This is a genomic window from Limosilactobacillus sp. WILCCON 0051 (genome assembly GCF_039955095.1).
Lineage (GTDB): Bacteria > Bacillota > Bacilli > Lactobacillales > Lactobacillaceae > Limosilactobacillus > Limosilactobacillus allomucosae.
The window spans coordinates 1669729-1727399 of record NZ_CP154878.1 but is presented as its reverse complement, the minus strand read 5'-3'; the positions used below and the strand labels follow the sequence as shown (position 1 = coordinate 1727399).

At 46.8% G+C, this 57671-nt stretch carries 61 protein-coding genes, 1 tRNA gene and 1 other annotated feature (2 of these 63 only partly in view); of the genes, 50 read left to right on the top strand and 12 right to left on the bottom strand.

What is annotated here, in order from left to right; translation table 11 throughout:
- The 10 genes from ABC765_RS07895 to ABC765_RS07850 form a co-directional block, all read left to right on the top strand.
- Positions 1 to 82, top strand: partial view of an RNA methyltransferase gene (locus ABC765_RS07895; protein WP_347980142.1) — the final stretch only. 692 nt of this gene lie to the left of the window's left edge; only the last 82 of its 774 coding nucleotides appear in the window; its start codon lies off the left edge, out of view; the stop codon is at positions 80 to 82.
- Positions 83 to 210: 128 nt separating this feature from the next.
- Positions 211 to 738 carry an HD domain-containing protein gene (locus ABC765_RS07890; protein ID WP_347953574.1) on the top strand — a complete coding sequence of 176 codons (528 nt, stop codon included), beginning with the start codon at positions 211 to 213 and terminating at the stop codon, positions 736 to 738.
- A gap of 21 nt (positions 739 to 759) precedes the next feature.
- Positions 760 to 1098, top strand: a complete 339-nt coding sequence (locus ABC765_RS07885; protein ID WP_302518031.1) for a helix-turn-helix domain-containing protein — start codon at positions 760 to 762, stop codon at positions 1096 to 1098.
- Between the two features lie 305 nt (positions 1099 to 1403).
- Positions 1404 to 2450 (top strand): phenylalanine--tRNA ligase subunit alpha, encoded by a 1047-nt coding sequence (pheS, locus tag ABC765_RS07880; protein WP_006499986.1) that lies wholly within the window; start codon positions 1404 to 1406, stop codon positions 2448 to 2450.
- A 5-nt stretch (positions 2451 to 2455) separates the two neighbouring features.
- Positions 2456 to 4888: a phenylalanine--tRNA ligase subunit beta gene (gene pheT, locus ABC765_RS07875; protein ID WP_347980141.1), complete on the top strand. Its 2433-nt coding sequence runs from the start codon at positions 2456 to 2458 to the stop codon at positions 4886 to 4888.
- A gap of 69 nt (positions 4889 to 4957) precedes the next feature.
- Positions 4958 to 5326, top strand: coding sequence for an endolytic transglycosylase MltG (locus ABC765_RS07870; RefSeq protein WP_347980140.1), 369 nt, complete (start codon positions 4958 to 4960; stop codon positions 5324 to 5326).
- 65 nt (positions 5327 to 5391) lie between these two features.
- On the top strand, positions 5392 to 6045 hold the full coding sequence (udk, locus tag ABC765_RS07865) for a uridine kinase (protein ID WP_347980139.1): 654 nt from the start codon (positions 5392 to 5394) through the stop codon (positions 6043 to 6045).
- Positions 6046 to 6141: 96 nt separating this feature from the next.
- Entirely contained in the window at positions 6142 to 6618 is a 477-nt protein-coding gene (greA, locus tag ABC765_RS07860) for a transcription elongation factor GreA (RefSeq protein ID WP_033935282.1), read from the top strand.
- A gap of 189 nt (positions 6619 to 6807) precedes the next feature.
- Positions 6808 to 7185, top strand: coding sequence for a cupredoxin domain-containing protein (locus ABC765_RS07855; protein ID WP_347980138.1), 378 nt, complete (start codon positions 6808 to 6810; stop codon positions 7183 to 7185).
- A complete protein-coding gene (locus ABC765_RS07850) occupies positions 7185 to 9095 on the top strand; it encodes a copper-translocating P-type ATPase (RefSeq protein WP_347980939.1) in 1911 nt (636 codons plus the stop codon). The genes ABC765_RS07855 and ABC765_RS07850 overlap by 1 nt, the downstream gene beginning before the upstream one ends.
- 66 nt (positions 9096 to 9161) lie before the next feature.
- On the opposite strand, the gene ABC765_RS07845 is transcribed toward ABC765_RS07850, so the two are convergent.
- A complete protein-coding gene (locus ABC765_RS07845) occupies positions 9162 to 11789 on the bottom strand; it encodes a YfhO family protein (protein ID WP_347980137.1) in 2628 nt (875 codons plus the stop codon).
- 234 nt (positions 11790 to 12023) lie between these two features.
- On the opposite strand from ABC765_RS07845, the gene ABC765_RS07840 reads away from it, so the two are divergent.
- The 7 genes from ABC765_RS07840 to ABC765_RS07810 all read left to right on the top strand — a co-directional run bounded on the left by ABC765_RS07840 (position 12024) and on the right by ABC765_RS07810 (position 17734).
- Positions 12024 to 14090 (top strand): penicillin-binding protein 2, encoded by a 2067-nt coding sequence (locus tag ABC765_RS07840; RefSeq protein ID WP_347980136.1) that lies wholly within the window; start codon positions 12024 to 12026, stop codon positions 14088 to 14090.
- Positions 14091 to 14234: 144 nt separating this feature from the next.
- Positions 14235 to 14384 (top strand): 50S ribosomal protein L33, encoded by a 150-nt coding sequence (gene rpmG, locus ABC765_RS07835; protein WP_033935278.1) that lies wholly within the window; start codon positions 14235 to 14237, stop codon positions 14382 to 14384.
- Between the two features lie 357 nt (positions 14385 to 14741).
- Positions 14742 to 15290, top strand: coding sequence for a 5-formyltetrahydrofolate cyclo-ligase (locus ABC765_RS07830; protein ID WP_347980135.1), 549 nt, complete (start codon positions 14742 to 14744; stop codon positions 15288 to 15290).
- 13 nt (positions 15291 to 15303) lie between these two features.
- A complete protein-coding gene (locus tag ABC765_RS07825) occupies positions 15304 to 15966 on the top strand; it encodes a rhomboid family intramembrane serine protease (RefSeq protein WP_347980134.1) in 663 nt (220 codons plus the stop codon).
- Positions 15963 to 16202, top strand: coding sequence for a YqgQ family protein (locus tag ABC765_RS07820; RefSeq protein WP_033935698.1), 240 nt, complete (start codon positions 15963 to 15965; stop codon positions 16200 to 16202). Before ABC765_RS07825 ends, ABC765_RS07820 begins: the two co-directional genes overlap by 4 nt.
- Before the next feature lie 38 nt (positions 16203 to 16240).
- On the top strand, positions 16241 to 17215 hold the full coding sequence (locus ABC765_RS07815; protein WP_347980133.1) for an ROK family glucokinase: 975 nt from the start codon (positions 16241 to 16243) through the stop codon (positions 17213 to 17215).
- A gap of 111 nt (positions 17216 to 17326) precedes the next feature.
- The gene (locus ABC765_RS07810) at positions 17327 to 17734 is read left to right on the top strand and encodes a rhodanese-like domain-containing protein (RefSeq protein ID WP_179944456.1); all 408 of its coding nucleotides are present in this window, start codon (positions 17327 to 17329) and stop codon (positions 17732 to 17734) included.
- Positions 17735 to 17788: 54 nt separating this feature from the next.
- Here the strand turns inward: ABC765_RS07810 and ABC765_RS07805 are convergent, their stop codons facing one another.
- The gene (locus tag ABC765_RS07805; RefSeq protein ID WP_347980132.1) at positions 17789 to 17965 is read right to left on the bottom strand and encodes a DUF3042 family protein; all 177 of its coding nucleotides are present in this window, start codon (positions 17963 to 17965) and stop codon (positions 17789 to 17791) included.
- 87 nt (positions 17966 to 18052) lie between these two features.
- Between ABC765_RS07805 and miaA the strand changes: the two genes are divergently transcribed.
- Complete coding sequence (gene miaA, locus ABC765_RS07800; RefSeq protein ID WP_347980131.1) at positions 18053 to 18976, top strand: tRNA (adenosine(37)-N6)-dimethylallyltransferase MiaA; 924 nt, start codon at positions 18053 to 18055, stop codon at positions 18974 to 18976.
- 204 nt (positions 18977 to 19180) lie between these two features.
- Positions 19181 to 20524 carry a type I glutamate--ammonia ligase gene (glnA, locus tag ABC765_RS07795; RefSeq protein ID WP_347980130.1) on the top strand — a complete coding sequence of 448 codons (1344 nt, stop codon included), beginning with the start codon at positions 19181 to 19183 and terminating at the stop codon, positions 20522 to 20524.
- Between the two features lie 113 nt (positions 20525 to 20637).
- On the opposite strand, the gene ABC765_RS07790 is transcribed toward glnA, so the two are convergent.
- Positions 20638 to 20769, bottom strand: a complete 132-nt coding sequence (locus ABC765_RS07790) for a hypothetical protein (protein ID WP_006499968.1) — start codon at positions 20767 to 20769, stop codon at positions 20638 to 20640.
- Positions 20770 to 20968: 199 nt separating this feature from the next.
- Here ABC765_RS07790 and ABC765_RS07785 point away from each other — a divergent pair, with 199 nt between their 5' ends.
- From ABC765_RS07785 to ABC765_RS07775, 3 genes are read left to right on the top strand one after another with little or no spacing between them, the layout of a single operon-like run.
- On the top strand, positions 20969 to 21853 hold the full coding sequence (locus tag ABC765_RS07785; protein WP_347980129.1) for an exonuclease SbcC: 885 nt from the start codon (positions 20969 to 20971) through the stop codon (positions 21851 to 21853).
- On the top strand, positions 21843 to 22883 hold the full coding sequence (locus ABC765_RS07780; protein ID WP_347980128.1) for a hypothetical protein: 1041 nt from the start codon (positions 21843 to 21845) through the stop codon (positions 22881 to 22883). The genes ABC765_RS07785 and ABC765_RS07780 overlap by 11 nt, the downstream gene beginning before the upstream one ends.
- A gap of 1 nt (position 22884) precedes the next feature.
- Complete coding sequence (locus ABC765_RS07775) at positions 22885 to 23436, top strand: dUTP diphosphatase (protein ID WP_347953560.1); 552 nt, start codon at positions 22885 to 22887, stop codon at positions 23434 to 23436.
- A 524-nt stretch (positions 23437 to 23960) separates the two neighbouring features.
- Here the strand turns inward: ABC765_RS07775 and ABC765_RS07770 are convergent.
- Both ABC765_RS07770 and ABC765_RS07765 read right to left on the bottom strand, forming a co-directional pair.
- Positions 23961 to 24602: an NAD(P)H-binding protein gene (locus ABC765_RS07770; RefSeq protein ID WP_347980127.1), complete on the bottom strand. Its 642-nt coding sequence runs from the start codon at positions 24600 to 24602 to the stop codon at positions 23961 to 23963.
- Between the two features lie 877 nt (positions 24603 to 25479).
- A tRNA-Arg gene (locus ABC765_RS07765) sits at positions 25480 to 25553 on the bottom strand.
- 200 nt (positions 25554 to 25753) lie between these two features.
- Here ABC765_RS07765 and ABC765_RS07760 point away from each other — a divergent pair.
- The 5 genes from ABC765_RS07760 (at position 25754) to citX (ending at position 28177) form a co-directional block, all read left to right on the top strand.
- Entirely contained in the window at positions 25754 to 26389 is a 636-nt protein-coding gene (locus ABC765_RS07760; protein WP_033935193.1) for a TetR/AcrR family transcriptional regulator, read from the top strand.
- Positions 26390 to 26500: 111 nt separating this feature from the next.
- Positions 26501 to 26571, top strand: a sequence feature (ribosomal protein L21 leader region).
- A 16-nt stretch (positions 26572 to 26587) separates the two neighbouring features.
- Entirely contained in the window at positions 26588 to 26896 is a 309-nt protein-coding gene (gene rplU / locus ABC765_RS07755) for a 50S ribosomal protein L21 (RefSeq protein ID WP_006499564.1), read from the top strand.
- Positions 26897 to 26908: 12 nt separating this feature from the next.
- Positions 26909 to 27229 carry a ribosomal-processing cysteine protease Prp gene (locus ABC765_RS07750; RefSeq protein ID WP_347953558.1) on the top strand — a complete coding sequence of 107 codons (321 nt, stop codon included), beginning with the start codon at positions 26909 to 26911 and terminating at the stop codon, positions 27227 to 27229.
- Positions 27230 to 27258: 29 nt separating this feature from the next.
- On the top strand, positions 27259 to 27540 hold the full coding sequence (gene rpmA / locus ABC765_RS07745) for a 50S ribosomal protein L27 (protein WP_006499566.1): 282 nt from the start codon (positions 27259 to 27261) through the stop codon (positions 27538 to 27540).
- A gap of 97 nt (positions 27541 to 27637) precedes the next feature.
- Positions 27638 to 28177 (top strand): citrate lyase holo-[acyl-carrier protein] synthase, encoded by a 540-nt coding sequence (gene citX / locus ABC765_RS07740; protein ID WP_347980126.1) that lies wholly within the window; start codon positions 27638 to 27640, stop codon positions 28175 to 28177.
- Positions 28178 to 28235: 58 nt separating this feature from the next.
- On the opposite strand, the gene cysK is transcribed toward citX, so the two are convergent.
- The 6 genes from cysK to ABC765_RS07710 all read right to left on the bottom strand — a co-directional run bounded on the left by cysK (position 28236) and on the right by ABC765_RS07710 (position 33785).
- Positions 28236 to 29162, bottom strand: coding sequence for a cysteine synthase A (cysK, locus tag ABC765_RS07735; protein ID WP_270635546.1), 927 nt, complete (start codon positions 29160 to 29162; stop codon positions 28236 to 28238).
- Between the two features lie 13 nt (positions 29163 to 29175).
- On the bottom strand, positions 29176 to 29997 hold the full coding sequence (locus ABC765_RS07730) for a homoserine O-succinyltransferase (protein ID WP_347980125.1): 822 nt from the start codon (positions 29995 to 29997) through the stop codon (positions 29176 to 29178).
- 348 nt (positions 29998 to 30345) lie between these two features.
- Positions 30346 to 31209: a 1-acyl-sn-glycerol-3-phosphate acyltransferase gene (locus tag ABC765_RS07725; RefSeq protein ID WP_347980124.1), complete on the bottom strand. Its 864-nt coding sequence runs from the start codon at positions 31207 to 31209 to the stop codon at positions 30346 to 30348.
- Positions 31206 to 32174, bottom strand: a complete 969-nt coding sequence (locus ABC765_RS07720; protein WP_347980123.1) for a glycosyltransferase family 8 protein — start codon at positions 32172 to 32174, stop codon at positions 31206 to 31208. Before ABC765_RS07720 ends, ABC765_RS07725 begins: the two co-directional genes overlap by 4 nt.
- Positions 32175 to 32185: 11 nt before the next feature.
- Complete coding sequence (locus tag ABC765_RS07715) at positions 32186 to 33046, bottom strand: glycosyltransferase (protein ID WP_347980122.1); 861 nt, start codon at positions 33044 to 33046, stop codon at positions 32186 to 32188.
- Positions 33012 to 33785 carry a 1-acyl-sn-glycerol-3-phosphate acyltransferase gene (locus ABC765_RS07710; RefSeq protein ID WP_347980121.1) on the bottom strand — a complete coding sequence of 258 codons (774 nt, stop codon included), beginning with the start codon at positions 33783 to 33785 and terminating at the stop codon, positions 33012 to 33014. Before ABC765_RS07710 ends, ABC765_RS07715 begins: the two co-directional genes overlap by 35 nt.
- A 124-nt stretch (positions 33786 to 33909) precedes the next feature.
- On the opposite strand from ABC765_RS07710, the gene ABC765_RS07705 reads away from it, so the two are divergent.
- The 23 genes from ABC765_RS07705 to ABC765_RS07595 all read left to right on the top strand — a co-directional run bounded on the left by ABC765_RS07705 (position 33910) and on the right by ABC765_RS07595 (position 52905).
- Complete coding sequence (locus tag ABC765_RS07705; RefSeq protein WP_347980120.1) at positions 33910 to 34500, top strand: TetR/AcrR family transcriptional regulator; 591 nt, start codon at positions 33910 to 33912, stop codon at positions 34498 to 34500.
- A gap of 48 nt (positions 34501 to 34548) precedes the next feature.
- Positions 34549 to 35628: a Xaa-Pro peptidase family protein gene (locus tag ABC765_RS07700; protein ID WP_347980119.1), complete on the top strand. Its 1080-nt coding sequence runs from the start codon at positions 34549 to 34551 to the stop codon at positions 35626 to 35628.
- A 1-nt stretch (position 35629) separates the two neighbouring features.
- Positions 35630 to 36310, top strand: coding sequence for a 2'-5' RNA ligase family protein (locus ABC765_RS07695; RefSeq protein ID WP_347980118.1), 681 nt, complete (start codon positions 35630 to 35632; stop codon positions 36308 to 36310).
- Positions 36311 to 36386: 76 nt separating this feature from the next.
- Entirely contained in the window at positions 36387 to 36824 is a 438-nt protein-coding gene (locus ABC765_RS07690; RefSeq protein WP_006499577.1) for an Asp23/Gls24 family envelope stress response protein, read from the top strand.
- Entirely contained in the window at positions 36824 to 37231 is a 408-nt protein-coding gene (nusB, locus tag ABC765_RS07685) for a transcription antitermination factor NusB (protein ID WP_347980117.1), read from the top strand. The genes ABC765_RS07690 and nusB overlap by 1 nt, the downstream gene beginning before the upstream one ends.
- A 105-nt stretch (positions 37232 to 37336) precedes the next feature.
- A complete protein-coding gene (locus tag ABC765_RS07680) occupies positions 37337 to 38200 on the top strand; it encodes a bifunctional methylenetetrahydrofolate dehydrogenase/methenyltetrahydrofolate cyclohydrolase (protein ID WP_006499579.1) in 864 nt (287 codons plus the stop codon).
- On the top strand, positions 38193 to 39560 hold the full coding sequence (gene xseA, locus ABC765_RS07675) for an exodeoxyribonuclease VII large subunit (protein WP_347980116.1): 1368 nt from the start codon (positions 38193 to 38195) through the stop codon (positions 39558 to 39560). Before ABC765_RS07680 ends, xseA begins: the two co-directional genes overlap by 8 nt.
- Positions 39561 to 39563: 3 nt before the next feature.
- Positions 39564 to 39878 carry an exodeoxyribonuclease VII small subunit gene (locus ABC765_RS07670; RefSeq protein ID WP_074504620.1) on the top strand — a complete coding sequence of 105 codons (315 nt, stop codon included), beginning with the start codon at positions 39564 to 39566 and terminating at the stop codon, positions 39876 to 39878.
- Between the two features lie 27 nt (positions 39879 to 39905).
- Positions 39906 to 40781: a polyprenyl synthetase family protein gene (locus ABC765_RS07665; protein ID WP_347980115.1), complete on the top strand. Its 876-nt coding sequence runs from the start codon at positions 39906 to 39908 to the stop codon at positions 40779 to 40781.
- Positions 40782 to 40793: 12 nt separating this feature from the next.
- A complete protein-coding gene (locus ABC765_RS07660) occupies positions 40794 to 41615 on the top strand; it encodes a TlyA family RNA methyltransferase (protein WP_033935204.1) in 822 nt (273 codons plus the stop codon).
- A 17-nt stretch (positions 41616 to 41632) separates the two neighbouring features.
- Positions 41633 to 42082: an arginine repressor gene (locus ABC765_RS07655; RefSeq protein WP_006499584.1), complete on the top strand. Its 450-nt coding sequence runs from the start codon at positions 41633 to 41635 to the stop codon at positions 42080 to 42082.
- 15 nt (positions 42083 to 42097) lie between these two features.
- Complete coding sequence (gene recN / locus ABC765_RS07650; protein WP_347980114.1) at positions 42098 to 43777, top strand: DNA repair protein RecN; 1680 nt, start codon at positions 42098 to 42100, stop codon at positions 43775 to 43777.
- A gap of 92 nt (positions 43778 to 43869) precedes the next feature.
- Complete coding sequence (locus tag ABC765_RS07645; protein WP_347980113.1) at positions 43870 to 44247, top strand: hypothetical protein; 378 nt, start codon at positions 43870 to 43872, stop codon at positions 44245 to 44247.
- Between the two features lie 838 nt (positions 44248 to 45085).
- A complete protein-coding gene (locus ABC765_RS07640) occupies positions 45086 to 45430 on the top strand; it encodes a PadR family transcriptional regulator (protein ID WP_347980112.1) in 345 nt (114 codons plus the stop codon).
- Entirely contained in the window at positions 45420 to 46025 is a 606-nt protein-coding gene (locus ABC765_RS07635) for an HAAS domain-containing protein (protein WP_347953541.1), read from the top strand. The genes ABC765_RS07640 and ABC765_RS07635 overlap by 11 nt, the downstream gene beginning before the upstream one ends.
- Entirely contained in the window at positions 46022 to 46993 is a 972-nt protein-coding gene (locus tag ABC765_RS07630; RefSeq protein WP_347980111.1) for a DUF4097 family beta strand repeat-containing protein, read from the top strand. Before ABC765_RS07635 ends, ABC765_RS07630 begins: the two co-directional genes overlap by 4 nt.
- Positions 46994 to 47003: 10 nt before the next feature.
- The gene (locus ABC765_RS07625; protein ID WP_006499589.1) at positions 47004 to 47240 is read left to right on the top strand and encodes a PspC domain-containing protein; all 237 of its coding nucleotides are present in this window, start codon (positions 47004 to 47006) and stop codon (positions 47238 to 47240) included.
- Between the two features lie 347 nt (positions 47241 to 47587).
- Positions 47588 to 49018, top strand: a complete 1431-nt coding sequence (locus ABC765_RS07620) for an amino acid permease (protein ID WP_347953538.1) — start codon at positions 47588 to 47590, stop codon at positions 49016 to 49018.
- 1 nt (position 49019) lies between these two features.
- The gene (locus ABC765_RS07615) at positions 49020 to 49448 is read left to right on the top strand and encodes a universal stress protein (protein WP_347980110.1); all 429 of its coding nucleotides are present in this window, start codon (positions 49020 to 49022) and stop codon (positions 49446 to 49448) included.
- 37 nt (positions 49449 to 49485) lie between these two features.
- A complete protein-coding gene (locus ABC765_RS07610) occupies positions 49486 to 50670 on the top strand; it encodes an aminotransferase class I/II-fold pyridoxal phosphate-dependent enzyme (protein ID WP_347980109.1) in 1185 nt (394 codons plus the stop codon).
- 586 nt (positions 50671 to 51256) lie between these two features.
- Positions 51257 to 51700: an NINE protein gene (locus ABC765_RS07605; protein ID WP_347980108.1), complete on the top strand. Its 444-nt coding sequence runs from the start codon at positions 51257 to 51259 to the stop codon at positions 51698 to 51700.
- Positions 51701 to 51719: 19 nt separating this feature from the next.
- The gene (locus ABC765_RS07600; protein WP_347980107.1) at positions 51720 to 52457 is read left to right on the top strand and encodes a DUF4767 domain-containing protein; all 738 of its coding nucleotides are present in this window, start codon (positions 51720 to 51722) and stop codon (positions 52455 to 52457) included.
- Positions 52458 to 52518: 61 nt separating this feature from the next.
- On the top strand, positions 52519 to 52905 hold the full coding sequence (locus ABC765_RS07595) for a hypothetical protein (RefSeq protein ID WP_347980106.1): 387 nt from the start codon (positions 52519 to 52521) through the stop codon (positions 52903 to 52905).
- 1447 nt (positions 52906 to 54352) lie between these two features.
- Here the strand turns inward: ABC765_RS07595 and ABC765_RS07590 are convergent.
- Positions 54353 to 57671, bottom strand: the 3' portion of a protein-coding gene (locus ABC765_RS07590; RefSeq protein WP_347980105.1) for an MMPL family transporter. Its footprint extends 95 nt past the window's final position; only the last 3319 of its 3414 coding nucleotides appear in the window; its start codon lies beyond the right edge, outside the window — the gene reads right to left on this strand; the stop codon is at positions 54353 to 54355.

Below are 57671 nucleotides of genomic sequence, written 5' to 3'. Positions count from 1 at the left end.
TCCAATGCGTGGTCAGGCAGAGTCGCTCAATGTCGCAGTTTCAGCCGGGATCTTAATGTTTCAGCTGAACGCCCAAAACTAAATCCTCAGTTGTCGTCAATCCTGCTGAGTTGCTTACTATTAATACTTACATTTTATAAGAGCTTATTAATTTATTTTTGATGGCAAATCATGTATGATATTGACAAATAAAGGAAGGGGCCAGTTACTATGAAAACCGAGAACGAATGGCGTCAAGATCCAGAATATGTATCCTTGGTCAAAGATCTGCTGGAACAGCCGGCCGTTAAAAGGCTTGCGCACTATAAGCAGCATCATCATTCCAATCGCCTGCAGCATTCGATTGCCGTTTCTTTCGACAGCTACAAGCTGGCAAAGAAAATGCATCTGGACTACAAGAGCACTGCTCGCGCCGGACTTTTGCACGATCTGTTTTATTATGACTGGCGAACTACCAAATTCAATCTGGGATCGCATGCCTTTATTCATCCACGGGTTGCTTTGCGCAATGCCGAAAAGATTACGCATCTAAACAAAAAAGAGCGCGATATTATCTTAAAGCACATGTTTGGCGCTACGATGGCCGTACCACGCTATATGGAGAGCCTGATCGTTTCAATGGTTGACAACTACGAGGCTGAGCATGAGTTTTTCGGCCCACTGCGCAAAAAACTTGAGCAGCAAAAAGAAATTGTGAATTGGCATGCGACTCCTTCCAAAAACAGTAAAAAGATTTAGTTTTGAAGAGGGGAAGATTACATGGATCAAGTAAAGGTCAAACAGGATGATTTCACACTATGTCCAAAGTTCACTGAAACGTTTGCCATGCTGGGCAAAAAATGGAATGGATTAATCATTGAAGTCTTGCTGCATGAACATACGCAGCGTTTCAAGGATCTGGCCGCACACGTTGATAAATGCAGCGACCGGGTACTTTGCGAACGTTTAAAGGAACTGGAAGAAGACGGAATTGTTTCACGCAATACCTATCCTGGGGAAAGTCGGGTTGATTATTCGCTGACTGAACGAGGTCGTGATCTGGCGCCAGTCATGGAAGCCGTGCACGAATGGAGCGATCAGTGGTGCGGCAAAGACTAAAATTAGGACTTGACCGCGTTGTCATGATTGCCTAAAATAGCCTTATATTTAACTAAAACGACTTTGATGGAAATTAGTAGCTGAACCGACGGCATCTAGGGAGAAATGATCATCGACTGCAAGTCATTTCTGCTTTCATCAGTGAATTTCACTTCCGGAGTCGGTACCTTGTATCCCGGTTGACGACCGTTATCAGTCATTTGAGCGTATGACATTGTCATAAACCAGGGTGGTACCGCGAACAACTCGTCCCTCGATTCGTCGAAGGACGAGTTTTTTTGTGGCCACGCTAAGGAGGAAAATTGATGGGTTTAAGAGAAAAACTTGAAGAATTGCGTCAACAAGGTCTCAATGAAATTGCAAACAGTGATGACCTGAAGAACGTCAATGATATCCGGGTCAAGCTGCTGGGCAAAAAAGGGCCAATCACCAACGTTTTACGCGGCATGCGTGATCTGAGCGCTGAAGAACGGCCAAAAGTCGGTAAGTTTGCCAATGAGGTTCGCGATGAGCTGCAGCAGGCTTTAGAAGACAAAAAGTCCAGTCTGGAACAGGCATTGATGAACGCTAAGCTGCAAAGCGAGTCAATTGACGTGACCTTACCGGGAACACCGGTTGCACAAGGTCAGCCGCACGTGATTCAGCAGATCATTGATCAATTGGTTGATCTGTTCATCGGGATGGGTTATGAAGTCGCAGTCGGCGATGAAGTTGAACAAGAAGAATACAACTTTGAAAAGCTGAACCTGCCCAAGGATCACCCAGCCCGCGACATGCAGGATACCTTCTACATCACGCCATCAGTTCTGATGCGGACGCAGACTTCGCCAATGCAGGCCCGGATGATGGAAACACACGACTTTTCCAAGGGACCCCTGAAGATGATCTCGCCAGGCAAGGTCTACCGGCGCGATACTGATGATGCCACGCACAGTCATCAGTTCCATCAAGTAGAAGGGCTGGTTGTCGGTGAGCACGTAACGATGGCTGACTTGAAAGGGACGCTGGAAGTCGTTGCCCAAAACCTGTTTGGCGATCAGCTGAAGGTCCGCTTGCGGCCAAGCTACTTCCCATTTACCGAGCCAAGCGTTGAAGCCGACGTTACCTGCTTCAACTGCCTGGGCAAGGGCTGTGCTATCTGTAAAGGCAACGGCTGGATTGAAGTCTTGGGTGCCGGGATGGTTCATCCAAACGTTTTGAAGATGTCAGGCGTTGATCCTGACGTATATGGCGGCTTTGCCTTTGGACTGGGGCCGGACCGTTTTGCCATGATTAAATACGGTGTTGAAGACATTCGTGATTTCTACCAAAACGACATGCGCTTCTTGACGCAATTTGATCAGAAAGGATAATTTCAATGAAAGTTTCATACCAATGGTTAAATGAATATCTGCCGCTTGAAAAGAACCAGATTGAACCTGGCGCGCTGGCTGAAAAGCTGGCTCTGACCTCAGTTGACATTAATGAGGTCTACTCGCCAAGTGATGGCCTGAGCAATATCGTCGTGGGTCAGATCGAATCGGTCAAGCCGCATCCAGACTCTGATCACCTCAATCTGTGCCAGGTCAAGATCAGCGAAGGGGCAGTCGTTCAAATTGTCTGTGGTGCACCAAATGTTAATCAGGCAGCCGGTAAGAAGGTTATCGTTGCCTTAGCTGGTGCCAAGCTGAAAGACGGCACCAAGATCAAGCGCGGCAAGATTCGTGGCGAAGAATCAAACGGCATGCTGTGTGCGCTGCAGGAAATCGGCTTTAGTGACAAGATTGCACCAAAGGCTTATGAAGAAGGCATCTGGTTCTTGCCAGACGATGCCAAGGTGGGCGATGCCGTCTTTGGCTACCTGGGAATGGATGACACGATCATTGATACTGATTTGACGCCTAACCGGGGCGATATGCTGAGTATGTATGGCAACGTTAATGATCTGAGCGCGATTTATGATCTGCCAAACAATTTCGTTTCACATGACGTTAAGGAAAACGGTCCGCAAAAAGCTGCTGACCTGCTGAAGATTACGATCCCTGATCCACAGATTGCACCAGCCTACAAAGCTCGGGTGATCAAGAACGTTAAGCTGGGCGACAGTCCGATGTGGCTGCAGATTCGTCTGTGGAATGCAGGCATTCGGCCAATCAACAATGTCGTGGACGTTACCAACTATATCCTGCTTAAGTATGGTCAGCCAATGCACAGCTATGACTATGATCGGCTGCCAGCTCATGAGCTCAGCGTTCGGCATGCGCATGAGGGCGAAAAGTTCGTAACGCTTGATGAGGCAGAACAAACGCTGCAAAAAGAAGACATCGTGGTAACCTCAAACGACGAGCCGGTCTGCCTGGCCGGAACGATGGGTGGTTTAAACACGGCGGTCAGTGATCAGACGCAAAACGTGGTCTTAGAAGCGGCTATCTTTGACTCAGTCATGGTTCGCAAGCAGGCTCGCCGCTTGGATCTGCACAGCGAAAGCTCAATGCGGTTTGAACGGGGCATTAATCCAGAAACGGTTGAAACGGCTCTGAACGAAGCTGCTTACTGGCTGCAGCAGCTGGCTGACGGTGAGGTTGAACAGGGCATCGTTACTGGCAGTGAGGCGCCAATCAAGTCAACGCCAATCACGATGTCTTTGACTAAGATCAATGCCGTGCTGGGTACGGATCTGAAACTGGCTCAGGTTGAAAACATCTTTGATCGCCTAAAGTTTGCCTACACGCAATCGGATGACGATACGCTGGTCGTAAATGTACCGGCACGGCGCTGGGATATCAGCATTGCAGCTGATCTGAACGAAGAAATCGCTCGTCTGTACGGCTTCAACAACATTCCTTCAACCCTGCCAACCATGACGCGGACGCTGGGCGGATTAAACGAGCGCCAAAAGTTCTTGAAGGCCACGCGCCATTCATTACAGAGCATGGGATTGAACCAGGCAATCAGCTATTCTTTGATGAATGAAAAACAGGCTCAGCAGTTTACGATTGAACCAGCCGTTGAACCAATGCAGCTTGACTATCCAATGAGCTCTGATCACACGACGGCTCGTGAAAGCATCATCAGTGGTCTTTTGGTTGACGTAGCTTACAATACCACGCGTCAGGTAGAAGACATCGCGCTTTATGAACAAGGTCGCGTCTTCATTCCAAAAGGCGGCGAGCGTCCTGAAGAACAAGAACACGTTGCCGGGGCCATGGCAGGCAGTCTGTTGTCTGACAGCTGGAATCTAAAGCGACGTCCGGTTGACTTTTATCAGATCAAGGGAATCGTCGAACGCTACCTGCATAACATGGCGATTGCCGGCACGATTGAATACGTGGCTGACAGCACTCGGCTTGAGATGCACCCTGGTCGGACGGCCAATATTTTGCTAAACGGCAAGCTGATTGGCTTCGTTGGTCAGGTTCACCCACAAATGGCCAAGGACTTGAAGATCCCAGCAACCTATGTCTTTGAACTGAACGTCGAAGCACTGCTGGCTGCCGACAAGCTGCCAAAACAGTACCGTCATATCAGCAAGTACCCAGCCGTAACGCGTGATATTGCGCTGCTGATCGATGAGGACGTGACAAATGAAGAAATCGTTGATCTGATCTACCAAAAAGGCGGTCAATATCTCAAAGACGTTCACCTGTTTGATGTCTACACGGGAGCCAAGCTGCCAAACGGCAAGAAGTCGCTGGCCTACACGCTGACTTATCAAGCCGATGATACCACGCTGACAGAAGACCAAGTCAATGAAGCTTTTGCCAGAGTTGAAAAACACCTGCAAAACGTTTTGAATGCAGAAATTCGTTAATTGCAGTCATTAATTAGGGAACGTCTAAAAAGGCGGTCCCTTTTTGCTATTTTGTTTGAGGAACTTAAAATGCCCCATTTTACCAAACAACAGATTCGTCGCCAAAACATCGTGACCCTGCTTTTGATTGCTATTCTGATCGTTAGTGGCCTGATTGCGCATGGCTGGTTTAATCATGAACTGCTGCCGGTAGATGCTGATGACCAGACCAGACGCGTGGTTGTGATTCCTAAAGGTGCGACCGATAAACAGGCCGGTACGCTGCTCAAAAAGCAGAAACTGGTTCGCAATGCCTATGTATTCGACTATTACCTGCAGACGCACAAGACGCAGGGCATTAAGGCGGGGCGCTTTTATTTGAAACGAAGCCAGTCAACGCCCCAGATCGTTGAAAAACTGCAGCAAAAACCCGCGACCGCGACAAATCCTGCTGAATAAACTTGTCGCTGCTATCTGGCTGCGCTATACTAAGTTTCGTATTGATAAATAAAGGAGAATTTAGCGTGAACAATGATGACAAACGTCCAATCATTATTGGCGTAACGGGTGGCTCCGGCAGTGGCAAGACCACGGTTAGCCGAGCCATCTACAATCAGCTGCATGGACAATCCATCCAGATTATTACTCAAGATACCTATTACAACGACCAGGCTGACATGACGATGGAACAGCGCAAGGCGGTCAACTATGATCATCCTTTGGCCTTTGATACGGATCTTTTGGTCGAGCAGCTGGGACAACTACGGCACAATCAAGCCGTTGAAATGCCGGTTTATGATTACAAAGCCTACACGCGGGCTAAGGAGACCGTGCATGTTGAACCACAAGACGTAATTATCCTGGAAGGCATTTTGATCCTGGATGATGAGCGGCTCCGTAATCTGATGGATATCAAGGTGTATGTTGATACCGACGACGATATTCGTATCATCCGCCGTATTCAGCGCGATATGGAAGAGCGCGGGCGTTCTTTGGACTCGATTATTGGTCAGTATCTGGCAACGGTTAAGCCAATGTATCACCAATTCATCGAACCAACCAAGCGCTATGCTGATCTGATCGTGCCAGAAGGTGGCGAGAACCAGGTCGCAATCGATCTTTTATCGACTAAGGTTCGCGACATTCTGGTTAAGCGCGGTCATACTGAACTAAAGTAAGCATAATGATGGTTTACAATTAATGTTGAGCATGTTAACGTTGCAAAAGACGAAATTCAAAAAAGAAATCTAGGAAAATTTAAAGGAGTTGTTGAAATGGCTGAAGAAAAAAGCTACCCAATGACGGCTGAAGGTAAGCAGAAACTGGAAGAAGAACTGGAAAACCTGCGCTTGGTACGGCGCCCAGAAGTAATCAAGCGAATCAAGATCGCCCGCAGCTATGGTGACCTTTCGGAAAACTCTGAATATGAATCTGCCAAGGATGAACAGTCATTCGTTGAAAGCCGGATCTCACAGATCGAACACATGCTGCAATACTCAGTGATCATTGACAACAATGACGTGGCTGCCGACGAGGTTTCGATGGGTCGTCAGGTAACGTTTAAGGAACTGCCAGATGAAGAGCCAGAAACCTACCAAATCGTTGGCGAATCTGAATCTGACCCGCTGAACGGCAAGATCTCCAATGAATCGCCAATGGCTAAGGGCCTGATTGGTCACAAGGTCGGCGAAGAGGTTGAAATTGAGATTCCAAATGGGACGATGAATGTCAAGATTCTGGAAGTTAAGTAATCTGTAAACCTTTGCCATCTGATCGGCAAGATTTATTGGGTCTTTGTCAAATCGTATTGGTGAAGACTAATTCCCTGCTTCAAAATGAAGTGGGGATTTTTTATTCCTTTATTGTTGACAAATGTAATTTAAAAGTGCAGACTGATTATATTAATAATTACATGTGTAAACAAAAAGGAGGCTCAACAAATGCTTAAAGTTATGATTTTATTGATAGCTGTAATTTTGATTGTCGCAATTGGTTGGTGGTTCTTTGGCCATCATCAAGAAAAAGCCATGACAGCACGGCTTAATAATAATGGTCAAGATCAAAAAGTTCGGATCGAGGTCAATGGCGGCTACTCGCCAAGTACGATCGTCTTAAAAAAGGGCGTGCCGGCCGAATTGGATTTTTATCGCAAGGATCCTTCATCCTGCCTGGAAAGAGTAGTTTTTCCAGAACAGGGAATCAATGAGCAGCTGCCGCAAAATCAGCTGCACCAGATTGAGTTTGACACCAGTCAAGCCGGTGAGTATGAATTTGCCTGTGGAATGAATATGTTTCATGGCAAGGTGATCGTCAAATGATGAGCATCAAAAAACGTTTCTGGCTGGCACTTTTGCTTTCTTTGCCAATGCTTTACGACATGCTGGCCATGCTGCTTGCCTGGCCGATGCTGCCAAACGGTGACTGGATTGCGCTGGTACTGACGACTTTGATTATGCTGATATCAGGGCGTGCATTTATTCAAAGTGCCTGGGCTGCATTTTTGCATCATCATGCCAACATGGACACGCTGGTTGCGGTAGGAACGCTGACGGCATATCTTTACAGCATTGGTGCCCTGATGCATCATCAAGGCGTGTTTTTTGAAAGTGCTGCTTATATTATCGTCTTTGTCTTATTAGGCCAGTATCTGGAAGACAAGATGCGCACACAGGCATCGCAGGCAACGACTAAGCTGCTGGAACTGCAGGCAAGGCAGGCCACGGTAATCAGAAACGGTCAAACCAGTGAGATTCCGATTGAAGAAGTCGAGATTGGCGATCGGCTGCTGACCAGACCAGGAGAAAAGATTGCAACGGATGGCAGAATCGTTAAGGGTCATTCAACGGTCAATGAGTCAATGATTACTGGTGAAAGCATGCCGATTGAAAAACAGGCTGGCGATCTGGTAATCGGCGGGACGCTTAATCAAACCGGTATATTAGAGTACACGGCTGAAAAGGTTGGCAAGGATACCATGCTGGCTCAGATCGTCGAAATTGTCAGACATGCCCAATCCAGCCACGCGCCGATTCAAAAAATGGCTGATCGAATCGCTGATGTTTTTGTTCCCATTGTATTGATGATTGCGATTGCGGTATTTGCCATCTGGAATGTCTTTTTGGATGCCACGCTGACCAGATCACTGACCTTTGCCGTTTCAACGATCGTAATTGCCTGTCCATGCGCATTGGGAATTGCTACGCCGACTGCCTTGATGGTTGGGACGGGACGCGCGGCCAAAATGGGGATTCTGATCAAAAACGGCGAAGTATTGGAAACTGCCAGTCATATTAAAAATATTGCCTTTGATAAAACCGGTACGCTTACGCAGGGACAGCCGGTCGTAACGGATGTGATTGGCGACCCAAAGCAAGTCTTAACGCTGGCAGCCGCCTTAGAGTCGCTTTCAGAGCATCCACTGGCTGATGCGATCGTAAAAGCAGCGCAAAAGCAGGCAATCGCCTTGCCAGACGTGACTGAATTTTTAAATCGAGCGGGGCAGGGCGTTACCGGCCAGATCAATGGGCATCAGGTTTTTGTCGGGAAGCCTCAGCTGGCCAGTCAGCCGCTTGACAAAGAATGGCAGGATCAAATCGAACGGCTCCAGGAAGTTGGCAAGACAACGGCAGCGGTTGGTCAAGATGGACTGATCATTGGCCTGATCGCGATTCAAGATGCACCGAAGCCGTTTGCCAAGCCAGTCATCGCAAGACTAAAGCAGCAGGGGATGCACACGGTGATGATTACCGGTGATAATAAACGGGCAGCCAAAGCAGTTGCCAAACAGGTCGGTATCGATGAAGTGATTGCCGAGGTAATGCCCGGTGACAAGGCTCAACAGGTCAAAAAACTGCAGCAGTCTGGGGTGACGGCGTTTGTCGGTGACGGGATCAATGACGCGCCGGCCCTGGCAGTCGCAGACGTTGGGATTGCCATGGGGTCGGGAACTGATGTCGCAATTGAAACGGGCGGCATCGTCTTGGTTAAAAACAGTCTTAAGGATGTCGTCAAGGCGCTTGTGATTGCTAAAAAAACCTTTGCGCGCATCAAGCTGAATCTGTTTTGGGCGCTGATCTACAACCTGATTGGTATTCCAATTGCAGCTGGCGTTTTTGCGCATTGGGGACTGGTGCTCAGCCCGGCACTGGCTGGTCTGGCAATGGCCTTCAGCTCGGCTTCGGTAGTTGCCAGCTCATTGATGCTCAATGCTGCTAAAATTGATGACTAAAATCAAAACCATCAAAAAAGGATGACGTCAGCTGCGTCATCCTTTTATTTTTTAATTAATATAACATTAGCGCTTTTGTCGGCTTTTCTTAAGCCACCAGATGCTGCCGCCAATTGCCAGCAGGCTGATCGTGGTTCCTAAGATCAGATATGGTGGAATGTAGTACATAGAGACCTTATGTTTACCAGTCGACATTGGAATTGCCATAAAAGTGCTCAAAGCTTTTTTAGGCGTAACGGTTTTGCCATCAACCTTGACGTGCCAGCCTTGATCATAAGGGATGGTAGTCATTAAAAGATCCTGGCCAGCTTTGAGATTGACCGTGCCCGAAATTCGGTTGGCGGCATAGCTGGAGACCTTTAATGGCGATTGCTTTAAAGTCTTGAGACTGGCATTGAAGGCTTTTTGATTAAGCATGTAGAGACTGACGTTTTGCATCCAGAGCGTTGAGTTCTTGAGACTAAAGACGATCTTGATGGTTTTACCCTTAGCATGGTTGGCGACGTTGACCGTTACCGTATTGCGATAGGTATCGTATTGAGTCAGGGCCTTGCCGTTAATCGTAATCGTGGCATTGTTCTTGACGTTGGCGCCTAAAGTCAGGTAATAGGAATTATTGGTCGTCGGGGTAAACTCAAGCTCAATGCTTGCCGGCGTCAGCAGATTGCGCTTTTTAAACGTGGTTCCGGTAATCTGAACGGCGGATTGAACATTGCCAAACGTGACGTGGTTAAAGTTCTGGACCAAAAACAGCGACTGATTGACGCCGCGACCCGCCAGCGACTGGAAGATCTGCGACTGATAGGCCAATGGATCCAGCGTGTTATGCGTCAGATTCAGGACTTGGCTGCTGGCACCGAATGCAATCGGCAGTGCAGCTTGATTGGACTTGATATTGACCATTGAAGTCTGAGCAATCGTTTTTTGCTGCTTGAGATCAGGTCTGAGACTGGTCTGCGGCAAAACGGTGCTGCCATTCTGCTTGCCATTATGCCGTTCCTGTAAGAAGTACTTAAAGCCCAGCAGTGAATCGGTAACCTGCGTGCCATCCGTGTAGGTGATAAAGCCATCGCCATCTGGCTGCCCAATTGCCCCCATAAATGCCGGCTGAGCGGGTTCCAGCGTTGAGCCAAAGTGATCGCCGCTGTTGAAGTCAGCTTGGAATGGATCATCCTTGGTCCGCATAAAGGTCTTGCCGGTTCGATAAAGGCCGCTGTCCAGCGATTTGAGCTTGGTAACGGCTTTATCCAGTTCTTTGGTATAGTTGCCGAACTCAGCCTGTGAGACATAAGAAATGTTGTTTAGCGCCGTAAATGCGCTGGTGCTGACGTCACAGACCGCCAACAAAATCAATAGCAGGTCATAGAGTCGCGAATTGCCGTAACGCGGAATCAACAGTGCCAAAATGGCAATCGCTGCAAAACCAAGCCCGATCAGCAGCTGATTGCGATTGATATACGAAAGATGACTGACCTGTTTTAGCATCAGGTAGGCAAAAATACTGCCGACTAAAACCGCTAGGCCAAGCGCGGTCGGCCATTTGATCCGAAAATCAGGCTGCAGAGTACGCGCGGCCAGCCAGATGCACCAAAATGAAAACAGGTAGGAAAAGCGATACGGATACCAAACAGGGAATTGACCTGCATGCCAGAACAGATCCAGGGCCTCGATACAAAAAGAGGCCAGCAAAAACAAGGTAATCAGACCGGCTGTCAGACGACCGGCAATTTTTTCGCGTCGATTGAAAAAGTAAAGGACGGCGCCCAGCATAATCAGCATACCAACATAAATATTTGGCTGACCGCTTGGCATCTGATTGAAATTGAATGATCCAGGCACCAGCTTGGCCAGCATCTTTAATGGATTATACTCAAGCTTCCAGTTCCATGACGTGGTCGTATAGGTGCCCTTGCTCTGCGTTAAGGCATAGGCAGTCGGCAGCAGAACGAACGCGCTGATGGCTCCAGCAAGCAGTGAGCTGCCCAGATAGCGTCCCAGGGTATGGCCGGCTGCATGCCATTGCCACTGCCAGGTCGTTTTTTCACTGGCAATCGTCCAAATTCCAAATAAAATGGTGAAGATGGCAACCATCCAGGCCATATAGTAGTTATCGATCAAGGCCACTGCCAGCCACAGCGTATAGGTCCAGGGACTGCGGCCGAACAATAATTTGCGCTCACCATAGATGATCAGCGGCAGCAGAAACAAGACGTCCAGCCAAAGCAGATTGAACTGGTTGGCCACCATCCAGCCCATTAAGGCGTAGGGGGTTGAAAAAATCCAAATGCGCGGCCCTTGCTGAATCTTTTCGCGGTCAAGCACCCAGGCCATCGTCAGGCCAGCCAGTCCGTATTTCAGCAGCGTTAGAATAGCGATGCCGCTGGCCAGATGCTGCGCGGGGAAGAAAAGCAGCAGCAGATTTAACGGGCTCCAAAGGTAGTATGCGTTGGTACCCCACATCTCACCGCCCAGCCCCTTGCTAAATGAATAGAGCAGGCTGCTGGGATGATGCAGAAGCGACGAGCGCAGATAGGCAAAAAAGTCGACATACTGCTGACCAAGATCTACAGTCAAGACAGTACTGCTGCCAAATGGTGCCATGCCGCGATAGGCAAAGTAGCCGCCCATAATCAGGACGGGCAGCAAAAAACTGATCAGCAAAACCAAACGGCGCTGACGAACGGTATGTGTCATATCAAAACAGATCCTTATCTTTAGGAATGAAAATTACGTTTTTCATTATAGCCATAAAGTGTGAAAACTTCGTGGTTTCCTTGCTTAAAATTCGTTAAATCATCTCATAATAGGTTTAATCTTGCAAATAAAAGAGTATAGTTAAACTCTTGAGGACAATCTTGCAGTTCGATTCGGTCGTGCTGCAAAAAATTTGTTAAAATAGACTTATTCTGTCTAAGGAGATTATTAAAATTGAAGTTCTTAAATCGCTTTAAGGGCATCTTCGATCAACGCAAAAAGGGCAAAAAAAACGCGCAATCCGTGATTCCGTCGCGATTGAACTTTTTGCTATGGATCGTAGCGCTCCTTTTACTGGCCTTGGTTGCCCGCCTGTTTTATCTGCAGGTGCTGAATGGATCATCTTTTAAAGCTGAGGTTAAAAGCTCGGATACTACCGTGCAGACCAACAATGTTCAGCGAGGGATGATCTATGACTCATCCGGCAAGGTTTTAGTCGGCAATCAGGTCCATCAGGCAATTACCTATACTAAAGGCGCTGACGTTACCAGTGCAGATCTGTATAAGATCGCCAATCGCCTCGGTAATTACGTCAACGTTGGCACTAAGACCAAGCTGACGCAGCGTCAGGCAGAAGACTACTATCTGGCCGACAGCGATAATCTGAAGGCGATTGTCAAGAAGCTGCACCTGTCCAGTCAGGTCACCAGCAATGGTCAATACAACAAGGCATTGGCCTACTTGAACAAGCACCCAGAAGTCTACAAGCTGACCAAGCTGCAGCAGAATAAGGCGCGGATCTATGCTGCGATGAGCGGCGCCTACTCGCTGTCGACGACTTATATCAAGTCAACCGGCGTTACCGCTAAAGAATTGGCTGAAGTCGGCGAGCATCTGAGCGAAATGCCAGGGGTTAAGATTGGGAAAGCCTGGACGCGAAACTATCCACAGGGCAAAGACATTCAAACCTTAACCGGGACGCTTTCATCCGGGCTGCCGAGCGATGAGCTGAATTCCATGCTTGCTCAAGGATACTCGCGAAACGATGACGTTGGGCAAAGCTATCTGGAAAAGCTCTATCAATCAACTTTAGCCGGCTCAAAGTCGCAGACTGAGGTTACGACGACTGGCAATACCACCAAAGAAAAGGTTAAGTATGCCGGCAAGAAGGGCGACAACCTGGTCTTGACGATCAATTCCAAGTTCCAAAAGCAGGTTCAAAGCATTCTGGAAAAGAACTACTCGTCAGCTGGGATTTCTTATTCAACCGGGGTCTATGCCGTCGTAATGAATCCAAATACCGGCGAGATCTATGCAATGGCTGGGATTGACCGGGACCCAACGACTGGCAAGCAGACGACCGATGAGATCGGTGCCATCAACCATCCGATTACAATGGGGTCGGTTGTTAAAGGTGCCATGATCATGGGTGGCTTTATGAGCGGGGTAATCACGCCAAGCAACAACACCTTGACTGATATGCCGATCAAGCTGGCCGGAACCAGTGCCAAGACTTCTTGGTTCAACAAGACTGGCAGTGCCAACATTGCCTTGAATGCGGCCACGGCTTTGGAAGTTTCATCCAACTCGTACATGATGCAGCTGGCCATGAAAGAAGGGGGCATGAAATATGTCTCTGGTGGCGCGATTGATCTTGACCCGTCGATTTTTACCAAGCTGCGCTACTACTTCAAGATGTTCGGCTTAGGGGTTAAGACGGGGATTGACCTGCCAGGCGAAAGCTCCGGCTATGAGGGCCCTTCCAAACAGTCCAATATCGGTTCGGCCCTTGACCTTTCATATGGTAACTACGACGGCTATACAACGATTCAGCTGGCTCAGTACATGTCCACGATTGCCAATGGCGGTTATCGGATGCGGCCATACATCGTTAAGCAGGTGCGGGGGACCAACAAGGATGGTTCACTGGGAGCTATCGAATATACTACTAAGCCGGAAGTCTTGGGAACCATCCCAGCCACTGCCGCTGAATGGAAAATCGTCAAAGAAGGTCTCTATGACGTGGTTCACGGCTCAAGTACCTACATTACTGGTAAGAAGCTGGCTAGCGATACACCGTCGATCTCTGGTAAGACTGGTACGGCCGAAACGTTCTACAAGAACAACAGCACGGTTACGCTCAGCTTTGCCGGCTATGCACCATCTGACAATCCACAGGTCGTAGTTGCCCTGGCTATTCCAGGCGCAAGCAACTCTGATGGCGGGGCCAACCTGACGATGGCTTCGCAGATCTTTAAGGCCTTTTGGAAGGATGTTAAGAGCTCGAAAGATTATCAATAGAGCTGTAAATTATAGCTGTCAAGGGAATTTCCTTAACAATCTTGGACAAAACTCTGGTCAAAGCAGCGAATTGATGATATAGTTGTACGAGTTAGGGTTACGAATAACCAATTAAATCTGAAAAAAGTTTGGAGGTTGCCACCAATGCGTGTAAACATTACTCTTGAATGTACTTCATGCCACGAACGGACTTACTTGACCAGCAAGAACCGTCGTAACAACCCGGACCGTCTTGAACTGAACAAGTACTGCCCACGGGAACGCAAGGTTACGCTGCACCGCGAAACCAAGTAATTCAAATCTAACCAAGACTCAGCTGCTGACTGGCAGTTGAGTCTTTTTCTTTTTTTAAAAGAAGCATGTCTGACTGATGACGCGTCTTCTCAGCTTGATGATGACGTCTGATTACGATACTGATCTGAAATTCATGGCAGTTGAAGAAAGTTTTCGTTTGGCAGATCAATTGCTGGCATAGCTGGTTTTTAAGGAGAAGACTGCTTTTTTGATTTAGGGAACCAGCTTGGTATTTTGGTGCAAATTATGCGAACGGTTGCAATTTTTGTGCAAAAACGCTTGCATAAATTGCCATTAGCGGTGATAATAACCTTTTGTAAACGTCTGTCAATACGTTTTACGGAGGGAGAGAGAAAATTGACACATTCAAAAAAGGAAATGCGCAAGGCGTATCTTGCCCGGCTGCAGCAGCTGGATCAAAATACGCGGCTGCGCGAACAGCATCGTCTAGCGCAAAAGCTTTACGATCTGCCGCAGTGGACCAATGCCAAGACGGTTGCTCTGACCATGAGCCAGTCGTTTGAGCTGGACACGGCACCGCTGATTCTGCATGCAAGGCATGAAGGAAAAAGAGTGCTGGTTCCGCGCACGCTGCCGAAAAGGCAAATGGAGTTTGTTCAAATTGATGAGGATACCGAATTTGAAGAAACTGGATTTGGCGTCTTGGAACCGTTGGCAGGGACGGTCTTAAAACCACAGGAGATCGATCTGATTGTTGTACCGGGAGTGGCCTTTACTGCTGATGGCAAGCGGCTGGGCTTTGGCGGCGGCTATTACGACCGCTACCTGGCTGACTATTCGGGCAAGACGGTTTCTTTGGCTTTGACGACTCAGCTGGCTGATGAAGCTGAATGGCCAGTTGAGGACCATGACGTTAGGATTGGTCAGGTCATTAACCTAATCTAGAGCAGGAATAAACATGAAAGAAGCATGGCAAAAAGCACCGCTTACCAGTCTGATCATTTTGATTCAAGTCATCGTATTTATCTTGATGACATTGGCGGGCGGCTCGACTAATTCCCAAGTTCTAATTGAATTTGGCGCGCGCTACACGCCACTGATCAAAGCAGGAGAATGGTGGCGCTTGATTACGCCGGGATTCGTGCACATTGGACTCACGCATCTGGTAGTTAACAGCGTAACGCTTTATTTTATCGGCATGTATATTGAAAATCTGTTTGGGCACTGGCGGTTTTTGGCGATTTATCTAATGAGTACGCTGATGGGCAATCTGGCCAGTGCGGTCTTTTTGCCACAGTCAATTTCTGCTGGTGCCAGCACTGGTATTTTTGGCCTGTTTGGCGCCTTTTTGATGCTGGGACTGGCCTTTTGGGATGAGCCGGCAATTCATTCGCTGGCCCACCAGTTTTTGATTTTGGTGCTGCTTAACCTTGGAACCGACATCTTGGTGCCGGGAATCGATCTGGCCGGTCATCTAGGCGGGCTTTTAGGTGGATTCTTTATGGCAGCCGTGGTTGGTGCACCGCGTTTGGGCAGGATGGACTTGCTAAAACGCTTTCTAAGTGGCACTATATTGATTGTAACGATTACAGTTTTTTTGGAAATGGGATTGCTAAAATGAAACCAATTCGTGAGATTCGCACGCTATATGATGTTCAACAGCTTTTAAAACGTTTCAACGTCTTCGTCTACGTTGGCAAAAGACTTTGGGATATTGAGCTGATGGCCATCGAAGTTGACAATCTTTATCAAGCAGGTGTCTTGGACAAGGATTTATACATGCAGGCCAAACTGGTTTTAAGAAAAGAGCATCGCATTGAGGAAGAACTGAATCAAGAAAACAAATCGCCTTATTGAGGCAAGGGATTTATTGAGGTTAAAGGAGAAATTAGAGCATGAACAAGAAGTTAATCGGTGTTGACCTTGGCGGGACCACGATCAAGTTTGCTATTTTGACGGACCAAGGCGAAATCCAACAAAAGTGGTCGCTGCGGACTAACATTTTGGATGAGGGTTCTCACATCGTTCCCGACATTATTGAATCCATCAACCACCACATTGATCTGTACAAGATGGACCGCAGCCAGTTTATCGGGATCGGCATGGGGACGCCAGGAACGGTTAACCGCGAAGAAGGAACGGTTATTGGCGCCTACAACCTGAACTGGAAGACGCTGCAGCCAGTCAAGGAGCAAATCGAAAAAGGTACTGGCCTGAAGTTTGCTCTGGACAACGATGCCAACTGTGCCGGCCTGGGCGAACGCTGGAAGGGTGCCGGTCATGAAGGTAACGACGTGGTATTCATTACGCTGGGAACTGGCGTCGGCGGCGGGATCATCGCCAACGGCAAGCTGGTTCATGGTGTCAATGGTGCTGGTGGTGAAGTTGGCCACATCATCGTTGAACCAAACGGCTATGAATGTACCTGCGGCAACCACGGCTGTCTGGAACAATACGCTTCTGCTACCGGGATCGTTCACCTGGCCCAGGATGCAGCTGAAGAATACGAAGGCAACAGTCGTTTGAAGGCCATGATCGACAATGGCGACGAGATTACGGCCAAGATCGTCTTTGACCTGGCTAAGGAAAACGACTTTTTGGCAAACGAAGTCGTTAAGAAGGTTACGTACTACCTGGGGCTGGCATGTGCCAACATCAGCAACACGCTGAACCCTGAAACGGTGGTTATCGGCGGTGGGGTTTCCGCAGCTGGTGAATTCCTGCTTAAGCGCGTTCAACAAAGCTTCCAAAAGTTCGCTTTTCCAACGGTACGGACTTCCACGCAGCTCAAACTGGCTCAGCTGGGCAATGATGCCGGCGTGATTGGGGCTGCTTCATTGGCGCTTGACTTTATCGCTGATGAAAAATAAACTATTTATTTGAAAGCTATTAAAAGGCAAGGAAGCACGTTTAATACGTGATGAATTGCCTTTCTTAGATTAAAACAAGCATGTTTGGAGGAAATTGTTGTGGTACTGGGAATGAGTTCGGGATGGTTGATTTTTGACATCATCGTGTTGGCAATTTTGGTTGGCTGGGGAGTAAGTGCTGGGATCAGTGCTTATCGGCGCAAGCATTATGCCACGGTGTTGGATGAAGATGCCTTCCGTGAGGGCATGCGTAAGGCGCAGGTGATCGATCTGCGGCAAAAGGATGCTTTTGATAAAGGGCACATTTTGGGCGCCCGCAGTCTTCCATACATCTACCTTAAGCAGCAGTATGGCGAACTGCGGCCAGATCTGCCGGTTTATCTTTATGATGACGGCATGCAGCTGAGTACGCAGGCCGTGACTTTCTTGGCCAAAAAAGGCTACCACAAGCTCTACATCTTAAAGGGCGGCTATGCAGAATGGCACGGCAAGACGAAGAAAGCCAAATACGCTGACTAGATAACAAAAGGCTGTTGCAAGCTTGCAACAGCCTTTTTTATAATCTTAAGAGGATTACAGCTGGTGAGAAGAGCGTCCCTTGCGATTAGCAGCGCGACGGTTCTCATCAAAACGATTTTCTTCTTCTTCGATGGGCTTAACGACCGTCTTGTGGAAAGCTGCTACGCTGCCTGCTACGGCACCGAGCGTCGTTAAGGTTCCCAGGATAAAACCACGTGTAAATTTTTTCAAAAGAGTAGCCCCCTTTATGTCATTTGGCTTTATTATGACCGATTTTTGATTGATTTACCAGTAATTTAAGACAAGGAAGTGTTAAATTTGACTAAAGCAATTGCGATCGTTGGTCCCACCGCAGTCGGCAAGACCGCGCTGTCGATTCAATTAGCGCATCATTTAAACGGCGAGGTGATTTCAGGTGATTCAATGCAGATCTATCGCCATTTGGATATCGGCACGGCCAAGATTACGCCAGCGGAAATGGAGGGCGTACCGCATCATTTGATCAATATTCGCAACCTTAACCAAAGATTCTCCGCTGCTGAGTTTCAAAAACTGGCCAACGAACAGATTGAACAGATTGAACATAAAGGGCATCTGCCAATGATCGTTGGCGGAACCGGCTTTTACCTGCAGACGCTGACGGAAAATCTGGCATTGGGCGCGGATCATTTTGATGAAGAATCACAAAGAATTCGTGACTACTGGCATGAAAAAGCAGCGCAAAACGGTCCTGAATACGTGTGGGATCAATTGCGAAAAAAAGATCCTCAAGCAGCAGCACAGATTCCAACGGGCAATTTGCGGCGCATCATTCGAGCTTTGGAGGTAATTGAAAAAACCGGTCATCTTTTTTCACAGCAGACTCAGACTAAAACGGCAAATGAATTTTTGCTGATTGGCTTGACGACAGAACGTTCGGTTTTATATGAGCGGATCAATCAGCGGGTCGACTTGATGATTAAAAATGGTCTGCTGGATGAGGCACGCTGGCTGTATGAGCAGGGCGGTGAAAACTATCAGTCTGGCAAAGGAATCGGCTATCGTGAGCTGTTTTCGTACTTTAAGGGTGAGACGACACTTGATGATGCGGTGGCCAAAATCAAGCAGGATTCTCGTCACTATGCCAAACGCCAACTGACTTGGTTTAGAAATAAGATGAACGTTCAATGGTATGATCTGGTTAGTGGTCGGAATACGACTAATGAAATTGAAGCCGTCGTTAAAAACTGGTTAAAAAATTAAAGTTAAACGTTAGTCAAACTAATTAATCAACGCGATCGCCCGTGAAAGCCCTATCAAAAATTGACTTATTCCCCTTCAATTGGTAGGCTATTAAAGTAATCAGAGGGAAGGCTGAACATAAGCATTAGCAATGACCAATCCCTTAATTGGTCTAGCCATCTGAAACTAGTTGTGAAGTAGCAATTGTGGAAGGAATGGAATAAAATGGCAAAACACGTATTCACTAAAGAAGAAGTTCATGAATTGGTTGAAAAGGAAAACGTTCATTTTCTGCGGGTAATGTTCTCAGATCTGTTTGGTACGACTAAGAGCGTGGACCTGCCTGTCAGCCAATTAGACAAGCTGATGAACAACAAGATGATGTTTGATGGCTCTTCAATTGACGGCTTTGTCCGCATCAATGAAAGTGACATGTACCTCTACCCTGACATGTCAACTTGGCTGGTCTTTCCTTGGGGTGAGGAACACGGTAAGGTAGCCCGCGTGATCTGCAGCGTGCACATGACTGATGGCACGCCATTTGCTGGTGACCCACGCAACAACCTGATCCGCGTTTTAGACGACATGAAGAAGGCAGGCTTTACTTCATTCAACATCGGTCCAGAACCAGAATTCTTCTTGTTCAAGACTGATGAAAAGGGCAATCCAACGACTGAAGTAAACGACAACGAAAACTACTTTGACATGGAACCTGCCGATGCTGGTGAAAACTGCCGTCGCGACATCGTTTTGGCACTGGAAAAGATGGGCTTTGACGTTGAGGCTGCTCACCATGAAGTTGCTCCTGGCCAACACGAAGTCGACTTTAAGTACGCTAATGCTCTGGAAGCTGCTGACAACATTCAAACGTTCAAGTTCGTTGTTAAGTCAGTTGCTAAAAAGCATGGTCTGCACGCCACGTTTATGCCAAAGCCATTGTCTGGCATCAACGGTTCTGGGATGCACACCAACATGTCGCTGTTTGACAAGGACGGCAACAACGCCTTCTACGATGAAAAGGGCGAACTGCAATTGTCTGATACGGCCTACCACTTCCTGGCTGGTATCTTGAAGCACGCTCGCGCACTGACGGCAGTCTGCAACCCAACCGTCAACTCCTACAAGCGTCTGGTACCAGGCTATGAAGCACCGGTTTACGTTGCCTGGTCTGCATCCAACCGTTCACCATTGATTCGGATCCCAGACGACCGCAAGATGGGAACGCGGGTTGAAATGCGTTCCGTTGACTGCACGGCTAACCCATACCTGGCAATTGCTGCTATTTTGGAAGCCGGTCTGGACGGTCTGCGCAACAACCTGACGCCAATGAAGGAAGTTACGGAAAACATCTACATGATGACGCCAGAAGAACGTGAAGCCAAGGGCATTGAGGATCTGCCATCCAACCTGCACAATGCTTTGAAGAGTCTGCGTGCTGATGAAGTCGTTCGTGAATCAATGGGCGAACACCTCTACACGAACTTCTTTGAGGCCAAGACGCGTGAATACGATGGTTACCGTCAACACGTTTCTGACTGGGAACGTGAAAAGTACATGCTCCAATACTAATTTGTGTTTTGCCAAAGAGGCCTGCCAAGCTGCAGGTCTTTTTATTTTAGCGACGAAAAAAACGCAGCGTTGCAAGTGACGCTGCGTTTTTTAAATCAGAATCGTGACAAAAACTATTCACTGAGCTTTTTGGCATCTGCATCCAGCTTAGCGAAGCCTGAACCACTAGGCTTTTTGTTGCCACGCTTTTCCATAGCCTTGCGGGCCATTTCTTTTCGTTCTTGCTTACTCAACTTACGTGCCATAATAGTTTCGCCTCTTTTCTTGACATTCGAGTAGTCCACATATGTGTAATACTCGAACAACTATATTATAGTCATTCTGGATAAATTTGCAACCGTTATCGACAATGGTAAAGATTTTCCAACTACCTGGATTAATCGCTTTAAAAGTTGTCAAAAATCCGCTAAGATTAAATCAGTATTAAATTAAGGAGTTAAAGCTATGGCAAATGTTGAACAGACAAATGGTGCGCTTGATGTAAGCCAAGCAATCAATAAGCAAATTGCTGTCAAGATCAAGTATCTGCAAGAATTGGAAACCGCGGTCGATCATCATGATGACTGCAAGGTATATCAATTGCTGGACAATCAACGCTATGCTGCTGAAATTGAGCATCGCGAGCAGCAGCCAAACGAACAGGGCGTAATGAACCTGGTCGATGATCTGGCTGACCAGTTGAGCAATTTTTTGAGTGCCAACCTGATTCAATATTTGGGCAGGGCCTATCCGTTCTTTTACTACGAGGAATACCAGACTGGTCACTACCGCATCTATTTTGGAAATTGGTGGGATCGGCGGCGGTTTGGCGAATTAGACGTGCTGAATATCCGCTTTGCCTTTGATCAGGAAGAATACCAAAAGCTGGCGCGCGCTTTTGAGTTGAGCAAGCAAAACAAGCGTTATAACAGTGATCGCATTGAACAGATCTCCAGTGAAAACGATCGTCTGCAAAAACTGATTGACAGTCGTCAGGAACGTGAACAAAAGCGGTCCGAACTGCAGAGTCAGCTTAAGGATGCCAGTGCACACAGCGGTTTGTTTGAATCCAATAAAAATCGTGAAGCACGGCAGGTAATCGTTGAACAGATCAGTAAGTTAGAAGATGAAGAACAAGAATCACGGACAGCGGCTGATACGATTAAAGAAAATGAGCGTGTAGTCCTGGATCTGTCCAAAGAAAACACAATCTTGAGCTATGAACAAAAGAGTATTGTTGATACGTTTGGCACGTTTGAGGACTTTGAACTGGCCAACCGGAATCTGTATGCCAGCTATCTTAAGAGCCTTGGCGGCAAGCAAGCGGGGGTGAGTGCAGATGAGCAATAATCAAATGATCGCAACGGCGGCTGATCGCGTTCGCTCGCTCAGTGATTCGATCGCGCAGGGCCTGGAAGTTGGTCAGCGCTATGTGGCTCTGCTTAATCAGCTGACTTCGACCAAGGATCCTAAAGAACTGCTTGCGGCAACGGAAAAATTGGAAGGGCTCAGCCTGGAAAATGCCTTTGTCAAGTTTCCACAGCATTATCAACTAGCCGACTACTATCTGCTTTTAATGGCGCGGATGCTGGAATTAAACAATGAGTCTGGCTTGACAATCGAAGAAAACGATATTCACCATCAGCTGCTGGCCAAGATTTCGCCAATGGAAGATCAAGAGCGGTTTACTTTTGAGATTGATCCGCGTAATGGCGGGGCCTTCTTTGCCGAGCAGCATCATCATGAACCGCTGTTTTATCTGAATTTGAAGCACCAGATTCTGAAGTTCAGCAATCGGGCACTGGTTGACTTTTTCATCGTGCGTCAGACGCAGAAATTCAGTGATCTGGATCTGCAAGCCGTGGTGCAGCCAATGATCAAGTTTGCCCTGCTGCTGGAAAAACAGCTGGACTTCGTGATTGATCTGGGTATCTTAGAAACCGGCAATGGCGCGCGGTTCCGTCTGCAAAAGCCGGACCTGCCGCTGACGATTATCGATCGACTGTTTGTCAAGACTACGGATACCGACTACATGCTGTTGAGCCTGCCACAAAACAATGGTGCCGAATTGCGGTTGGATCAAAACGTCCGTCTGCAATTGGCTTTTGATCCAGATGACTACAGCCAGGAATGGAGCTTTCGGGTATTAGACAGTGAGGAGCGCGTTTCGTTTTTTGACGTCTTGCTGCACTATCCGCTGGTTCGCGAATGGTATCTTGACAACCGTGAATTTTTAGCTGTCCGGACCGATGCAATGATTTTTACTGCTGATGAGCCGGAAAACCTGACGATGACGACGCCTGACCAGCCAGCTGATCAGATCGAACAGCCGGCTGCTGATTTGGCTGAAGCAAAAGAAGCAGAAGAAAAGGAAGATTAGTTTGTTAGATATTACTAAGTTGCTGCACGAATCAATTGAATTTGACTGGCAGCTGGATGAGGATCATGATATTCAACTTGGTGCCGAAGCTCGCGTACAAAACGTCTTTACTGCCTTGGACGTTGAACTGGCTGAGATTGCCAATGCCGCGGAATGGTTCAAGGTGTGGAAGGAACATCAAGGAAAACAGCTTCCCGGCCGGACGCATCATCAAACGGTATTAGAGGAATATGTTGATGCGCTGAATTTCTTTTTGCTGTTTAGCGCCAAAAAGCAGTGGACGCATCTGATCGTGTTGGATGAGCAAATGCTGACCCGGATCAAAAACGGCAAACCGGCCGAAAAGGTACCAGATTGGAACAAGGAATATCTGGCAATCAAAAACTTCTTGTATGGCAGCTACTTCAGTCATCGGCAAGAAGATTTCCGCCATGCCTGGCATCTGTTCTTAAAACTGGGGCTGGTTGATTTTGGCTTTACCGAAGATGAAATCATGGCAGCCTATGAAGAAAAGCTGAAGATCAATATTCAGCGTCAAGAAGATAACTATTAAGTCAATCAAGCTCGCTAAAGCCGATATCACGCTTTAGCGAGTTTTTTTGCAGAGCCGCAAAAGGAAGGCAGCACTGATTATAATGCTTTAAAAAACGATTTGTCAGGGAACCAGCTGTTTCTTCAGATAATAAAAACGACATTCGTCATTTGACGGATGCCGTTTTTGTTGATAAGGAAAGGCGATGCTTCTTGCCGTTAAGATATGGGACTTAGCGGCGGGGATTTTATTGCCAAAAGATTTGACCAACTACAGATAAAGAAAGAATCAACGAAATGATAAAGAGTGGCAACATTTTGTGATCCCATCAAAAGCATTGTCTATATGTTTCATTATTGTTACTTTTGTTAAAAATTGCAATGGTTTTGTAATATAAAACCACATCTTAATAAAATCTTAAACTTTATCAAGCAGGGATTTGAATGACCATGTGCCTGTCTTGCTGTTAGATTAAAGAAAACAATGAAGACAAGGGAATTTTATGAGTATCGAGTCATGCAATTTGAATCGTTTCGGAATGGAAATCAGTCAATCATGTCATTATGAAGATAAACCGTCTGCTTGTTTTCAATTGCGGCATTTTTAACCATCGCATGGGCAACCTGTGCAGGACGGATGCCTTTCCATCCTGCCATTGGTCCAATCAATACAGGCGAGATTGCTTGAAAGATTCTGATCCAGATTGCATCGCTAATGGTCAGGTCATTACGTGCAGGAGCAATCAGCATGGATGGACGATAGAAACGGTGAGTCCCCAGGTCGAGCTTGAGCAGATCGTCTTCCAACCGTCCCTTGACCTGTAGATAGTGATAATGAGTTTTACTGTTGGCACCCATTGCGGAAACTAAGTTAAAGCTTCTGACCTTGCCGGCACAGAGTTTGGCAAAATTATACGCATAGCCGTAGTCCACTTTTTCAAACAGCTGCCGATCGCCGGTACCAATTGCGCAGAAAACATCGGCTCCTGGTAAAATATTGGGGTTTACGCTGGGAATTTCAAAGTCAATTATGGATTTTTCGATTTTAGGATGGTTGGGAATCTGATTAATGGAAGTGCGACCAACGACATGGATTTTATGGTAGTGAGTGCTCATCAACAGTTCTTGTAGAATGTGACCGCCGACTTCACCGGTCGCGCCTAAAAGGATGGCAGTATTTTGGGGCATGAATTTTCTTCCTTTTCCGACAGAGACATGGAAATTTGATAAATGTCTTGCCTAATTGATGTTTTCATTATAACCAGGAGTATTTGGCTTTAGAACATCAAATGGCGCTGATGTTTTATCAATTCATGCCAAATGAAGTGGTGAATCGGCAATTTTTCAGCGACAGTCACTGCCACAGCGGTCAAATTCTCAATCTTAGATTTCATGACTGCCAGCAGCTCATTAATTCAAGCCGGTAAATTTCTAACAACCGGTTATGGATAGTCAACCACCATCGGCTAAAGTCGATGGTGGTTGACGAAGGGATGCCTGCAGTCAGAGAATCTGAAGCTGGTGATGATTCGAAGCAACTTAGCTATTGGGATATTCAAAGATTATCAGACCGGATTATTCAAAAAATCCTGCATAATATATATGACAAAAATATCATTACCTACTTTTTGCGAAAATCAATGTATAAGTAGGTAAAAATCATTGTATATTGAGTTAGGGAAGCCTAACATTACCTATGATTTGATAAAAAATGCGCAATAGTAGGTAATTCACAAAGTAGGTCTGGGCCAATTATCTCTTAAATATACATTTTTACCTACGATCCGAAGAAAAGATGCTTTAAGTAGGTAAAGTCAAGGTGGCTGAATATACATTTACCTACTCTAGGGCTGAAATTCCCATAAAGTAGGTAATTTTGGCTACTACAATCGTTTGGAGTTTGATTTCTTCACAAAGCCGTTGTTGGATGGACACTTGAGATTAATGATCCGCGCAAAAAATAAAACGACTGTCGTATGACGGTCGTTTTAGTACGTTAGGACACTATTGGGACGTCTATATGATCGAAAACGCCATTATATCAGTATTTTTGACGCTTCTTATATGGGGCAAGTGGGAATCGAACCCACAACCTTTGGTTTAGAAGACCAATGCTCTATCCAGTTGAGCTATTGCCCCAGACCTAATTAAGTATATTATATTCCACGAAAATGTCAATAACACAGTTAATTAGACCATTGCAAAACCTTTTATGTTAATGGAAGTCTAATTTATTGACAAAGCGCTTACATCGTTTTAATCTAACGGTAGAACAAGTTTGTAAACCAGCTACATGTTTTAACCTAAAGAGCTTTTTTAAGAATGGAGGCGTAGTGCCAATGACGGGCAGCAAGGTTGATCCTCGTGTAGTCAAGACCCGCAGTAGTCTCCGCAAGGCACTTGTTTATCTGATGAAGCATGAGAAGCTTGAAAACATCAGCGTCCAAAAGATTACTGAAACGGCAAATATTACTCGAGGCACATTTTATCTGCATTACAAGGACAAACGCGACTTTATCAAATCAGCAATGAATGAGATTCTGGATGATCTGTTTGCACAAATTATGGTTGAGCGTCAGATCTCAACTTCTGGCAACTCAGTTCAGGTACTGTCTTTAAATGAAGCCTTTCAATGCATTGAAAACAGTGCAGAAGTCTTTGATGTCTTATTGAATAATGAACGCAATGATTTCTTCTATGCACAGCTCTATGATCGTCTCTGCCAGGAATTAACGAAATATGCCAAACAGTTGGATAGTGAATTTGACGATTTCGATGTTCCAGTCAAAATGCAGGTTTCATTTTTGGCATCTGCCGTGCTGGGCGTAATCAAAAGCTGGCTGCAGGATGGCATGATCTATACGCCACGCTATATGACGCAAAGTATGATGAAGATGCTGCAGCAGTTCAGCGGTGAGGGAATGCTTTTAACCTCGTTTTTTGATGGTAAGGTAAAATCCGCATTAGAAATCTAGCCGAGAATCACCGGGCCTTTTCGCCACGGTGATTTTTTATTCAGCATTGGTCTGATTTTTATTGACGCGATCAAAATGTTTTGATATGATATTAGCGTTGTATTTGTGAACCAACAACTACAACCGCACGCAACCGAGTTTTAAAAGCTTCGGCTGCTCGGCCGGCGAGTCTTAGAAATTAAGGAGGTGCACAAACTGATGTACGCAATTATCGTTACTGGCGGCAAGCAATACAAGGTAGAAGCTGGTCAAGCTATCTACGTTGAAAAGCTGGACGCAAAAGAAGGCGAAAAGGTAACTTTTGACAAGGTTATCTTCGTAGGCGGCGACGACGTTAAGGTCGGCACGCCATTTGTTGACGGTGCTACTGTTGAAGGTACTGTTGACAAGCAAGGCAAGGAAAAGAAGGTTGTTACCTTCAAGTACAAGCCAAAGAAGCACACCCACACCAAGAAGGGTCACCGTCAACCATACACTAAGGTTACGATTGACACGATCAACGCTTAATGGGGTGATTCAATGATTCGCGCGGTTTTTCATACCAATCAGGATCATGGAATAGCTTCGTTTGAGATGACTGGGCATGCCGATCATGGCGATTATGGACAAGACATTGTCTGTGCTGCGGTTTCTGCTTTGGCAATCGCAACGGTCAATGGCTTAGAAAGAGTCGTCAAGCAGCCTGCCACGATTACGGCAGACCATGCGAATGGCGGTTTGCTTAAGGTCAGCTCTATTGATCCGGGACACGATTCCCAGATTTTAATGCAGACCTTCTTGGATGCCATGCTTGACATTCAAGAACAGTATGCTGAAAATATTGACATAAAAATGTCTTAAAAACAAATTTCAAGCTGGAGGTGAAAACTATGATTATGGATCTTCAATTCTTCTCCCACCACAAAGGGGGCGGTTCGACTGCCAACGGTCGTAACTCTGCTGGTCGTCGTCTGGGAACTAAGGCTGCTGACGGTTCTGTCGTAACGGCCGGTTCTATCATCTACCGTCAACGTGGTACCCACATTCACCCAGGTGAAAACGTAGGTCGCGGTGGTGACGACACTTTGTTTGCTAAGATCGACGGCGTTGTTAAGTTTGAACGCATGGGTCGCAGCAACCGTAAAGTTTCGGTTTACCCAGTTGCCGAATAATAAAATTAAGCTCAAAGCATTTGATAGTTTTATCAGCTGCCTTGAGCTTTTTTGTTTGGTTGGCGCTGTCAAAGCAATTCAGATGAGGAATAATAAAATGAATCATTTATTTGAAAACGGAAAGCCGCAATCAATCCCGGCCGTCTTGGCAAACCGTGATCGACGCGTGGCTCTGCAGAATCAGCTGACGTCAAAATATCCAGATCAGACTGTGATTGCTGCTAAGCTGAATATTCCTGGACCAATCAAGAACAATCAAACGATCAAGGACTTTTTTGCGGCAGGCTTGGCAGTTTTTGAAAAACAGCTGGGCGCCAAGTTTCAGTTTAGGATGACTGAGCAATGGCTAGGGGAGTCGACGGGGCCAGAACGCTTCTATCTGGTTGATGGCCCAGCCGCGCAGGTCAAACAGCTGACGACTGAATTTGAAGAGGCTCAGGCTGCTCATCGGCTGTTTGATCTTGATGTCTTGAGCCGTCAAAACGATCAGACCGTTTCGATATCGCGGACCGAACTGGGACTGCCTAAGCGCCAATGCCTGATCTGTGGCCGGCCAGCCAAGGAATGTGCTCGATCGCGACGACATTCGGTTGATGAACTGCAGGATCGTGTGGCCGCATTGATCGAAAATTATTGATGCAATAATAAAAGCTCCAACCTTTGAGAAAATCTCAAGTTGGAGCTTTTGCTGATTTTTAGTAGTTGAACAGATCAGTGGACAGGTAGCGGTCGCCGCCATCAGGAGATACGGTTACGACCTTCTTGCCTTTGCCCAGCTGCTTGGCTAATTCAATTGCGCCATAAATGTTGGCACCGGCTGAGATACCTGGCAAGAAGCCTTCCAGACGACCGACTGCTTGACCAGTCTTGATGGCATCATCGCTGGAAACTTCAATAATGCCGTCGTAGACTTCTTGATCCAGCGTCTTAGGAATGAAACCGGCACTGATACCTTGGATCTTGTGCTTGCCAGCCTTGCCTTCTTTAAGCAGTGGTGACTCAGCAGGCTCCAAAGCGTAGACCTTAACGTTTGGATCAACTTTTTTCAAGGCGTGACCGATACCGCTCAGCGTGCCGCCAGTACCAACCCCGGCAACAAAAGCGTCAGGCAGATCGTCTTTGCCAAAAGCATCAATGATTTCTTGACCAGTCGTTGCTTCGTGAATTGCTGGGTTGGCTGGGTTTTCAAACTGCATTGGCATAAAGTAGCCTTTGGTGTCAACCAGTTCTTGGGCTTTGGCAATTGAGCCCTTCATTCCATCGGCACCAGGCGTCAGAATCAGTTCCGCGCCATAGCCCTGCATCAGCTTGCGACGCTCAACGCTCATCGTTTCTGGCATTACGATAATCAGGTGATAGCCCTTGGCAGCTGCTACGCTGGCCAGCCCAATCCCAGTGTTGCCTGAGGTTGGTTCGATGATCGTATCGCCAGGCTTGAGCTTGCCTTCTGCTTCGGCTTTTTCAATCATGGCCAGCGCGATCCGGTCTTTGATGGAGCCAGCTGGGTTGAAGAATTCCAGCTTTACGTAAACGTCGGCGGCATCTTCAGGAACGATCCGGTTAAGCTTTAAAAGAGGCGTGTTGCCGATCAGTTGGTCGATTGAAGTGTAGATTTTTGACATGATTTTTTCTCCTTTAGGCAATGGTTAGTGCGTTTTGTGAATATTCAGCCGTTTTTTGCAGCCAGTTCTTAAAATACAGCTGCTGGACCTTTTCCCACTTGAATTGGGGATCAGTCAGCGTATTAATGTCTTTAAAATAATTCTTTGGCAATGCGTAATGACGATCGGGATGAGCAGCTGTTTCCCGTTGATATTCGGCTAATAGTGCCAGACGATCGTATTCAAGGTGGGCAAACAAAAAGTCTTGATTGTCGCTGCCGGTTAGCGAAAGCAGATAGTCATCACTGGACACGGCGTTGATCGTCAGTTCAGGCGTTTGGCGAATCTGGTCATGGTCCAGCTCGGCATAGCGTGCATGCGGTGCTGGGAAGGGAACTGTCAGGCCATTTAAAACGGGGGTTTCAACCAAAACCTCATTGTCAAAGACACCGAAGTATTTTTTGGTCAATTGCCGTTTTTCAATGCCATATAAATAGTTAGCGGCAGCCATGGCACCCCAGCAGATATAGAGCTGCGGGATGTTTAGGTCGACCAGCGTATCAATCAGGCGCGTGACCTCATCGTGATATTCGACCTGTGCAAACGGAATCTGCTCAATCGGGGCACCTGTAATGATGAATCCTTGCAGCTGACTTACTTTGTTAAGGTCCAGCGGTTCAGAGATTTGTTGAACCAGTTCTGGGACCGGCCGATTGCGGTAGTGGTCAACAGGATAGAAAAAAGTAAGTTCAACCGTGGGATCAAGGGTCTTAAAAATTGATGAAAAACGCTGCTGAGTGGCAGCCTTGTCATGCATCAAGTTTAAGATGCCAATTTTAAGATGCGGATTAGTCATCAGGTGCTCCTTTCCTAACGATTGCGATAGTTAAACAATCAGACTTTCACCGGTGAGTTTGTAGTGATTTAAAGTGCGATGGATACAAAAAGCCCCGCAAACTGTAGTAGTCTGCGGGGCTTTGCAATCGACTGAGTTGTCGACTGGGCTGTTTATACTAATGCAAAACAAGCCTTTTCCGCAGAAAGAAAAAGGCAGCAACAAGTCATGTTCATAGCAAAATTAGACTTAATCATGATGCACCTCTCCTTTCTGGTTATTTATCAACGCATCTTTAAATATGCCCTTATTTTACATGACATCTTACAAAATGCAAGTAGATTATCAAAAAATTGTTAAAAAACATGATTAACCGCGCCAACCCGCGATATCGTGTGGGGTAAAGCGATAGTCAAGTTTTTTCTGATAGGCCTTTTCATACGCCGCCTTTTTTTGAGCATAGTCTTTTTCCATCATCAATTTGGCGTTTTCGTTGACGGAAAGCGCGGGATCTGGCCAAATCAGCGGCAGAACGTGCAGCCGATAGCGGGTCTGATAAAAATCGTCGTTATTTTTTTCGGTTTTGGGCAGGTCGATGATTTCCGTAAAACAAGATATGATCGGCGCTTTGGCTCTGGCAGCGTAGTAGTAGGCACCACGCTTGACGGGACGAGGCTTGCGGTAGTTGAACCACATCTCTTGTTCTGGATAGATCAGAACCCAGTGCCCATGCCTGGTCTGCTGCGCGATTTTTTGCGGCAGCGTACGGCCGAGATAGTTGACGTTGTTAGCCAGTGGCAATACATCGAGATGATTCATCAAAAAACCGATCAAGCCGCCCATTTTAAGATTGGTTTCTTGAATGACGATAAACAGGCGACGATGATTTTTTTGGGCCAGCTTGCGGATGACGGTATTATCCAGCTGATTAAAGTGATTGCTGGTAATTACTGCACCTTGAGTTGGCGAAAGCGGCTTGAGATTTTCCAGTCCACAAAACGTGGTATCGTGATTGAACCAGTCTGTGATTCCACGCATCGTGGCTCTGGCAATCAAGTTGTCAAAGCGAGCGCGCCAATGAGTCTGATCCTGCCAAAATTGATTAATGATATCTAGGCTTTCTGCTGAGGTCATCTGTGGGTCGTCAATTTCGACTTTTTCGTTAAAGAGGCCCTGCTGCGCGTGATCGGCAATATTGTTGATCACTTGATCGCGATGGTCGCCAATAATCATGAAAGCCGCACCTGCTCTCCTTGGTCCTGCAGCTTTTTAAACGTAACTGGATTTTCCGGCAGCTCGTCGGCGTGATTGAGCATGCTCATCAATTTTTCCCGGTCAAGTTGCTGCATGGCTGGCGTATAGTGGGCCCGCACCGTTTTGAGCTGCTGGGCGTAAGGCGTTTTTTGAGCGGCTTGCCAGAAGTAATGATCATACATCACTTGATCAAAATGCCATGGCTTGAAAAAGAGGTTGTAGTGAATCAGTTTGGGATTGTCAACGCGTTCAGCAGCAAATTCATCATCTTTAGGCATGGCATTCCATTTTTCGTTCAGGTAGGTAATGCGTCCGCTGCACATGACGTTTAGATAGTCTTGATCGGGAGCGATGCAGTCGACATGATATTTTTGCAGCAGATACAAGAAGTGCTGAGTAAAATCGTCTTGACGCAGCTGTTTAAAATTCATCAGTAAAACGCCAGAGTTGATGTATTCAGCTGCCGGTACGCCGACTGCATTTTTGATGTAGGTCTGCATTGGAGCAACGTGTTCTACGGAATGGTCGGGGGCCGCGCCGATCAGATCGTCATTGAGCGCGATAGCAAACATTTCTGCCGGGTCGCCGTTCCAGACCGTATCGCTGTCGACATAGATTGCCTTATCATATTGCGGGAAAAGATCCGCTAAAAACAGCCGATAAAAGATGCTGGGCGTGAAAAAATCGGCCCGCAAAAAGTTTTCTTTACGATTTTGAATGGCCCCCAGTTTGGCATCATTGATTTCATAAAAAATAATTTCAACGTTATCGCGCGTCAGACTTTTAAGATTTTGCCGCGTAGCCTGCCGCAAGCCCTGATGAACGATGATGATCTGATATTGGTAGTCTGATGAGACGTAAGGCAGGAGTGATTCAATCGCTACGGCGGCATAGGGTGCAAAGTCATCGCTGATCGTATAGAAAATTGGAATTGTTTGAGACATGTTGACCTTCCTTATAGTTCCGATTTAAGCTGCCGATATTCTTCCAACAGACCATCATATTCATGCAGCCGCAGATCTTTATGAACGTTGCTGATCTGCCATGGCTTAACGGTCAGAATATGGAACCACGGGAAGAAACGGAAACTGGTGGTAAAATGCTGAAAAACGGTGTCGTGATGAAGCCGCCTTTGATCATTGAACCGCCGCGGCGCGATCTTTTTGGCGTGCGAAAGGCGATTGATCGCGGCTTGATCCGGCATGAACATATGGCGCGTGGCAATCATGCGGCGCGCCTTGACGAATAGATTGGTTTCCTTGATCTCTGGCAGATTCAAAAGCAGAATTCCTGAATTGATATAGTCGGCCATACGCATTTGATGGTGGAAGAACCATTTGCCATAGTGATCCAGTACGCCGACGACCTGCACGCCAGTCAGGTCTTGATAGTAAAAGTCATCAAAAGGCTCACGACAGATAACGTCATTGTCTAGATAAAGCAGGCGATCTGGCATATCGGGAATCAAGTCGACATAAAGACGCAGCATGGAATAGGGCGTAAAGCGGGAATTCATGTTGGCTGACGGCTGCGATTCATTGAATAATTCAGTGCAGTCGATTAGATGCAGCGTATTTTGTGGATTATAGGACTGAAGCTGCTGGGTCAAAAGATCGGCGGCTTTTTGGCTGAACGGCTCGTATCGGCGGGTTTCAGTAGCCGTCTTCATGGTAAGAACGTAGATGTTTAACGGCTCTTTGACATGGTGAAGCAGAGAAAGCGTAACGATCAAGACGCCATCTTCGGCGCGGTGATCGCCACAAAATAAAATATTCACGGTTTCATCCTCTTTCTTGAACGTATTTGATGGATTCATAGCTGCTGCAGCGGGCGCGCTGGTTCATTGCGGCTTGAATCTGATCGTGCAGCCAGACCTGCTGTTTTTTAGCTGATTGGTTTTTAGCAGGGATGAACGGTCCATCAATAAAAACGGTTAGCCGCGGCTTTTTCCCAAAACGCGGCTTTTGATAGGTCGTCGTCATGCAAAATGCCGGGCTTTGCGTTTTGACTGGAAAGCGAAAACTGGTGTCGGGAAAAGGGCGGATCTCAGTATAGGCCGGCCAGACGTGAGCTTCAGGATAGATGAAGACATGTCCTTGATGCTGAACGACTTTCTGGACGGCTTTTAAGAGCTGCGCAGTTTGGTGAAGCGAATTGCCAACCGGCAGCGCGCCACCAAAAGAAAGCAGCGGGCCGATCACGGGAATCCCCCAGTTGGCTGGAGCCGCCAGCGCGTAGAAATGCCGGGCTTGACCGACTAAAAACGGCATGAATACGTCGTTGATCGGCTGCGTATGGTTGCCATAGACAAAGTATCCCTGTTTTTGGTAGGGTCTCAGCTTTTCCAGGCCGATGATTCGAGTTTGTCGATATCCATAAGTATATAGATAGGCAAATGCTTTGGCACTGCCGCGTACCATCAAAGACCAGCAGCGTTCAGCCGGTTTAGTGCGCAGCCAGCAAAAATCATCAGGCAGCTGAAAGTCTTGATGCGCGCTTTGAACTACGTCATCAGTTGGTTCGGTATAATAAATGGTTTTTACCAAACTTTTCACCTTCTAAAATTGTAGCAGTTAATTTAAAATTAACAGAAATTAATCTAGAAGTTATTATACTCAAAAAACATTGCAAGTAAATACTTGCAATGTAGTAAAATTAAGCAGGAAAGGAGATGGGCCAATGAAAAAAAAGTCAGCCACCGATGAAAAAATCATGCAGGCGTTTGCTCAGTTGGTTGAACAGCAAGGCTACAGCGCAACGACGACCGTACAGCTGGCCCAGACCGCTGGCGTTAATGAAAGCACGATCTTTCGTCATTTTGGCGATAAGTTTGGCTTGGCAACGAGATTGATCGTTAGGTATCGCAAGAGCTTGATGGACATCATAGCTGATTTTGAGCCGGTTTGGGATCTGGAAACCGATCTGATTAGTTTTTCAAAATGTTTTCGAAAGCAATGGCCCAAGCAGCATGTAATGGTAATGCTGATGAGTACGGTCAAGGACCCAGTACAAAAGCAGAAACTGCATGCCGCGGCGCATCAGACCAAAAACAGTATTCAAGAACAGATCACGCGATATCTTGAGCAGATGCAAAAGCGCGGCCTGATTCGGGCAGACGTGAATCCGGAGCAGATTGCACTGAATTTTATGTGGCTCAACATCGGTCAGTTTTGGACCAGCCGCTTTTTGGAAAATGAGCGGCACCAGCTTTCAGATGAGCGTTTTTATGAACTGTCAGTACGTCCATTCGTTCATCTGTTGACGACTTAATGGCTTAAAATAATGATTGATAAATGATGAAAAGAAAGGTTGTTGAATATGGCTTCACGAATTGAACGGCTGCGGAAAAAGTTTGATGCTTTATATATTGACGCGTTTATGGTTACCAATGAGGCAAATATTTTCTATCTTACCGGCTTTGACTTGATGCAGGGGGATGGCGAGCTTTTGATTACCAAGGATGCCGCCATTTTGATTACCGACGATCGCTATGCTACTGAGCTGCAGGAATTTGACAGCGATGAGGTCGTGGCTACGATCACGCGGGACTATTGGGGAGCTTTAAATCAGATTTGTCAAGGCATGCAGATTGAGGTCGTCGGGTTTGAAAACACGATTGACTACCGGATCTATGACGTCTTAGATGAAATTATGACTGCCGATATTGTACCTTTTGATGGGCTGATTGAGTCGATGCGGGCAATCAAGGACCCAGATGAGATTGAAAAAATCCGCTTGGCTGCTCGTTTACAGTCGGCTGGCTATGAATACGTCTTGAGTTTTATTGAACCAGGAATGACGGAAAGACAGGTTGCCAACCGGCTTGATTTTTGGATGAAGGAGCATGGTGCCGAGTCCGCCTCGTTTCCGACCATCTGTGCCAGTGGTGCCAACGCTGCCATGCCGCACGCAACCGCTGGTGACAAGGTGATTGAGAATGGCGATATCGTTACGCTGGACTTTGGCTACTTTGTTGAAGGCTATACGGCAGACATGACGCGGACGTTTGGAATTGGCGACATTGATCCAGAGCTAAAGGACGTCTATAAAATCGTCAATGAGGCCCGTCAAGCCGTGATTGAAGCTGCCAGGGTCGGAATCCACGGTGATCAGTTGGATGCTGCCGGCCGCCAGATCATCGAAACTGCTGGCTATGGCGATGAGTTCAATCATGGCATGGGTCACGGCATTGGCTTGAGCGTTCACGAACTGCCCAGCAGCTATGGTCCCAATGCCAGCGATGTGATCGTACAAAACAACCAGGTCATTACCGTGGAGCCGGGTATCTATATTCCAGAAATCGGCGGGGTGCGCATTGAAGACGATATTTTGGTAACGCATGGCGGAGTTGAAGTACTGACGACGGCGCCAACCGAGCTGGAAATCGTTAAATATTAATATGAAAAAAGAGCTAGACGGTTTATATAAGTCAATTGATCAAAAAGGCAAAGCAGCCATCTTAAAAAATCAGTTTACTGATCCTTATCTATGTCAAGTTAAGGCAGATCCGCGGCGTGGCTTGACGCTGCTTGCTCGGCTGCCGGTTCATGTCGGCAGAAACATCGGCTATGCTCAGCAGAAGCTGCGAATCGCCAATCCCAATCTCTACTGTTATCCATTGGCCGATCTGCATCTGACCGTTTTGGATCTGATCGGAGCACGAGCTGATTTTTCGCTGGCACCGGCTGTTTTGGCGGCCTATCAAAACAGCATCAAAGAACTGCTGGCGAATTGCCGCCCGTTTTCAGTCACGCTGCAAGGCTTGATTGCCAGTCCCAGCGGTATTTTGGCAGCGGGATATTATTCTGATGAGCTGTTTGAGCTGCGAGAGGCGCTGCGCTTAAAGCTGGCTAAAGAATTACCGCTTGCTGAGCGTTATCAGACAGCATCAGGTCATGTCACGATTGCCCGTTTTAAAGCGCCGCTGAACGATCCAGACGGGCTGCTTTTTGACTTGGCCAAGATGGACCAACTGCGATTTGGCAGCTTTGTCGTCAATCAATTGGACTTGGTAATTCACGATTGGTACAATCATGATGTAAAAGTAATTGACGAATTCGCACTGACCGCGCTAAGCTAGCATGGTTGCCAATTTTGGCGGAATAGTGCATAATTAAAAGGATGTCTTAATGACGAAAAAACTGGAGGGCTGACAAATGGCAGAAGATTCCAACATTATCTTAAACAGCGAAGATCAATCGTTGGGTACGATTCAAATCGCTCCACGTGTCTTAGAAATCATTGCAGGGATTGCCGCTGGTCAAATTGAGGGCGTTTCACGCATGCATGGCTCGATTGCCAACAGCGTCAGTGAATTACTGGGGCGTTCTGACCATCGTCGCGGCGTTAAGCTTTCCAACAGTGATGACGAACTGTCGATTGATGTCGACGTTTACTTGGAATATGGCGTTTCCGTTCCTAAGGTTGCTGCTGAGATTCAAGATAAAATCAAGCAGCAGGTTACGCTGATGACTGATCTGAGCGTTAAGGAAGTCAACGTTCACGTACAGGGCGTTATCACGGAAAAAGAAGAGCAGCAGGTTGACCCCAATGATATTTTTGGGGAACACGAAAACAAAGATGGTGAAGAATAGTGGAAATTAGTCGTCATGCGATCCGTGAATGCGCCTTTCAAACGCTTTTTGCATTGGCTTCGGATCCGGAAATCGATCGCGAGGCAATCTACGCAGAACGCTTGGGGCTCAAGCCTGATGAAGAAGCACCGGCCTACTTGCCAGAGCTGGTCAATGGCGTTTTGGCTCACCAAGATGAACTGGACGCACAGATCGAATCCAAGCTGGCGCCAGGCTGGACCTTGTCACGCTTGGCTCGCCCTGATCTGGTAATTCTGCGCTTGGCATTGTACGAGCTGGAATACACGCAGGTACCAAATGCCGTGGCAATTAACGAAGCCTTACGCTTGGCACACGACTTCAGCGATGAAAAGTCATACCGCTTTATCAATGGTGTTTTAGGCAGCATTGAAAGTGAACAAAATTAATCAAAAAACTCATCTCCAAAGCGGGGATGAGTTTTTTTGTTGCGGCTTTAATGCTAGAATATAAACATATGCAATTTTTATGCAGTCTGATAAGGAGAGATTCTAGTGGCAACATTGATCGACGGTCGGGCATTGGCTAAAGAAGTCAACGCCCACACTAAGCAGCGTATTGAGAAGCTAAAGGAAAAAGGCGTTACGCCGGGGATTGCAACGATTTTGGTTGGCGATGATCCAGCCAGCCAGATCTACACGCGCAGCAAGGAAAAAAAGGCGCACAGTCTGGGGATGAAGTCGGTACGAGAACAATTGCCGGCCTCAACCACGCAAGCTGAACTGGTACAGGCAGTTGAGCATTTAAACAGCGATCCATCGATTCACGCGATTTTGGTTCAAGAGCCGCTGCCTAATCATCTTGACGATACGGCAATCGTTAATCTGATTGACCCGCTCAAAGACGTTGATGGTTTTCATCCCATCAATGTCGGTAAGCTCTATAACAACGTTCAGGGTAACTATCCAGTTGCCTGCACGCCGCGGGGGATTATGACGATGCTGCGCCATTACCACGTTCCGTTGGCCAGCCAGGACGTTGTGATCGTTGGCCGCAGTACGCTGGTCAGTCGGCCGCTGCAGGCGCTGCTGATCAATGAGGATGCCACGGTAACGATTACCGGACGGCGCACCAAGGATCTAGCCAAGCGAACGCGCGAAGCCGATATTCTGGTCGTCGCAGCCGGCGTGCCTAATCTGATCAAGGCTGATGCCGTTAAGCCGGGAGCCACGGTGATCGATGTCGGCATCAATCGGCTGGATGATGGCACGATCGTTGGCGATGTTGACTTTGAATCAGTCAAGGAGGTCGCGGGAATGATTACGCCCGTTCCAGGTGGGGTTGGTCCAATGACGATCGCCTCTTTAATGGAACAAACGGTTGATTTGGCAGAATGGAGCGCGGAAATTAATGGATAAAAAGGATTGCCTGACGGTTAATCAACTGACTCGCTATATCAAACGCAAATTTGATTTTGATCCTTATCTGCAAAAAAATCTTTGGATCGTTGGCAAGCTGACCAACTTTAAGCAAAGAGCACGTCATCAGTATTTTTCGCTTAAAGATGATGACGCACCGGAAGATCAGCAGGCCGTGATCGATGCCGTCATGTTTGGCAGCGACTGGGAAAAAGTCGACTTCACACCAGAAAACGGCATGGAGGTTATCTTGGGCGGCAAAGTAACGGTCTATGAAAGAAACGGCCGCTATCAGTTTTATGTCAATCGCCTGCTGCCGGTTGGCGTCAGTGCAGCCCAGCTGGCATTTCAGGAAACCTATAAAAAATTGAAGGCCAGCGGGGTATTTTCGCATGCGCAAAATCCGCGGCCGCTGAATCGTTTCCCTAAGCGGATTGCGATTGTGACCAGCAATGACGGGGCCGTTAAGCATGATATGATTACGCGGATCCGCAACAACAATCCCTTGGCTCAAGTGGTTTTTTATCCAGCGCAGGTACAAGGCGAGCGTGCCGCTGAGGATCTGGCCCGCCAGATACAGCGCGCTGGCATCAATGGCACGTTTGATACGCTGATCGTAGCGCGGGGTGGCGGTTCAGAAGAAGATCTGATGCCGTTCAACTCAGAAATCGTGGCGCGAGCAGTAGCGGCCAGCCCGATTCCCGTAATCTCAGGGGTTGGTCATGAAACTGATACGACCATCTGTGATCTGGCGGCCGATTATCGGGCTCAGGTACCGGGACTGGCGGCAGAAATGGCGACCCAGCTGCATTTGCTGGACATTCTGACTGAACTGCAGCGGGCCCGCACGCAGATGGCGAATACGATTCAGAACCAACTGCAGCAGGCTCAGCAGCAGCTGCAGGTCTTGACCAGCAGCTATGTGTTTTCTCAACCCGCTCGTCTGTATGAAGGCGAACAGCAGCATGTTGATCAGCTGACCGAAAAGCTGCAGCAGTCCATGCAGTGGCGCCTTTCTCAAACCAGCCACGACTGGCAGCGCTTGTTGGATTCGCTTTTATTGAATGCGCCGGCCAATCGACTGCAGCAGAATCGACAACAGCTTACGCAACTGCAGCAGGCAATGGTTCATGCCATGGATAAGCAGCTGCTGTCGGCAGGCGATCGGTTCAAAAGCCTGCTCAGTCAGCTGGATTCACTGAGTCCGCTAAAAGTGATGGCACGCGGCTACAGCTATGTGACTAAAGAAGATAATAAGGTCGTTGCCAGCACCGATCAGCTGCAGCCCGATGATCAAGTGGCGCTGCATTTTAGTGATGGTACGGCTGAAGCAGTAATCAAAAAAATCAATAAGAGGTAAAAAATGGCAAAACAACCCAGCTTTGAAGAACAGATGAGTCAGCTGCAGCAAATCGTCAACGAGCTGCAGCAGGGTAATCTGTCTTTGGAAGAATCATTGAACGAATTCAAAACCGGTATGGAATTGGCAAACGGTCTGCAAAAACAGCTGCAAAACGCTGAGGCCACCGTTGCCCATCTGATGAAAGACGATGGCAAGGAAGTCGAGGATCCAACCGACAGCCGCAACGATGATGGCTCAGGACACCAGGGATACCGTTCGCAGTTTAGCGGCCAGGGATTTGAAGACGGTCAGGACGATAACGTTGATCTTTTCTAGCTTGAGATTAATGAAAGGAATGAGCAAATGGTCAGCACGATAACGGAACTTAAAACACGAATCGATGCCTATCTGGACCAGGCTCTGCCAATGGACATCGACCAGCCGACTTTAAAAGAATCAATGTGCTACTCGGTTGAGGCGGGCGGCAAACGCTTGCGGCCGGCACTGACATTGGCAACGATTGAGATGCTGGGCAAAAAGATCGACCAGAATGCGCTGCGGGCTGCCTGTGCCTTAGAGCTGCTGCATACCTACTCGCTGATTCATGATGATCTGCCAGCGATGGACAATGACGATCTGCGGCGGGGCGAGCCAACCAATCACGTCAAGTTTGGCGCGGGGATGGCGACGCTGGCTGGTGATGGCTTGCTGACGCTGGCTTTTCAATGGCTGACGGATAATCAGCTGCCGGTTGACGTTCGGGCGAATTTAACGCTGGCTCTGGCTAAGGCTGCCGGTCCCAGCGGTATGGTTGCTGGACAGGCACGCGATATTGAGGGCGAGGGCCAACATCTGAAGTTAAACGAACTGCAGTATCTGCATCGCCAAAAAACGGGGGCGCTGCTCAAATACGCGGTTCAGGCAGGCGGTATGATCACAGAGCAGCCGGCTGCAGTCATTGACCTTTTAGGAACGTTTGGCGCGCAGTTTGGCCTGGCCTTTCAGATCTATGACGACATCATGGACGTAGTAGCTACGCCAGAACAGATGGGCAAGGCAACTCAAAAAGATGCTGCTGAGCACAAAAACACCTATCCAGGACTGTTGGGGCTTGATGGCGCTAAAGAACAGCTGCAAAAAGCCCTTAGTCAGGCCAAAGCGGCTCAGCAGCAGCTGGCAGAACTGACAGGGCGATCAATGGCTGGCTTTGATCAATTTTTGGCATACTTTAAACTATAGGACGAGATTATGATTGAAAAAGAACGCGTTGATATTTTACTAGTCAAGCAGGGCCTGTTCGATTCTAGAGAACAAGCCAAGCGTGCCGTAATGGCTGGCGAGATCCTAGGCAAGAACAATGAGCGCCTTGATAAGCCAGGCCAAAAGATTCCCGTTACGACAACGCTGCATATGAAGGGCAAGAAGATGCCGTACGTCAGCCGGGGTGGTCTGAAACTGGCCAAGGCACTCAAGGTATTTGACATCTCGGTTAAAGATAAAGTGGTACTGGACATTGGCAGCTCGACCGGCGGCTTTACCGACGTGATGCTGCAAAACGGCGCCAAGCTCAGCTATGCCTTAGATGTTGGTACCAATCAACTGGTTTGGCAGCTGCGGGACGATCCGCGCGTCGTGGTAATGGAGCAGACCAACTTCCGCTACAGCAAGCTGGCTGATTTTACGCATGGTCAGCCGGAGTTTGCCTCGATTGACGTATCGTTTATTTCCTTGAGCTTGATTCTGCCGCCACTGGCTCAGATTCTGAAGATGGGCGGCTCAGTCGTGGCCCTGATCAAGCCGCAGTTTGAAGCCGGCAAGGAGCACGTTGGCAAGCATGGCATCGTTCGTGATCGGAAGGTGCATGAAGAAGTGCTGCAGCATGTTTTGGGCTTTGCGACGGCTGATCATTTCGATGTTTTGGGCTTGGATTTCTCGCCAATCAAAGGCGGTCAAGGGAATATTGAATTTTTGGCGCACCTGCAGCTGGTTGATCGAGAAGGCCGCATCGCACCAGAAGTTGACATCGACCAAACGATCAGCGCGGCTTATGCGGAACTGAACAAGCAGGATTAGTTTTGGAGGTTTTGTCAATGAAAAAATCAGAACGTCAGCGACACATTCAAGAAATTATTTCCAATCAATACGTCGAACGTCAAGAAGATCTGGTCAAGCTGCTGGCCAAATCCGGCATACGCGTCACGCAGGCTACGATTTCACGCGACATCAAAGATATGCAGCTGCTCAAGGTGCCAAGCGTAGGCGGCGGCTATCACTACAGCCTGCCAGCCCGGCGTCAGGACAATAAAGAAGAACGGCTGGCAAACGTGATGGGTAATGAGCTGCAGGAAATGAAGCGCAGCGATCGTTTTGTATCCTTGTCAATGCGGCCAGGCAACGGTCCGGTAGCCGCCATGCTGATCAATCAGATGAAATATCCCACGGTGTTTACCGCGATTGGCGATGATGCCACGGTTTTGATCGTCTGTCACTCTGCCGGGGCCGCCGTTGAATTTGAACGTACGCTGCAGGCACTGCGCTAGACTGGGTGATCGGCTATGCTACAGGAACTGACAATTGATAATTTAGCGATTATCGAGCATTTAACGCTGGATTTTAGCGATCAGATGACGGTTTTGACTGGTGAGACCGGGGCCGGCAAGTCCATTATTATCGATGCCGTGGGTTTATTGGCTGGCAATCGCGGCTCACAGGAGTTTATTCGGCATGGCGAAGAAAAGCTCCATCTGCAGGGCCAGTTCACATTGCCGGATGATCAGCGCTTTTTTGCATTACTGGATGATCTGGGGATTGAACGTGATGATGGCACGCTGATCATTTCACGCGAGATTCACCGCAATGGCCGCAACGTGATTCGGGTCAATGGCGCGCTGATCAATACTGCCACGCTGCGCAGAATCGGTGCTCATCTGGTTGATATTCAAGGGCAAAACGATCATCAGCAGTTGATGCAGCCAGAAAACCATCTGCACATGCTCGATCAGTTTGCCGCCGACCAGGTTAAGCCGCTGTTGTCCAAATATCAAGAGGCCTATCAGCGCTATGCCAAATTAAAGACAACGCTGAGCCGCAAGCAGGCTGACTCGCAGCAGTGGGCCCAGCGTCTGGACATGCTGCGCTACCAGGTTAAAGAGATCAGTGCTGCCGATCTGCATGCCAATGAAGAAGATGAGCTGACCAGCGAGCGTGATCGTTTAGAGCATTTTCAACAGATCAACAATGCCCTGCAGCTGGTCGTCGGGGTCTTAAATGAAGGTGAGGCGCCGGTTCTTGATCAGGTTGCCCAGGCAATGAATGAGGCTCAAGAAATCGCACCGTTTGATTCGGCCTATGATGAGTTGAGCAAGTCACTGGGGGATGCCTACTATTCGCTTCAGGATGCTGCCAATGCCGCCAGTCGTCAGTTAGACATGCTCGAATTTGATGACGGCCGTCTGGAACAGATCAATGAGCGGCTGACCATCATTGGTGACTTGGAACGCAAGTATGGCGATACGGTTGAAGACGTCTTGGCATACTATGAAAAGATTCATAAGGAACTGTCAACGATGGAACAGACCGCCGATTCAGATGATGAGCTCAAGCAGCAGCTGGCCGCAGTGACTGGCGAGCTGCAGAAACTGGGCGGTGAGTTGAGCCAGGTTCGTCAAAAAGCCGCCCATCAGCTTAATGGTCAGGTTCATCAGCAGCTAAAAGAACTCTACATGGACAAAGCCGTCTTTGAGGTTAAGTTTCATCAAAATGAGTCAATGACCTTTTATCCGGATGGGATTGACAATGTTGAGTTCTATATTCAAACCAACCCTGGCGAAAGCATGGGGCCATTGGTAAAGATTGCCTCTGGCGGGGAGCTTTCGCGGGTCATGCTGGCCTTAAAGACAATTTTTGCGCAGCATGAGGGCGTTACCTCAATTATTTTTGATGAGGTCGATACGGGGGTCAGCGGTCGCGTTGCCCAGGCCATTGCCGATAAGATCAAGCTGATTGCCCAGCATTCACAGGTTTTGTGCATTACGCATCTGCCGCAGGTTGCCGCCGTTGCTCAGCATCATTTTCTGATTCAAAAAACCGTGCAGAACAATCGTACGACGACGCACGTTACGATTCTGCATCCCGAAGAACGAATTAATGAATTGGCTCGGATGATCTCAGGTGAAGAGATTACCAAGCTGAGCCGCGAGCATGCTAAAGAATTATTGCAGATGGCGCATTCATGATCCACGCTAAGTCTGGCATTTGCTGAGTGCGTCACGTTAAGCTGATCGGTGCTTTACATCCGTGAACGTGCAGAAGTTGGCTTGAGAAAAATATGGCTGCGATTATCCAGCTGTTGTTGCTAAGGTCACAGAATTTTCGGTTAAGGGTACAAATCAGTTTGGTGAAAATTAAAATGGGACTCCTTGTCAAACGACTGGGGTCCCATTTTTTAGTAGCTTGCTATTTACGGTTGAGCGCGTTTCAAGACTTGCTGTTTATAGTTGAGAATGGCATGTGTCTTAAAATTCGCGGTTTATGGCTGAAGGCAGCTCTCTTTGATGAAGCAAAAGTCGGTGAAATCTTAGTTCCGTTTTTACATCGCTTAGCTAACGGTCTTAGTTCTGCTAAAACAATGGATATCAAGGAATGCAAGAAATTCGACACTGCAAGATCGTTGGCAACCGTGATTTATTCAAAAAATTCTGCATAATAACATATGATAAAAATATCATTACCTACTTTTTCTAAAAATCGATGTATAAGTAGGTAAAAGTCAATGTATATCGAGTTAGGGGTGCCTAACACTACCTACTATTTGACGAAAAAAGCGTAATAGTAGGTAATTCACAAAGTCGGTCTGGCCCAATCAGCTTCTAAATATGCATTTTTACTGATGTTTACCTACTATTTCGGAAAAAGGCTTTAGAAGTAGGTAAAGTCAGACCGATCGAATATACAGTTACCTACATCCAGTAAAAAATTAAAGAATAGTAGGTAATTTTAGGACTAGCAGCTAATTTCCTTCACAAAGTCAGCTGTCCAATCAGGGCAAAAGATGCCTGAACGTTTAGAATCAAGCGTTGATCATTAAATTAACTTGTTGGTCAAAGAAACAAATGATGAATATCGAAATTGAATTACGATTATCGAGTCAGTCATCGGATAGTCGCAAAAACTGCAAGCAAACATCTTGTTAAAATAGAGTTGGTTATTAGATTTTGGCAAGATCGATTACTAAGCAGAGATGATTGAGTACATCGCAATGTCTGTGGGGCGAATGATTTGATTTTCAGCTGACCGTGAAGCTTGGTTCTATGGTCGGTGAAGCAGAAGGAAACGGTAGCTATTTTAAGCGAAAAATGGTAATCACGTGATATTATTCAATGCTTAATGATTCCTAAGATGGCAGTGGACTAAACGGTAAAAGAGCAAATGTTATCAGGAAAATTGGCAATCAGCTGATTGAAATTTCAACATTACCTATTTACCTCGATATATTATATACGGTATAATATTATAAAATAAAACTGAAAGAGGCGAAACGAGAGATGAAAATTCAAGTTTCAGCTGATCTTTTGGATGGCTTGGTGCTGGCGCTGCTTGAACGTAAAGATTACTACGGCTACGCGCTGACTCAAGACATGCAAAAAGCGATTACGATTTCAGAATCCACTCTTTATCCGGTGCTGCGCCGGCTAAAAAGAGATCAGTTCGTTGAAACGTATGATCAGCCATATCATGGACGCAATCGCCGCTATTATCGCATTACGTCTTCTGGTGAATCACATCTGGCACGCGTTAAGCAGGTATGGAAAGACTATAAGGAAAGCCTCGATTCGATTTTTGAGGCCAGCAAATATCCTGTAAAGGAGGAACAGACACATGACTTCTGAAACTGCAAAGTACATGCAGATGTTAAGACGTTACCTTCGCAAGCTGCCAGATGATGAGATTGATGACATCGTTGAATTTTACAGTGAGTATCTGGCAGATGCCGGCATTGATACCAAAGCAGAAATTGAACAGGAACTGGGAACGCCGCGTCAGCTTGCATTAAAGATACTTGCTGATCACTCCATCAAAGAAGAGGCTGAAGATCAGCGGGTCGTCTCAAAAACCAAGATCAAGACGACGTGGCTGATCATTCTTGCACTATTGGCCACTCCAGCAACTCTGATTATCGGCTTGATCCTGCTTAGCGTGCTGATTGCCATCTTTGCAGTCGTCTTTAGTGGCGTGGTGGTAGTCATATCGCTTGCCGGGGGTGGCATCTTCCTAACGGCGGCGGCTATTTTTACCGGTCTGAGTCTTTTGTTTACCAACCTGGGGACAGGACTTTTCTACCTAGGGATTGGCTTGATCGGATTAGGACTGCTGCTGATCGTCATTCCACTCGTCTGGGGATGCTCTGTCTGGATCGTTAAGGCATGCACGCGCCTCGTTCAGCACGTCTATTACAAGTACATCAAAAAGGAGGCGGCAAAATGAAAAAGACCATCGTAAGCGGCCTGGTTATCACGTTGATTGGTGCTGTTGTGCTGGCGTTTGGCATTGGAATGCATGGTCAGCGGGCAGTAATCTTTGATGGCTTGACTCCGCACGTGGTATCAAAGGCCAAGACAACGCAGACTCGAACCTATGCCAAGGCTGAGCGGATTAAGGCAGACGTAAGCGATATGAATGTCGTTGTCAAATCTGGCAATACCTTTTCTGTTAAGTATGCCGGTGAAAAGAGCAATCAGCCAACCATTGAAAAGAAAAACGGCACGGTAATCATCAATTCTAAGAGTCGCAAGCATGGCTTTAGCTTTAATGGCTTCAGTTTTTCTTCAACTGGCTTTTATCATGGCGCGGCAAACGACAAACTGACGATTACGGTACCAGAGAACGTAAATCTCAAGCATTTGGCGCTGCGGGTTAATGATGGCAAGGTTATTCAAGAACCGGCTGCCAAGATGAAGATCGAAAAATATGACTTGCGGGTCAATGATGCCAGTCAGGTAAGTCTGGACAATCTGGAAATTGAGCAGGCTGACTTCCGACTCAACGATACGGATACTGCTTTTAATGGCGTAACGATCAACAATGGCCAGCTGCATCTTAACGACAATGATCTTGCCGTTAACGATTCTGCTTTAACCAAGACGCTGCTTCAGACGGCTGATTCAGATATTACAATGAATTCCGTTGCCTTGGATGGCGGCAGTCTCAGTACTCAGGATGGCGACGTTCATTTTAACGACATCACGATTGCCAATGGCTACACGATTACAGCCAAGGATGGCGACGTGGAAGCATTGAATACGAAAGCGGATGGCTACTCGACATCGGTCAGCGACGGCGACAATCGTTTGTTCAATCAGTCCAATGACAGTGGCGGCACGCTTGCTCAAAACGATACCGTGTCAAATCGCCTGCAGGTCACTGCTTCTGATGGTGACGTAACGATTAGATAGGGGGATCATTATGAAAAAACTGACGAAATCAAACGATCGGATTATCGCTGGTGTTTGTGGCGGAATTGCCGAGTATTTTGGCTTTGATGCAACGATCGTACGACTGGTAACTGCCGCCCTGGCTCTTTTCACCGCGATTGTGCCATCAGTAATTCTTTACCTGATTGCGGCAATGATTATCCCAGACGCATCACCAAAGAAACCTGAAGATGATGGCCCAGTTTTCTATGAGTCAGATAAAAAATAATAATTAAAAATGCCCGGTGATTATCAGCAGAAATAAGCTGATGATGGCAGGGCATTTTTGCTTGAATCGATAGTTAAAATTTAATTATGAAATTTGAAAGAGGCGGTCTATTGCATAGATCGTCTTTTAATTATCATTCAATGCAGCTTCTTGACAGCGCTTTCTTTTGTAAAATGTAATCATACAAAGGCTTTATTAAAAAAATTCAAACCAGCGGGAAGCTTAACGTTATTCACCATAAAACGGCTCCAGTCCAAAGATTGATACATTTTTAGCTGATCATCTTTACTATTAGATTAAAAATAAATAAACTTTATGTTAATTTTTAATTAGAAGGGAGCCTGCCTATGACATCTTTACTACGCAAAAAAGATATCAATGTCTTGATTAGTCACGCATCACCATTAAAACGAACGTTGCGCACCTGGGATCTGACTTTCCTGGGAATCGGTGCCATTATCGGTACTGGGATTTTCGTTTTAACTGGGAAAGGGGCCCTTACTGCTGGACCAGCCCTTTCCATTTCATTTTTGATTGCGGCAATCTGCTGCGGTTTTGCTGGCCTTTGTTATGCGGAATTTGCATCAATGGCGCCAATCGCTGGTTCGGCGTACACTTATTCTTACATTGCATTTGGTGAAATTATCGCCTTTATTATTGGCTGGGATCTGATCCTGGAATATGCGCTTAGTGCTGCAACGGTGGCCGTGGGGTGGTCCGGGTACTTTGTCAACCTGCTTGATAATTTCGGTCTCCACATTCCAACGGCTTTAACGGCGGCGGCTGGGACCACGCCTGGCGTTACCAGCTACTTTAATCTGCCGGCATTCTTAGTCGTCTTGATCATTACCTGGATCATCTCAATGGGGATCACGCAAACCAAGCGAGTCAATGATGCCATGGTAATCGTCAAGCTGCTGGTCATCATTCTCTTTATTGCCTGCACGGTTTGGTTTATCAAGCCGGAAAACTGGCATCCGTTCAGTCCATATGGGTGGTACTCACATCATAATGGCGCGGCGGCTGGGATCATTCCAGGGGCATCAATTGTTTTCTTCTCGTTTATCGGTTTTGATTCAGTTTCATCCAGTGCTGAAGAAACGATCAATCCCAGCAAGACCTTGCCGCGTGGGATTTTACTCTCGCTGATTATCTCAACGATTCTGTACTTCTTAATGACGCTTACGATGACTGGTGTCGTTCGCTACCCGGTTTTCCGTAAATATATCAATGCGCCGGTGCTGGCGGTTCTGGCTAAGACCGGTCAAAGCTGGCTGTCGATTATCGTGTCGATTGGTGCTATTCTTGGGATGACCACCGTTATTCTGGTTCAGCTGTATGGACAGTCAAGAATCAGCTACTCAATGTCACGAGATGGTCTTTTTCCGAAGTTCTTCGGTCAAGTTGATGAAAAACACCAAACGCCTTTTAAAGGGACCTGGTTTTTCGGGATCATTACTTCGCTTGGGGCCGGCTTGATCAACTTAAACATTCTTTCCGAACTGGTTAACATTGGGACGCTGACTGCCTTTATCCTGGTTTCGGCGGGAATCTTGATCATGCGCTATACGCAGCCTGATCTGCATCGTGGTTTCAAAGCACCGGGCGTTCCGTTTACCCCGATTATTTCGATTATTTTCTGTCTGACGCTGGTGGCGGGGCTTAACTGGGAAACCTGGGTTCGATTCTTTGTCTGGCTGGCTCTCGGGATGGCGCTTTACTTTGGTTACGGTCGGCGGCATTCGCATTTAAATCCAAACTACAAGGGAGCTGATTAAAATGGCCTACAAAAAAATTTTAGTCGGGATTGATGGTTCTAAACGTGCTGATCGAGCTTTTGAGACAGCAGTTGATCTGGCGAAGGTTTTTTCAGCCAAGCTGTACTTGGTCTGGGTAGTCAATCGTGACCGCGGGATGGATTCATCATTTGGAGTCAATGAGGATTTCTACCAGGATTTTGCCAATCGTACTAAAAAACAGCTGCAGCTCTATTTGAAAAAAGCGCAGGATAAGGGAGCAGATGCCAGTGCCGAGGTGATCATTGGCAGCATTAAAACCGTGCTTGCCTATGATTTTCCTGCTCAGCACGATATTGATCTGATCGTCCTTGGCAGTACCGGGATCAATGCCGTTGAAAAAATGCTGCAAGGGTCGCATACCGATTATGTCGTTCGTCATGCCAAGGCCGATGTGCTGGTAGTCAAGTAGATATTTTTTATCGATATGTCATAAGGAGGAAGTTTCCATGAGTAAAATTGCATCACTGGTTCCGGAAAGCTTAAAGTCATCCAAGCCATCACTGATTCGGGTTCTTAACAATAAATATGGCAGTGACCCAGAAGTCGTCAATCTGACAGTTGGCGAGCCAGATTTTAAAACGGCCGATCATGTCAAGCTGGCGGCCATCAAAAGCATTCTTGACGACCATACGCACTATCCACATAACTGGGGGACACTAGGTCTGCGTAAGGCAATCAGCGAATATCTGGCAGATGACTTGGACCTTCACTATGATCCAGAAGGCGAAATCTTCGTTACAGAAGGTGCCAGTGGAGCCATCAGTACGATTATTACCGGTTTGTGTCAGCCCGGCGATGTCGTATTGATCCCTTGTCCTGCCTACACGCTTTATCGAATCAATGCCGAGCTGCGTGATGCCAAAGCGGTTGAACTGGAAACTGCCGAGCCTGACTTTAAGGTGACGCCGGAATTATTGAAAAAGGCGTTGGACAAATATGGTGAAAAGGTAAAGGTGCTGGTTCTCAACTATCCAGTCAATCCAACCGGTGTCACCTATACGCCTGATGAGGTCCGGGCGCTGGCTGATCTGCTCAAAAACTACAACGTTGCCATTTTGGATGATGAGATCTATGCCGACCTGCTTTACGAAGGCGAGCACCTGCCAATGGCCAAGCTGCTGCCAGACCAGACTCTTTATGTCAGCGGGGTGTCTAAAAATGCCGCGATGACTGGCTGGCGGGTTGGTTATATCTGTGGACCGCGTGATGTTTTGGGAGCGCTGGCTAAAGTACATCAAGCCGCAATTTCGACCAATGCCACAATGAACATGGATGCCGCTGAAGAAGCGCTCCGTCATGGCAAGGCTGATACCGCTCAAATGAAGGCAGAATATGATCGGCGGCGGCAGTTCTTAATGACCGCTATGGATAAGATTGGTTTTCACTACACTAAGCCAATGGGGGCCTTTTATCTGTGGGTCAAGATTCCAGACAGTTTTGATGGCGATTCGATGGCCTATGCAGAGCATTTGGCAGAAAAAGCTAAAGTAGCTATCGTTCCGGCAGCGGCTTTCACTAAGCTTCCCGTGCGCTACTTTAGAATCTCATATGCGGCTTCAATGGAAAAACTTAAGCGGGCAGTTGATGGCCTGGCCAAAGTTTTTGCAGAAGACGGTTCATTCTACGACTAGTGATGCTAAATTGCCGGCAATCAAACCAGGGATGTCGGCAACTGAATAACAAGACAATCGGACAAAAGCAAAACAGGCTCGAGAAATTTTCTCGAACCTGTTTTTTATATATATTGATGTGAGTCATGACTTTAAAGGTGTTAAGAAAGAAGGACGGCTGCTCTTGATCTTACTAGTCTTAGCATGGCTTATACTAAAAGTTTAACTTTATTGTTTAATACATAATTATACTTTTATTTTATAAATGAACCATATTAGATAATTTGTCTATATTTAGGAATTAATTACTATTTTGAGTTTATTAGTTAAACTAAAAACAACATTGACCGTGCATATATTATGCTTATAATTAATTTTATTAACCAATTTTTGTTTATTAGTCTGGTAATAGATTAAAGAAAGAGCAATTATTCGTTTGGTAAATTAGGATTTTGATAGTCCCGCTTGAAAGACGTCAAATTTAAAATTATTTTTCATGACAGAATATTTTAGCAGTCTTTTAGCTCTATAGATTATTGACAATTTTTATGAATCAACGACTAGTCATAAACAAAAACTAATTTTTCATATTGGGAGGATATTAACAATGGCAGAAAGTTCAGAAGTTGCAAAGATTAAGGAGTATAAGGGGCTTCTTGATGAGGGGATCATTAGCCAAGAAGAATTTGAAGAAAAAAAGCAGGCCATTATGTCTCATGGTGACCAAAAGGGGAATTCCGTCAGCTCAATCATTAATGAGGTACCAACTGCGACAGGAAAATTAAGTACTAAGTCTAAAATCGCAGCTGGTCTCTTTGGCCTCTTTTTTGGTGCATTTGGAGTTCATAATTTTTATCTAGGCTACAAAAACAAAGCAATTTTGCAGCTGGTTTTGACGATTGTGGGTTTCCTTACTATTATTATTGCTATTGGTGCCGTAATTCTTATTGGGGTTGAAATTTGGACGTTTATCGAAAGCATTATGATTTTGACCTCTCGCAAGGGCTCGCAATGGCACCTTGATGCGATGGGAAATGAGCTTTTAGATTAGTCTGATTGGGGAAGGATCTATGCGAAAAATTTCAGTATCTGCTGCGGTAATCCTGCTTTCTTTAGGGCTTGCGGGCTGCAGTAATCCAGTCAGCGAAAAAATACAAACTGTTTCTGAAAAACAGACCACGATTGGCATTCCATTTACCAATAAAAACCTCACGATTGGCCTTTTTAGCTTGCCTCATATTACGAATAAGGCACCTAAGACGGAATCAGCAAGCAGTTCAGCAGCCAGTTCATCTTCTAGTTCTGTTTCTGAGTCAAGCAACAGTCATTCAGTTAAGAAGGCAGCTGCTAAATCATCATCCAGCAGTACCGGTGCTACAAAAAAATCTGTAAATGATGAGTCGCTTTGGGATAATGAAAAGGATGTTCAATTGGAATCATTCTTTGATGAATGGGCACCAAAGATGAATCAGTCATACACTAGATATGATGGTCAAACGCCGATTACAACTAAAGTAGGATTAACATTTCCAGAAGATTTAGGTCGTGTCCGTGTCAATGATCAATCCGTGTCAGTTGGATGGTCACCGTCTGGCAATGGTGATTATGACTACAACGTTGTAGCAATCTATAATTATGACCGGCCAGATGATCAAGAAGATGGGCCGATGCGGGTAACGTATTTCTTTGCCTTTCATAATGGCCAGCCGGTTGCACTGGTTGATCAAACAACCAATGGCTATTCGCTGAATGCAAAGCCAACGTCTAATCATGATGTGGCTGCTGCGTTTGAGCAGATTGCTAAGTAATCAACTGGTTCCAAAGACCTAATAACATAGATCTGATAGCATAATTAAGGGGAATAACATAATGATCTTTATTATCGGTTTTGTAATCTTGGTAATGATTATCATGTTGGCTAATAGCGGCAGTAAAAAGAACCGAGCGACTAAAAACAATACCACTGCATCAAGCGCTTCTAATATTACCGAAACGGTTGAGGACGATTCACTGACTGGATGGATTAAAAGTTTCAGTCTTTGCTTTCGAATTGGCCTTTTTACGAGCATTATTGGTGGAATAACGATTGCTATTTCTAGTAGTGCTGCAGATAGTCTGGCGGGCGCGTCAATTAGGAGTGGAACGGCGTCGACTGCTATTCAGCTTGGTATTTCATCGGGCCTTGTCTTATTGATAATTGCTGCCCTCTGCTTTATTTTTTCATTTATACGGTGGCTCTTTGCTATCCTTTTTTAGCTTAGAATTGAACACCAATAGATATAGTCTTAAAATTCAAAAAGGGTCTCCGCGAGCAAGTGGAGCCCCTTTTTATTAAACCCCATCCGCTTTTCAATGATACTAAATAATGCTGGTTGACATATCAGCACTAGCCATTGAAAAATGGTCAGCTGATGATTCTGAATTAAGCCAATCAATGGACAATTGGCTTGAAAGCACCGGCAAACAGCTCAAACTTAACGATTATGCAAAATCACTTGCATAAAGTCATATGACAAAAAGTTCATTACCTACTTTTTTCAAAAAAACGATGCATAGTAGGTAAAAATTAATGTATATCGAGTTAGGGACCCCTAACACTACCTACAATTTGATAAAAATCACGCAATAGTAGGTAATTCACAAAGTCGGTCTGACCCAATCAGCTCTAAAATATGCATTTTTACCGATGATTACCTACGATTCGGAAAAAAACCGTCTTAAGTAGGTAAAGTTAGGGGAGCCGAATATTCATCTTACCTACTACTGGTCAAAAATCAGAGAATAGTAGGTAATTTCAGCTCTGTAATTAGAAAAAGACGGCTCTTTCTTCACAAAGTCAGCAATCTTGAAGCCGTTAAATCGATTACCAGTAGGCTGCCGAAGAAATGCAATGAATAGGCGATTCTGAAACTGCCAGAGCTATTGTTAACCAACTTAAGGACGCCATGAACAGTGATCTTGACGCCGTTAAATCGATTACCAGTAGGCTGCCGAAGAAATGCAATGAATAGGCGATTCCGAAGTTGCCAGAGCTATTGTTAACCAACTTAAGGACGCCATGAACAGTGATCTTGACGCCGTTAAATCGATTACCAGTAGGCTGCCGAAGAAATGCAATGAATAGGCGATTCTGAAACTGCCAGAGCTATTGTTAACCAACTTAAGGACGCCATGAACAGTGATCTTGAAGCCGTTAAATCGATTACCAGTAGGCTGCTGAAGAAATACAATGAACAGGCGATTCTGAAGTTGCCAGAGCTATTGTTAACCAACTTAAGAACGCTATGAACAGTGAACTTGATGCCGTTAAACCGATTACCAGTAGGCTGCTGAAGAAATACAATGAACAGGCGATTCTGAAGTTGCTAGAGCTATTTTTAACCAACTTAAGGACGCTAAGAACAGTGATCTTGAGGCCGTTAAATCAATCATCAGTTGGCTGCCGAAGAAATGCAATGAACAGGCGATTCTGAAGTTGCCAGAGCTATTGTTAACCAACTTAAGAACGCTATGAACAGTGAACTTGATGCCGTTAAACCGATTATCAGTTGGCTGCCGAAGAAATGCAATGCTGAAGTCGGCACCAATCAATATCAGGGTTGTATTGACTGCTAACGATAAGAAGCGTTGGCAGAATGCCTAGTATTTGAAGATATAAGAAAAGAGCCCGCCAGTCAGCGAGCTCTTTTGATTTAAGGCTTGATTAATCTTTGCGCTTGTTTTGATTATCCTTGACGTGATTACGGATTGGATAGCTCAAGTAGATCGTGCTGGTCATAACGATTGGCAAGATGATTACCAAGATGATCAGACCAACGATTACCGTCATAGCAACTTCAATCAGCGTTGGAATGCCAGATGGAATCAAAGCAGCAAACGTACCACTCAAGATGATAGCGGCACTGATAACGACGGTCCCGATGATTGCACAGGCATAGTAGATTCGCTCGCCTGGCAGGTACTTGTTCTCGTCGATTTCACGATAACGCGTCATCAAGAAGATACTGTAGTCAACCCCTAAGGCAATCAGCATAATGAAGCTAAAGAATGGGGTATTCCAAGCCAGCATGCTGCGGTGCATGAAGATGCCGACCAGCCAGTGGTTGATTGACAGTGAGGAAATGTAGGCCAACAACAGCGAACCCAGAATGTAGACCGGCTGCAGCAGCGAATGCGTGATCAGCATCAGTGCAATGCCAATCCCGATCAGCATGATGGCAGCGGTCCGGACAAAGTCGCCGCTGGCCGTGTTCTTAATGTCGTTGATCCGTGAAGACTGACCGCCCATGGCAACCGTGGCATTGCTAAGGGCAGTGCCTTTCAATGACTTGCGAGCCATGTTGGAGATGTTTTCGGCATCTTTCGTGGCTTTTTCATCACTAGGGTTGGTATCAAAGACAATCGTAATCTTAGTGGTCTTACGGTTGGATGACATGTAGTTGTCGATTGCTGGCTTAAAGGTCTTGCTGTGCAGAACCGACTTAGGAATGTAGAAGGTCTCAGCAGCTGCTGACTTCTGCAGACCGGTCAGATAGCTTTGACCCTCGCCAAGTCCAGAGTTCAGCTGGTTAAGGCCGTTGGTGATCTGTGGTGAGCTTTGCGCCAGCTTGTTGATACCGGTGTTAAGCTGCAGACTGCCGGCACTAAGCTGTCCCATCCCGGCACTTAACTGTTGACTGCCAGAGTAGGCAGAGTTGATGCCGTTGCTCAACTGTGGCGATGCGGCTGCCAGCTTGTTGATGCCAGTGTTAAGCTGACCAAGTGCATTGGTGCCTTGACCAAGTGCGCTTTGAATCTGGTTGAGGCCGCTGGTTAACTGCTGCAGGGCTGAAACGGCACCTGGCAGAGCAACATTGGAGGCTTGAGCCAATTGAGCAACCTGAGTCTTTAGCGTTGCGACCTGCGTATTAAGGTTCTGCAGACTGGAAGCCGAACCGGCAACGTTTTGCAAGGAACCGGCCAATGATTTGTCGGCATTACCAGCTGTCTGCAGGTTTTGAGCCACGCTTTGCAGCTGACTGGCCAGCGCGCTGGTTTGACTGTTGGTTTGAGAAGCAATCTGGCTTTGAATGCCGCTAAGAATCTGCTGCATAGCTCCTTCCATCACGGCCTTTTGCTGATCGTTCAGGTTGGCTTGACTTTCAGCAGCCTTAAATTGAGTCATTACAGAATCAAGACTGGCTGAGCTGGAAGAACCGGTAGATCCTTGAATGCTCTTTAAGGTATTGCCCGCCTGTTCCAGCTGACTGCCAATGATTTGAGCCTGACTGGCAACGTTTTGCAGGTTGGATTGAATGCCAGTCGTATCAATTGAGGTACCAGCACTCTGCAGGGCACTGTTCAGCTGTTGGATCCCGCTATTGATCTGTGGCAGACCGCTTTCCAGCTGTTGAAGCTGTGAGGCATTGGCGCCAGTTAATTGAGAACTAAGCTGCTGACTCATCTGGTTCATGCCGTTGACCAGCTGCTGACTGCCGGCACTAAGCTGGTTTAAGCCATTGGTCATTTGATTGCCGCCAGAACTGAGCTGTGCCAGACCAGAAGTCAGTTGGTTGGCACCAGTAGCCGCGGAATTGATCCCGCTGTTCAGCTGGTTGGTACCAGTTGCGGCGGAGTTAAGGCCATTTGTCATCTGCTGACTGCCGGCGCTTAGTTTGCCAATCCCGTTACGAGCCGTTGAAACGCCGTTGTTAACGGTCTTCATCTGGCTGTTGACGTAAAGCTTCTTGATCTTGGAACCAGATGGCTGAGTAACGGAAGCCACGGTCTTAACGCCTTTGGTATGCTTGATCTGTTCCGTCAACTGGTCAATCAGCTTTAAGTCTTTTTCGTTGTCCAGCGTGTGGTTGGACTTGATATAAAGCGTGGCGGGCTCAGCCGTTCCTTTGGAGAAGTGCTTCTGAACGATCAGGAACCCTTGCTTGGATGGCGTTGAGTCAGCAATTTCTGCCGTGTCGTCATAATTCAGCTTGTTTTGATAAGTGAAGTAGAATGGCGACAGAGCAGCCAGGACCAAGACCAATGCAATAATTGGATGGGCCAGGGAATGCTTAGAAAGAAAACGCCAGAATGGACTTTCCGATTCACCGTTGAAGGTCTTAACCGGCCAGAACATGGTCTTACCCATTGTGGTCATAAAGAACATGTTCAGCGTCAGCAAGACAATCAGCAAAACGGCAACCCCAACGGCAACCCCGGCTGCGGATTTGTAAACTGAAAAACGGGCCAGACCCAGTGCCGAGAAACCGATCAAGATAGAAGAACCTGACATCAGGATCGTCTTGCCGGCATTCCACTGGGCGTTTTTGGCCGCCTCGAACTTATCCATGCCGTTTCCCAGATTAGCCTTGAAGCGGTCATAAAGCAGAATGTTGTAGTCGGTACCGATCCCAAACAAAACGATAACCATAAAGACTTGGGTAAAGTTACTGAATGGGAAATTAAAGTTCTTAACCAGGTTGGTAACGATTGAAAAGGCGGTAATGAACGAAACCCCAACCGTCAGCAGCGAGATCAATGGAACGATCGGTGACCGGAAGACCAGTACCAAGACGATGAAGATAAAGATAACCGAGATGACCTCAGTCTTTTTGATTCCTTCTTGGATGGCTCCCGAAAAGTCGTCTTGCAAGATGTCAGCGCCAGTAATATAGGTTCTGATGCCATCCGTCTTAACGGCTTTGGTAAGCTGCTTGTTGATATTGGAAACTGATTTCTTTTTAGAAACGTTTAACTGAACTAGTTCGGTAGTCTTGTCTTTTGAGATCAGGTTCTTCTTGGTAGCCGAGTTTTCATATGGGGTCAACATACTCTTGATGCCCAGTTCGGATTTGTGACGCTTCAGATAGCGAATCGTCTGGTTAACGTTTTTTTGATCCGATTTGGACATCGCACCGTCTTGATTGTTAAAAACGGCGACAACCTGATAGGTATTGTTTTGATGATGTCCCCAATGATTGCCAATCGTGCTGGCAACCTCACTTTGAACGTTGGCAGGCAGTGAGATTGTCGAGTGCTCACGC

Coding starts and splice junctions, on each gene's coding strand:
- ABC765_RS07890 (WP_347953574.1), top strand. CDS start 211: ATGAAAACCGAGAACGAATGGCGTCAAGATCCAGAATATGTATCCTTG.
- ABC765_RS07885 (WP_302518031.1), top strand. CDS start 760: ATGGATCAAGTAAAGGTCAAACAGGATGATTTCACACTATGTCCAAAG.
- pheS (WP_006499986.1), top strand. CDS start 1,404: ATGGGTTTAAGAGAAAAACTTGAAGAATTGCGTCAACAAGGTCTCAAT.
- pheT (WP_347980141.1), top strand. CDS start 2,456: ATGAAAGTTTCATACCAATGGTTAAATGAATATCTGCCGCTTGAAAAG.
- ABC765_RS07870 (WP_347980140.1), top strand. CDS start 4,958: ATGCCCCATTTTACCAAACAACAGATTCGTCGCCAAAACATCGTGACC.
- greA (WP_033935282.1), top strand. CDS start 6,142: ATGGCTGAAGAAAAAAGCTACCCAATGACGGCTGAAGGTAAGCAGAAA.
- ABC765_RS07855 (WP_347980138.1), top strand. CDS start 6,808: ATGCTTAAAGTTATGATTTTATTGATAGCTGTAATTTTGATTGTCGCA.
- ABC765_RS07850 (WP_347980939.1), top strand. CDS start 7,185: ATGAGCATCAAAAAACGTTTCTGGCTGGCACTTTTGCTTTCTTTGCCA.
- ABC765_RS07845 (WP_347980137.1), bottom strand. CDS start 11,789: ATGACACATACCGTTCGTCAGCGCCGTTTGGTTTTGCTGATCAGTTTT.
- rpmG (WP_033935278.1), top strand. CDS start 14,235: ATGCGTGTAAACATTACTCTTGAATGTACTTCATGCCACGAACGGACT.
- ABC765_RS07825 (WP_347980134.1), top strand. CDS start 15,304: ATGAAAGAAGCATGGCAAAAAGCACCGCTTACCAGTCTGATCATTTTG.
- ABC765_RS07820 (WP_033935698.1), top strand. CDS start 15,963: ATGAAACCAATTCGTGAGATTCGCACGCTATATGATGTTCAACAGCTT.
- ABC765_RS07815 (WP_347980133.1), top strand. CDS start 16,241: ATGAACAAGAAGTTAATCGGTGTTGACCTTGGCGGGACCACGATCAAG.
- ABC765_RS07810 (WP_179944456.1), top strand. CDS start 17,327: ATGAGTTCGGGATGGTTGATTTTTGACATCATCGTGTTGGCAATTTTG.
- glnA (WP_347980130.1), top strand. CDS start 19,181: ATGGCAAAACACGTATTCACTAAAGAAGAAGTTCATGAATTGGTTGAA.
- ABC765_RS07790 (WP_006499968.1), bottom strand. CDS start 20,769: ATGGCACGTAAGTTGAGTAAGCAAGAACGAAAAGAAATGGCCCGCAAG.
- ABC765_RS07785 (WP_347980129.1), top strand. CDS start 20,969: ATGGCAAATGTTGAACAGACAAATGGTGCGCTTGATGTAAGCCAAGCA.
- ABC765_RS07780 (WP_347980128.1), top strand. CDS start 21,843: ATGAGCAATAATCAAATGATCGCAACGGCGGCTGATCGCGTTCGCTCG.
- ABC765_RS07770 (WP_347980127.1), bottom strand. CDS start 24,602: ATGCCCCAAAATACTGCCATCCTTTTAGGCGCGACCGGTGAAGTCGGC.
- ABC765_RS07760 (WP_033935193.1), top strand. CDS start 25,754: ATGACGGGCAGCAAGGTTGATCCTCGTGTAGTCAAGACCCGCAGTAGT.
- rplU (WP_006499564.1), top strand. CDS start 26,588: ATGTACGCAATTATCGTTACTGGCGGCAAGCAATACAAGGTAGAAGCT.
- ABC765_RS07750 (WP_347953558.1), top strand. CDS start 26,909: ATGATTCGCGCGGTTTTTCATACCAATCAGGATCATGGAATAGCTTCG.
- rpmA (WP_006499566.1), top strand. CDS start 27,259: ATGATTATGGATCTTCAATTCTTCTCCCACCACAAAGGGGGCGGTTCG.
- citX (WP_347980126.1), top strand. CDS start 27,638: ATGAATCATTTATTTGAAAACGGAAAGCCGCAATCAATCCCGGCCGTC.
- cysK (WP_270635546.1), bottom strand. CDS start 29,162: ATGTCAAAAATCTACACTTCAATCGACCAACTGATCGGCAACACGCCT.
- ABC765_RS07730 (WP_347980125.1), bottom strand. CDS start 29,997: ATGACTAATCCGCATCTTAAAATTGGCATCTTAAACTTGATGCATGAC.
- ABC765_RS07725 (WP_347980124.1), bottom strand. CDS start 31,209: ATGATTATTGGCGACCATCGCGATCAAGTGATCAACAATATTGCCGAT.
- ABC765_RS07720 (WP_347980123.1), bottom strand. CDS start 32,174: ATGTCTCAAACAATTCCAATTTTCTATACGATCAGCGATGACTTTGCA.
- ABC765_RS07715 (WP_347980122.1), bottom strand. CDS start 33,046: ATGAATCCATCAAATACGTTCAAGAAAGAGGATGAAACCGTGAATATT.
- ABC765_RS07705 (WP_347980120.1), top strand. CDS start 33,910: ATGAAAAAAAAGTCAGCCACCGATGAAAAAATCATGCAGGCGTTTGCT.
- ABC765_RS07700 (WP_347980119.1), top strand. CDS start 34,549: ATGGCTTCACGAATTGAACGGCTGCGGAAAAAGTTTGATGCTTTATAT.
- ABC765_RS07695 (WP_347980118.1), top strand. CDS start 35,630: ATGAAAAAAGAGCTAGACGGTTTATATAAGTCAATTGATCAAAAAGGC.
- ABC765_RS07690 (WP_006499577.1), top strand. CDS start 36,387: ATGGCAGAAGATTCCAACATTATCTTAAACAGCGAAGATCAATCGTTG.
- xseA (WP_347980116.1), top strand. CDS start 38,193: ATGGATAAAAAGGATTGCCTGACGGTTAATCAACTGACTCGCTATATC.
- ABC765_RS07670 (WP_074504620.1), top strand. CDS start 39,564: ATGGCAAAACAACCCAGCTTTGAAGAACAGATGAGTCAGCTGCAGCAA.
- ABC765_RS07665 (WP_347980115.1), top strand. CDS start 39,906: ATGGTCAGCACGATAACGGAACTTAAAACACGAATCGATGCCTATCTG.
- ABC765_RS07655 (WP_006499584.1), top strand. CDS start 41,633: ATGAAAAAATCAGAACGTCAGCGACACATTCAAGAAATTATTTCCAAT.
- recN (WP_347980114.1), top strand. CDS start 42,098: ATGCTACAGGAACTGACAATTGATAATTTAGCGATTATCGAGCATTTA.
- ABC765_RS07645 (WP_347980113.1), top strand. CDS start 43,870: ATGGCTGCGATTATCCAGCTGTTGTTGCTAAGGTCACAGAATTTTCGG.
- ABC765_RS07640 (WP_347980112.1), top strand. CDS start 45,086: ATGAAAATTCAAGTTTCAGCTGATCTTTTGGATGGCTTGGTGCTGGCG.
- ABC765_RS07635 (WP_347953541.1), top strand. CDS start 45,420: ATGACTTCTGAAACTGCAAAGTACATGCAGATGTTAAGACGTTACCTT.
- ABC765_RS07630 (WP_347980111.1), top strand. CDS start 46,022: ATGAAAAAGACCATCGTAAGCGGCCTGGTTATCACGTTGATTGGTGCT.
- ABC765_RS07625 (WP_006499589.1), top strand. CDS start 47,004: ATGAAAAAACTGACGAAATCAAACGATCGGATTATCGCTGGTGTTTGT.
- ABC765_RS07620 (WP_347953538.1), top strand. CDS start 47,588: ATGACATCTTTACTACGCAAAAAAGATATCAATGTCTTGATTAGTCAC.
- ABC765_RS07615 (WP_347980110.1), top strand. CDS start 49,020: ATGGCCTACAAAAAAATTTTAGTCGGGATTGATGGTTCTAAACGTGCT.
- ABC765_RS07610 (WP_347980109.1), top strand. CDS start 49,486: ATGAGTAAAATTGCATCACTGGTTCCGGAAAGCTTAAAGTCATCCAAG.
- ABC765_RS07605 (WP_347980108.1), top strand. CDS start 51,257: ATGGCAGAAAGTTCAGAAGTTGCAAAGATTAAGGAGTATAAGGGGCTT.
- ABC765_RS07600 (WP_347980107.1), top strand. CDS start 51,720: ATGCGAAAAATTTCAGTATCTGCTGCGGTAATCCTGCTTTCTTTAGGG.
- ABC765_RS07595 (WP_347980106.1), top strand. CDS start 52,519: ATGATCTTTATTATCGGTTTTGTAATCTTGGTAATGATTATCATGTTG.